At 69.0% G+C, this 57098-nt stretch carries 48 protein-coding genes (1 of these 48 running past the window's edge); 24 read left to right on the forward strand and 24 right to left on the reverse strand.

Annotated features, from left to right (window positions below):
• Positions 1 to 422: 422 nt before the first annotated feature.
• From DAT35_RS53900 to DAT35_RS53910, 3 genes are all read left to right on the forward strand, one after another.
• Positions 423 to 1118 carry a pirin family protein gene (locus tag DAT35_RS53900; protein ID WP_108077298.1) on the forward strand — a complete coding sequence of 232 codons (696 nt, stop codon included), beginning with the start codon at positions 423 to 425 and terminating at the stop codon, positions 1116 to 1118.
• 156 nt (positions 1119 to 1274) lie between these two features.
• Complete coding sequence (locus DAT35_RS53905) at positions 1275 to 1823, forward strand: M17 family peptidase N-terminal domain-containing protein (protein WP_233262248.1); 549 nt, start codon at positions 1275 to 1277, stop codon at positions 1821 to 1823.
• A 160-nt stretch (positions 1824 to 1983) separates the two neighbouring features.
• Entirely contained in the window at positions 1984 to 3375 is a 1392-nt protein-coding gene (locus DAT35_RS53910) for an alginate export family protein (protein ID WP_158502311.1), read from the forward strand.
• Between the two features lie 7 nt (positions 3376 to 3382).
• Here the strand turns inward: DAT35_RS53910 and DAT35_RS53915 are convergent, their stop codons facing one another.
• Positions 3383 to 3676, reverse strand: a complete 294-nt coding sequence (locus DAT35_RS53915) for a hypothetical protein (protein ID WP_199243286.1) — start codon at positions 3674 to 3676, stop codon at positions 3383 to 3385.
• A 521-nt stretch (positions 3677 to 4197) separates the two neighbouring features.
• On the opposite strand from DAT35_RS53915, the gene DAT35_RS58590 reads away from it, so the two are divergent.
• Positions 4198 to 4380: a hypothetical protein gene (locus tag DAT35_RS58590; protein ID WP_146210259.1), complete on the forward strand. Its 183-nt coding sequence runs from the start codon at positions 4198 to 4200 to the stop codon at positions 4378 to 4380.
• A gap of 62 nt (positions 4381 to 4442) precedes the next feature.
• On the opposite strand, the gene DAT35_RS53925 is transcribed toward DAT35_RS58590, so the two are convergent.
• On the reverse strand, positions 4443 to 5597 hold the full coding sequence (locus DAT35_RS53925) for a GON domain-containing protein (protein ID WP_108077301.1): 1155 nt from the start codon (positions 5595 to 5597) through the stop codon (positions 4443 to 4445).
• 270 nt (positions 5598 to 5867) lie between these two features.
• Between DAT35_RS53925 and DAT35_RS53930 the strand changes: the two genes are divergently transcribed.
• Positions 5868 to 7448 (forward strand): sigma 54-interacting transcriptional regulator, encoded by a 1581-nt coding sequence (locus DAT35_RS53930; protein WP_108077367.1) that lies wholly within the window; start codon positions 5868 to 5870, stop codon positions 7446 to 7448.
• Between the two features lie 106 nt (positions 7449 to 7554).
• On the forward strand, positions 7555 to 8100 hold the full coding sequence (locus DAT35_RS53935) for a hypothetical protein (RefSeq protein WP_108077302.1): 546 nt from the start codon (positions 7555 to 7557) through the stop codon (positions 8098 to 8100).
• 8 nt (positions 8101 to 8108) lie between these two features.
• Here the strand turns inward: DAT35_RS53935 and DAT35_RS53940 are convergent, their stop codons facing one another.
• From DAT35_RS53940 to DAT35_RS60345, 3 genes are all read right to left on the reverse strand, one after another.
• Positions 8109 to 11507, reverse strand: a complete 3399-nt coding sequence (locus DAT35_RS53940; RefSeq protein WP_108077303.1) for a serine/threonine-protein kinase — start codon at positions 11505 to 11507, stop codon at positions 8109 to 8111.
• A 189-nt stretch (positions 11508 to 11696) separates the two neighbouring features.
• Complete coding sequence (locus DAT35_RS53950; protein ID WP_108077305.1) at positions 11697 to 12404, reverse strand: hypothetical protein; 708 nt, start codon at positions 12402 to 12404, stop codon at positions 11697 to 11699.
• A gap of 181 nt (positions 12405 to 12585) precedes the next feature.
• Positions 12586 to 12771: a hypothetical protein gene (locus DAT35_RS60345; RefSeq protein ID WP_199243287.1), complete on the reverse strand. Its 186-nt coding sequence runs from the start codon at positions 12769 to 12771 to the stop codon at positions 12586 to 12588.
• Between the two features lie 34 nt (positions 12772 to 12805).
• On the opposite strand from DAT35_RS60345, the gene DAT35_RS62020 reads away from it, so the two are divergent.
• Positions 12806 to 12937 carry a hypothetical protein gene (locus tag DAT35_RS62020; RefSeq protein ID WP_255415262.1) on the forward strand — a complete coding sequence of 44 codons (132 nt, stop codon included), beginning with the start codon at positions 12806 to 12808 and terminating at the stop codon, positions 12935 to 12937.
• Between the two features lie 21 nt (positions 12938 to 12958).
• Here the strand turns inward: DAT35_RS62020 and DAT35_RS53960 are convergent, their stop codons facing one another.
• The gene (locus DAT35_RS53960) at positions 12959 to 13414 is read right to left on the reverse strand and encodes a histidine phosphatase family protein (protein WP_146210260.1); all 456 of its coding nucleotides are present in this window, start codon (positions 13412 to 13414) and stop codon (positions 12959 to 12961) included.
• 303 nt (positions 13415 to 13717) lie between these two features.
• On the opposite strand from DAT35_RS53960, the gene DAT35_RS53965 reads away from it, so the two are divergent.
• The 6 genes from DAT35_RS53965 (at position 13718) to DAT35_RS53990 (ending at position 18410) form a co-directional block, all read left to right on the forward strand.
• Positions 13718 to 14236: a hypothetical protein gene (locus DAT35_RS53965; RefSeq protein ID WP_108077307.1), complete on the forward strand. Its 519-nt coding sequence runs from the start codon at positions 13718 to 13720 to the stop codon at positions 14234 to 14236.
• A gap of 537 nt (positions 14237 to 14773) precedes the next feature.
• Positions 14774 to 14947 (forward strand): hypothetical protein, encoded by a 174-nt coding sequence (locus DAT35_RS59610; protein ID WP_158502313.1) that lies wholly within the window; start codon positions 14774 to 14776, stop codon positions 14945 to 14947.
• Positions 14948 to 15031: 84 nt separating this feature from the next.
• Positions 15032 to 15586 (forward strand): MauE/DoxX family redox-associated membrane protein, encoded by a 555-nt coding sequence (locus DAT35_RS53975; protein WP_233262260.1) that lies wholly within the window; start codon positions 15032 to 15034, stop codon positions 15584 to 15586.
• 3 nt (positions 15587 to 15589) lie between these two features.
• A complete protein-coding gene (locus DAT35_RS53980; protein ID WP_108077308.1) occupies positions 15590 to 16108 on the forward strand; it encodes a thioredoxin family protein in 519 nt (172 codons plus the stop codon).
• An 11-nt stretch (positions 16109 to 16119) separates the two neighbouring features.
• Entirely contained in the window at positions 16120 to 17970 is a 1851-nt protein-coding gene (locus DAT35_RS53985; protein WP_233262249.1) for an ABC transporter ATP-binding protein, read from the forward strand.
• Entirely contained in the window at positions 17967 to 18410 is a 444-nt protein-coding gene (locus tag DAT35_RS53990) for a S26 family signal peptidase (RefSeq protein ID WP_108077310.1), read from the forward strand. Before DAT35_RS53985 ends, DAT35_RS53990 begins: the two co-directional genes overlap by 4 nt.
• Here the strand turns inward: DAT35_RS53990 and DAT35_RS61625 are convergent.
• Positions 18388 to 18711 carry a DUF5953 family protein gene (locus DAT35_RS61625; protein WP_369946602.1) on the reverse strand — a complete coding sequence of 108 codons (324 nt, stop codon included), beginning with the start codon at positions 18709 to 18711 and terminating at the stop codon, positions 18388 to 18390. The two genes, DAT35_RS53990 and DAT35_RS61625, sit on opposite strands and share 23 nt — an antisense overlap.
• Before the next feature lie 59 nt (positions 18712 to 18770).
• Between DAT35_RS61625 and DAT35_RS62025 the strand changes: the two genes are divergently transcribed.
• The 5 genes from DAT35_RS62025 to DAT35_RS54015 all read left to right on the forward strand — a co-directional run bounded on the left by DAT35_RS62025 (position 18771) and on the right by DAT35_RS54015 (position 21848).
• Positions 18771 to 18893 carry a hypothetical protein gene (locus DAT35_RS62025; protein WP_255415263.1) on the forward strand — a complete coding sequence of 41 codons (123 nt, stop codon included), beginning with the start codon at positions 18771 to 18773 and terminating at the stop codon, positions 18891 to 18893.
• A gap of 86 nt (positions 18894 to 18979) precedes the next feature.
• Positions 18980 to 19921: an MBL fold metallo-hydrolase gene (locus DAT35_RS53995; RefSeq protein WP_158502315.1), complete on the forward strand. Its 942-nt coding sequence runs from the start codon at positions 18980 to 18982 to the stop codon at positions 19919 to 19921.
• Positions 19922 to 19963: 42 nt separating this feature from the next.
• Entirely contained in the window at positions 19964 to 20527 is a 564-nt protein-coding gene (locus DAT35_RS54000; RefSeq protein ID WP_233262250.1) for an imm11 family protein, read from the forward strand.
• A gap of 225 nt (positions 20528 to 20752) precedes the next feature.
• On the forward strand, positions 20753 to 21367 hold the full coding sequence (gene clpP / locus DAT35_RS54010) for an ATP-dependent Clp endopeptidase proteolytic subunit ClpP (RefSeq protein ID WP_108077312.1): 615 nt from the start codon (positions 20753 to 20755) through the stop codon (positions 21365 to 21367).
• 121 nt (positions 21368 to 21488) lie between these two features.
• Positions 21489 to 21848: a hypothetical protein gene (locus tag DAT35_RS54015; protein ID WP_108077313.1), complete on the forward strand. Its 360-nt coding sequence runs from the start codon at positions 21489 to 21491 to the stop codon at positions 21846 to 21848.
• A 10-nt stretch (positions 21849 to 21858) separates the two neighbouring features.
• On the opposite strand, the gene DAT35_RS54020 is transcribed toward DAT35_RS54015, so the two are convergent.
• Positions 21859 to 22833 carry an alpha/beta fold hydrolase gene (locus DAT35_RS54020; protein ID WP_108077314.1) on the reverse strand — a complete coding sequence of 325 codons (975 nt, stop codon included), beginning with the start codon at positions 22831 to 22833 and terminating at the stop codon, positions 21859 to 21861.
• A gap of 89 nt (positions 22834 to 22922) precedes the next feature.
• On the reverse strand, positions 22923 to 24638 hold the full coding sequence (locus DAT35_RS54025; protein ID WP_108077315.1) for a bifunctional UDP-sugar hydrolase/5'-nucleotidase: 1716 nt from the start codon (positions 24636 to 24638) through the stop codon (positions 22923 to 22925).
• An 86-nt stretch (positions 24639 to 24724) separates the two neighbouring features.
• On the opposite strand from DAT35_RS54025, the gene DAT35_RS54030 reads away from it, so the two are divergent.
• Complete coding sequence (locus DAT35_RS54030) at positions 24725 to 26536, forward strand: M48 family metallopeptidase (RefSeq protein ID WP_108077316.1); 1812 nt, start codon at positions 24725 to 24727, stop codon at positions 26534 to 26536.
• Positions 26537 to 26542: 6 nt separating this feature from the next.
• Here DAT35_RS54030 and DAT35_RS54035 read toward each other — a convergent pair whose 3' ends face one another.
• Positions 26543 to 27736 carry an SRPBCC family protein gene (locus DAT35_RS54035; protein WP_108077317.1) on the reverse strand — a complete coding sequence of 398 codons (1194 nt, stop codon included), beginning with the start codon at positions 27734 to 27736 and terminating at the stop codon, positions 26543 to 26545.
• A gap of 147 nt (positions 27737 to 27883) precedes the next feature.
• On the opposite strand from DAT35_RS54035, the gene DAT35_RS54040 reads away from it, so the two are divergent.
• The 3 genes from DAT35_RS54040 to DAT35_RS54050 all read left to right on the forward strand — a co-directional run bounded on the left by DAT35_RS54040 (position 27884) and on the right by DAT35_RS54050 (position 30283).
• Entirely contained in the window at positions 27884 to 28180 is a 297-nt protein-coding gene (locus DAT35_RS54040; RefSeq protein WP_108077318.1) for a hypothetical protein, read from the forward strand.
• A gap of 108 nt (positions 28181 to 28288) precedes the next feature.
• Entirely contained in the window at positions 28289 to 28858 is a 570-nt protein-coding gene (gene lepB / locus DAT35_RS54045; RefSeq protein WP_233262251.1) for a signal peptidase I, read from the forward strand.
• A 159-nt stretch (positions 28859 to 29017) separates the two neighbouring features.
• Complete coding sequence (locus DAT35_RS54050; protein ID WP_158502317.1) at positions 29018 to 30283, forward strand: sugar-binding protein; 1266 nt, start codon at positions 29018 to 29020, stop codon at positions 30281 to 30283.
• A gap of 143 nt (positions 30284 to 30426) precedes the next feature.
• Here DAT35_RS54050 and DAT35_RS54055 read toward each other — a convergent pair whose 3' ends face one another.
• Complete coding sequence (locus DAT35_RS54055) at positions 30427 to 31560, reverse strand: winged helix DNA-binding domain-containing protein (protein WP_233262252.1); 1134 nt, start codon at positions 31558 to 31560, stop codon at positions 30427 to 30429.
• 346 nt (positions 31561 to 31906) lie between these two features.
• Here DAT35_RS54055 and DAT35_RS54060 point away from each other — a divergent pair, with 346 nt between their 5' ends.
• Positions 31907 to 32434 (forward strand): GNAT family N-acetyltransferase, encoded by a 528-nt coding sequence (locus tag DAT35_RS54060; protein WP_108077322.1) that lies wholly within the window; start codon positions 31907 to 31909, stop codon positions 32432 to 32434.
• Positions 32435 to 32438: 4 nt separating this feature from the next.
• On the opposite strand, the gene DAT35_RS54065 is transcribed toward DAT35_RS54060, so the two are convergent.
• The 12 genes from DAT35_RS54065 to DAT35_RS54120 form a co-directional block, all read right to left on the reverse strand.
• Positions 32439 to 33839: a glycosyltransferase gene (locus DAT35_RS54065; RefSeq protein WP_158502319.1), complete on the reverse strand. Its 1401-nt coding sequence runs from the start codon at positions 33837 to 33839 to the stop codon at positions 32439 to 32441.
• 100 nt (positions 33840 to 33939) lie between these two features.
• A complete protein-coding gene (locus tag DAT35_RS54070; RefSeq protein WP_108077324.1) occupies positions 33940 to 34728 on the reverse strand; it encodes a hypothetical protein in 789 nt (262 codons plus the stop codon).
• 238 nt (positions 34729 to 34966) lie between these two features.
• Positions 34967 to 35500 (reverse strand): hypothetical protein, encoded by a 534-nt coding sequence (locus DAT35_RS54075; protein ID WP_146210262.1) that lies wholly within the window; start codon positions 35498 to 35500, stop codon positions 34967 to 34969.
• 195 nt (positions 35501 to 35695) lie between these two features.
• Positions 35696 to 44134, reverse strand: coding sequence for an RHS repeat-associated core domain-containing protein (locus DAT35_RS54080; protein ID WP_108077326.1), 8439 nt, complete (start codon positions 44132 to 44134; stop codon positions 35696 to 35698).
• Between the two features lie 112 nt (positions 44135 to 44246).
• On the reverse strand, positions 44247 to 45146 hold the full coding sequence (locus DAT35_RS54085; protein WP_108077327.1) for a hypothetical protein: 900 nt from the start codon (positions 45144 to 45146) through the stop codon (positions 44247 to 44249).
• A gap of 291 nt (positions 45147 to 45437) precedes the next feature.
• A complete protein-coding gene (locus tag DAT35_RS54090; protein ID WP_158502321.1) occupies positions 45438 to 47183 on the reverse strand; it encodes a kelch repeat-containing protein in 1746 nt (581 codons plus the stop codon).
• A 272-nt stretch (positions 47184 to 47455) separates the two neighbouring features.
• Entirely contained in the window at positions 47456 to 47647 is a 192-nt protein-coding gene (locus DAT35_RS62030) for a LuxR C-terminal-related transcriptional regulator (RefSeq protein WP_108077329.1), read from the reverse strand.
• Positions 47637 to 49064 (reverse strand): Ig-like domain-containing protein, encoded by a 1428-nt coding sequence (locus DAT35_RS54100; RefSeq protein WP_108077330.1) that lies wholly within the window; start codon positions 49062 to 49064, stop codon positions 47637 to 47639. The genes DAT35_RS62030 and DAT35_RS54100 overlap by 11 nt, the downstream gene beginning before the upstream one ends.
• A 215-nt stretch (positions 49065 to 49279) precedes the next feature.
• Positions 49280 to 49894: a response regulator transcription factor gene (locus DAT35_RS54105; RefSeq protein WP_108077331.1), complete on the reverse strand. Its 615-nt coding sequence runs from the start codon at positions 49892 to 49894 to the stop codon at positions 49280 to 49282.
• Entirely contained in the window at positions 49891 to 51801 is a 1911-nt protein-coding gene (locus DAT35_RS54110) for an ATP-binding protein (RefSeq protein WP_108077370.1), read from the reverse strand. The genes DAT35_RS54105 and DAT35_RS54110 overlap by 4 nt, the downstream gene beginning before the upstream one ends.
• Positions 51802 to 52192: 391 nt before the next feature.
• On the reverse strand, positions 52193 to 54184 hold the full coding sequence (locus DAT35_RS54115) for an ankyrin repeat domain-containing protein (RefSeq protein WP_233262253.1): 1992 nt from the start codon (positions 54182 to 54184) through the stop codon (positions 52193 to 52195).
• A gap of 165 nt (positions 54185 to 54349) precedes the next feature.
• Complete coding sequence (locus tag DAT35_RS54120) at positions 54350 to 54928, reverse strand: class I SAM-dependent methyltransferase (protein WP_108077332.1); 579 nt, start codon at positions 54926 to 54928, stop codon at positions 54350 to 54352.
• A 91-nt stretch (positions 54929 to 55019) separates the two neighbouring features.
• Here DAT35_RS54120 and DAT35_RS54125 point away from each other — a divergent pair, with 91 nt between their 5' ends.
• The gene (locus DAT35_RS54125; RefSeq protein ID WP_108077333.1) at positions 55020 to 55496 is read left to right on the forward strand and encodes a MarR family winged helix-turn-helix transcriptional regulator; all 477 of its coding nucleotides are present in this window, start codon (positions 55020 to 55022) and stop codon (positions 55494 to 55496) included.
• Between the two features lie 165 nt (positions 55497 to 55661).
• Here DAT35_RS54125 and DAT35_RS54130 read toward each other — a convergent pair whose 3' ends face one another.
• Positions 55662 to 57098 carry the 3' portion of an RICIN domain-containing protein gene (locus DAT35_RS54130; RefSeq protein ID WP_108077334.1) on the reverse strand. Its footprint extends 435 nt past the window's final position, so the window shows 1437 of its 1872 coding nt (coding positions 436-1872); its start codon lies beyond the right edge, outside the window; it ends in the stop codon at positions 55662 to 55664.

The following is a 57098-nucleotide window of genomic DNA, read 5'->3' on the forward strand; positions in this document are numbered from 1 at the left end:
GTGAGGGTGGTGCCCAACCATGTCTGTGTCTCGGTGAACCTGCAGGACGAGCTGTGGGCCGTGCGCGGCGAGCAGATCGTGGGCCACTGGGACGTGACGGGGCGGGGCCGGGGGCCGGCGTAGCGTGAGTCCCGCCCAGTCGAGCCTCGGTGCGCGCCGGTGCCTGCTGCACGTGCCTACCCCCGCTGCCGCTGCCGCAGGTGCCTCCTCCCCGCTCGGCCTCGCCGCTGCAGGTGGGATCGCTGGCCGGCCACCCCCGCCGGAGCCGAGCACTCTCCCGTTCGCAGAGGAAGCGGACCGGCACATCGGGGTGACGGCGCCTTTGTCCCATGGATGGAACGGTCCTTCCAGGATTCACGTCTGGCGGAGCACCAATCTCACGGTCATCTTGGAGGGGTCCAAATCGAGAAAAGGAGCACCCCATGATGATCGTTCGACCCTCTGAAGCACGCGGACATGCGAACCACGGCTGGCTGGACTCCCACCATACGTTCTCGTTCGCGAGCTACTACGACCCGGAGTTCATGGGCTTCCGCGCCCTGCGCGTCATCAACGAGGACCGCGTCACGGCGGGCGAGGGCTTCGACACGCACCCGCACCGGGACATGGAGATCATCACCTACCCGCTCAGCGGCGCCATCGCGCACCGGGACAGCACCGGCGGAGAGGGACTGCTGCGCGCCGGCGAGGTGCAGCGCATGACGGCGGGAACCGGTGTCCTGCACAGCGAGATGAATGGCGCCAACGAGGAGCTGCACTTCCTGCAGATCTGGCTCCTCCCCAACCAGCGCGCACTGAAGCCCGGCTATGAGCAGAAGGCCTTCCCCGAATCCGAGCGCAAGGGCCACTGGCGCGTCATCGTGAGCCCGGACGCCCGCGACGGCAGCCTCACCGTGCACCAGGACGTGGTGCTGCACAGCACGCTGCTGGGCAAGGGCGAGCAGGCCGAGTACACGCTGGCTCCGGATCGCCACGCCTGGGTTCAGCTGGCACGGGGCATGGGCACGCTCAACGGCGTGGAGCTGAAGGCCGGAGACGGCGTGGCCGTGTCCCGGGAGTCGCGGCTGGTGCTCACGGCCTCCGAGCCGGTCGAGGCGCTGCTCTTCGACCTCGCCTGACCGGCGAGTGGAGCGTCCACGCGAGGTTTCATCCCTGACATGGGTGATGGGTCTCATCCCTGACATGGGTGATGACAGTGCCGCCTTTCTCCAACATTTTGAGTGGGAATTCAGCGGGGAGCCACATCGCGACCCGCCGACCTTCAGGAGAAAGACATGCGCCTCACACTGAAGCACGAGCTGCTCGCCCTGGGTCTTGTCTTCACACTCGGCGCGTCATGGCCAGCACTCGCCGAGAACGCGAAGCCGCCGCCCGAGAAGAAATTCGAGACACCGGTGGGGCTTGCGTTGAGCGTCAAGCAGAGCGGCCCGGTCACCCAGACCACCGACCTGCAGATCCTCTGTGTGTTGAAGCACGAGCCCGCGGGGGACCAGTACATCGAGGCGATGCAAGACTTCAATGAGAAGCAGGGGGGACTGCTCTCGGCGCTGCGCGAGCGGGGCGAGTTCGTGGGCGAGCTGGGGGAGACGCTGCTCTACACGCCGCCGCCGCGCTCCATCACGCCGAAGCGGGTGCTGCTGATTAGTATTGGGGATGCCAGGGAGCTGTCACTGGACAGGCTGCGGTTGGCGGGACGGAGCGCGGTGCGCGAGGCCGTGCGCCTGGGAGTGAAGCACGCGTCGTTCGCGCCTACGCTGCGCGATCAGGGAAGCTCGGTCATCGATGTGGGCGAGGGAGACGCGGCCCCGGCCCCCGCGAAGTAGCCACCTGATTGGGAGGACCTCGAGTCGCTCGAGTCCGTCCCCCGCCCACTCCCATGGAGCCCGCCTGTTCGCCCGTGGCCAGGGACGAGGGCTCATCATCGAGGTGATTATGCGAACCCGGCAACGTCGAATGTGTCGCCTGCCCCATCGCGGATGGACCGTGCTCTCGCTGCTCGTTGTGGGGCTGCTCGTTGGCGGGCGCGCCCGGGCACAGGCTCCGCAGAAGCCGTTCTCGCCACCCCCCTTCGAGGTGCTACGCGCGGAGGAGGACTACCGCTACCTCCGCGACCCGGACGCGCCTCGCGCGCCCCTCGACGGAATGAAGTACCTCCCGCTCGACGAGAACGGCTCTGTGTTCCTCTCGCTGGGGGGCGATCTGCGCCAGCGGATGGAGTATTACCGCCACCCCGACTGGGCCGAGGCACCCGCTGCGGACGGCGCCTGGCTGCAGCGCTACATGCTGCACGGGGATGTGTGGCTGTGGAATCTGGCCCGGGCCTTCTTCCAGCTCAAGAGCGGGTGGACACACGGACGCGAGGGAGGCCCCGGCCCCACGGACGAGGACCGGCTGGATGTACACCAGGCCTTCGTGGAGGCGCGCCCATGGGAGCGCGCGGACGAGGGACTCCAGGTGCGGCTGGGACGCCAGGAATTGCAATTCGGCTCGGCCCGCCTCGTCTCGGTGCGCGAGGGCCCCAACGTGCGCCGGGCCTTCGATGGGGCACGCACGCGGCTTCGGCTCCACCAATGGGACCTCTCCGCCTTCGCCGTGAGGCCTGTCACCACGGAGCCCGGCGCCTTCGATAACGGCCCGGTGCGCACCCAGAGCTTCTGGGGCCTGTACGCGGAGCACCCCCTGCCCGTACTCCCGGGAGGGAACGTGGACCTCTACTACCTCGGCTTCTCCAACAGTCAGGCCCGCTACGCACAGGGCGAGGGCCGCGAACAGCGCCACTCCTTCGGTACCCGGTGGTGGGGGACATCCGGGCGGTGGGATTACAACCTCGAAGCCGTGCTGCAGGTGGGACGCTTCTCGGGCGCGCCCCTCCTCGCTTGGACGGTGGCGAGCGACACCGGCTTCACTCTCGAGCGCCTGCCGCTGTCCCCGAGGCTGGGGGTGATGGCGGATATCGCCTCCGGGGACCCGGACGCGGAGGGCCCGTCGCTGGGGACCTTCAATCCGCTCTTCCCGCGCGGCAGCTACTTCGGGGAGATCGCCCTGCTGGGACCCTACAACTTCATCGACCTTCATCCCGTGCTGCGCCTGCACCCCAGCCGCTCACTCGTGCTGTCGGCCGAGTGGACCGGCTTCTGGCGGCAGAGTGTGGAGGATGGCATCTATGGTCCGAGCGGTGCGCTGGTGAGACCGCCCGGCGGGAGCAGCAGCCGCTGGGTGGGGCATCAAGTGAACTTCACGGCCAACTGGCAACTCGGCCGGTACACGCACGTGTACGCCACCGCGTCACGCTTCTTCGCCGGCACCTTCCTCCAGCAGACGGGCTCCTCCCGCGACGTCATCTTCCTCCAGGCCGAGGTGTCGCTGCGCTTCTGAGGCCGGGCTACGCCACGGGCTTCCTTCTGAGACGCGACAGGTGCTCCTCGCCGCTCTCCACGAAGCGCCGCGCCAGCTCGACCTGGCCCTCCGCGCCATGCTCCAGCAGGTACGCCAGCTCCGAGGGCAGCAGCGCCTTGACGGTGACGAGCTTCACCTCCCCATACGGTGTGGAGAAGTGTCTCGGCAGCGTGCGCGACTCCTTGCGGTGGAGGTAGAGCGGGAAATGGAAGCCGGCCACCCGCAGCGGCATGTTCAATACCAGGGTGGTGAGGGCTTCGTTGAGCTCGAAGTCGCTCACCTGCACGGCCCCGAATCGGGTGGGCAGGGAGAGGCGAACCAGCTCGTCCGCGGCCTCGCCCTCCTCCGCCTCCTCGGCCTGTGCTTCATGAGGGGACTGGCCCCAGGCGCATAGGAGGAACAGGGGAGCTGTTGCGACGTGAGGGGCGAGTGGGCATGGGGAGCTGAGGGGCAGGAGGGTCCTCTATGGCTGTGCTCCCCGTGCCGCACTGCCCCGCTGAACTGGTGGCCGGACGCACCACCCCCGTGCGCGCCACCAGGGCGCAGGGGCTCGCGACAGGAAGGGGGGATTACGGGTGCTGGCGCAGTGGAGCGGCTACCCCCAGAGAGCCTGCTGCGGTGGCCAGCGCGCAGGTGCGAGCGGAGCAGGAGTATCTGCCCGATTCAGGTGCTGGAGGATGGGGCGGAAGGCCGCTGCATGCGTCAAGTACGCCAGCACCCGCCGCCTGCCCCCGCCTCTGGCGCATGAGAAGACGTCCAGCTTGAAAACGCGGCGCAGCAGTCCCGCCCAGTGGAGCCTTGGTGCGCGCTGGTACCTGCTGCACGTGCCCACCCCCGCTGCGGCTGCCGCAGGTTCCTCCTCCCCGCTCGGCCTCGCCGCTGCAGGGAGCGAGCGCGGCCACGGCGCTCACCCTCTCGCCCGAGGGCGTCACCCCCCGCGTTCCGTCGGTGCTCGCGCCCGGCAGCTACGACGTGAAGCAGTGAGGGGGTGACTCGACGCTGCGTGCCGCTCGATGGCGTCGTGGATGAGCGGCTTCTCGACCCGGCTACTGCAAGGTGAGTTGCAGGCGGTAGTCGGGGTCGAAGTTGGCGCCGCAGTATCCACCTCCCGTGAGGTTGACGATCTGGCTGCCGCTGTAGGTGGTCGAGCCCGCCGGCACCCACCCATCGACCACGAACTGGCCGGGCACGATGTCGAAGGGCGTGCCCGTCAGGTCTATGTTGCTCCGGCCTGTCTGGGAATAGGCGGTCACGCAGTCGCCCGCGCTTCCCAGCGGGCTGGTGTAGAGGAAGGTGCTTCCGAAGTTCATCCAACCCTGGCTCGTGGAGAAGGTGGTGTCGTCGAGCACGAGCGTGAGCGCCGCGGGGTCGAGGCGCACCTTGCTGTACCACGTCGTCTGCCCGCCGGCGGACGTGTTCGGCCCCTGGCCGTAGTAGGAGTAGTTGGTGGTGCTCCCCGTCTTCACGGTGAGGTACTCACGGGGCGTGCCGGCCATGTCGTGGCAGTACACGTCCACCTGCTTGCCACCGAGCGTGAGTGGGTAGGTGCCATCCGTGGCCGCGGGGTTCTGCGCGCGAACCTCGGCGCAGTTGTGCACCTCGTTGGGGGTTACGTAGGTCCGGAAGTACAGATCATACGCGGGGTGGGAGTTGTACCCGACCTGGAACAGCAGCCCGCCAGGATAGGAGTCGACGGAGGAGTTGGCCTCGTACTTCCAGTCATAACCCCCCGAGACATTCGGTTGGGCGTTCTGGATCACGATGGCGTACTGCTCGCCCGGAAGGACGCTGATCGGCTGCGAGAATCCGGCGTCGATCCAGTTGTAGCTGCCGGTGGGAATCGAGGCCTGGCTCACCGTGCTGCTGGCGAGCACCTGGCCCGAGGTCGAGCGGAGCTGCACCAGCATGTCCGGGCAGCCCGGCAGGCACTGCTTCTGCACATACACCGAGACCTGCGAGAGCTTCCCGGCCTTGCCCACCGTGAAGGTCTGTCCGCCGGGCACCGCTCCCGTGTAGAGCTGGACGGAGTAGAGCGAATAGGGCTCGTTCGCTTGATCCAATACGGGCGACGCGGCGTGGCTGGCCGTCGTGGTCATCAAAGCCGTCAGCATCCCCAGCTTGGAGAGGGGAGACAGCCAGCGGCGGAATGCAATCGCGAAGGATGGGTTCATGTCCGTGGGGTTGAGGCGGTTGGAGTTCATGTCGAGACCGCTCGAAGGTCTCGGGTCCCGGGCCTCAGCAAGCGACGTACCAGCGCACCGGATCACGCGGCTTCAGAGAGGGAGGTCGTCCACCACGGCTCGTTCTCGAGAGGCAACGGCGGCGTGGTGGGCCGTTTCCACGCGTGGAACCCGGGGCTCGACGCGTGGAAGTGCCACCGGAAGTCTGCTTTGCTCCGGGACGTGACCTCAGGGCCCCGTCCTCCGGCGCGCAATCCACGAGAAGTCAGGTCCAGGCAGGAGGCCGCGGATATCTCCACGGCCGACGCCTCGAGAGGCCATCGCACTCCGCCGGGCTCCCGCCTTGTCCCCGCGCTGACCATTGCTTCGCACCCCCAGGCGCATCGCGTCGGGGAGCGGCTGCTGCTGGAGGCGCTGGCCGAGGGCCGCCAGGTGCTCCTGTCCCGCAATGAGCCGGACTTCACACGGCCTGGGGGCGCACTGGGCATGCACCTGGCGGACCCCTTCCTGAGCCGCAAGCCGCTCGTCTTCGCACCGGGCGTGGAGGGGCGCATCCGGCTGGAGCCGGGCGAGGGGAGTCGGGTGGCCGTCGGAGGAGAAGTGCTGCGCGAGCCGTGGGAGTTCTCGGCCGAGGAGGTGGCCGCGGGCGTGCCGCTGGAGCTGGCCGGACGCGTGCTGCTGTTGTTGCACCTGGCGGACGCCTCGGCCAGGGATGCCGTGGATGCACTGGGCATGGTGGGCACCAGCGTGGGGCTCCAGCGCGTGCGCCAACACATCACGCAGGTGGCGGATCTGGACGTGCCGGTGCTCATTCGCGGGGAGACGGGCTCGGGCAAGGAGCTGATCGCTCATGCCATCCATCGGGACAGCACGCGCAGGGACAAGCCGTTCGTCAGCGTGAACCTGGGCGCCATTCCCCGGGAGCTGGCGGCCACGGAGCTGTTCGGTGCGCGCAAGGGGGCCTTCACCGGCGCGGTGAGGGATCAGCCGGGCTTCTTCCAGGCCGCCCATGGGGGGACGCTGTTCCTGGATGAGGTGGGTGAGGCACCGCCCGAGGTGCAGGTGATGCTGTTGCGGGTGCTGGAGGCAGGGCAGCTCTACCCCGTGGGCGAGCGCTCGCCCGTCGCCGTCGATGTGCGGCTCGTCGCCGCGACGGACGCGCACCTGGAGCAGCAGATCCAGGAGGGGCGCTTCAAGGCACCGCTGATGCATCGGCTGGCCGGCTACACCATCCGTGTGCCGCCACTGAGGGAGCGGCGAGAGGACATCGGGCTGCTGTTCCACCACTTCGCCCGCGGGGAGCTGGCGGCGCTGGGGGAGGCCTGGCGCCTGAGGCCCGAGGATCCTTTCGCCGAGCCCTGGCTCCCGCCAGCGCTGGCCGCGCGCCTGGTGGGCCACCGGTGGCCAGGGAACATCCGCGAGTTGCGCAACGTAGTGCGGCAGCTCGTCATCGGCAGTCGAAGCCAGCCGCACCTGCGGCTCGATGCCCAGCTCGAGCAGGAGCTGGCCCTGGGGAAGGGGGCTCCCTCGGGGCGGCCCGCCACCGCGCAGCCCACGGCCGAGGCCAAGGCCCCCTCCCGCCGCAAGCCCTCCGAGATCACCGAGCCGGAGCTGCTGGCCGCCCTTCGGGAGAACGACTGGGACTTCCAGGCCGCCGCCGACCAGCTCCGCATCCACCGGTCCTCCATCTACGATCTGATCGACAAGAGCCCGAACCTGCGGACCGCCGGGGACCTGAGCGCCGAGGAGATCACCCGCTGCCATCACGAGTGCCAGGGGGACCTGGATGCGATGACCCGGCGCCTCCAGGTGTCGAAGCGGGCGCTGGGACGTCGCGTCAAGGAGCTCGGCCTCGGCCCGGGGGCCACCTGAGGCACGGGGCTGCTCGCGCGAACGCGGAGTGCCGGACTCCTGGCATATCCGTTGCTTTGTCACCGATGACGATGTGGGGTCCAACGCGATGAAAAGGAGGAATGTGATGCGGAGTCGTTTGTCTGAAGTGTCGCAGCGCCGTGTGAGACAGCCCCTGGTCCGTCTCCTGTTGCCGGGACTATTGCTGGGGCTGCCGTTCTCCGGACTCGTCTCCTGCAAGACGGGTGAGGGCGCGAAGACGCCAGTGCTGGATGTCACGGCGCCCCGTGAGTGCAAGATTTATCACAAAGCGTTGGATGCCGACGTCACCTTGCTAGGGATTGCCTTCAGGCCTCCCAAGGTGGATGCCGACGCCACCTCGCAAGAGATTGTCTCCGGGCATCCGCTGGGTTGTCTCGAGAAGGGTGGCAAGGTCAGGTTCATCAACCATTGCTCGAGTGCGAACGCCCTCCTCGCCGTCGATATCAAAGGGCCCGAAGCGAAAGCCATTCAGCCGCTGCCTCGTGGCAATGGGATCGACCATGCCTTCTCGACGGAGGGCACCTACACGATTACCGCCGAGGGTTGCCCCGATATCAGCCAGGATGCCAAGACCGGGACGCTGGAGGTAGGCACGGGTCCTGGGGAAGACGTCCCGCCCGGTAAGGGCTGAGTCGAGCGCTACGGAGAGGCCGTCGCGCGGCCAGGAAACCGCCGCTTCCACCAGCCGGTGAGGTGGGGGTTCAGCGTGAGGGCCCGCTCGAGGTCTTCGCGGAAACCTGTCTCCCCAGCCTCTTCACGCAGGCTCGCGCGCAGCAGCAGCGCGTCCGCCCAGAGGGGGCGCGCGGCCAGCACCTCGTCCGCCAGGGCGAGGCCACGCTTCAGGGCGGAGTGCGGCTCGAGCCCCGTCTCCCGCCGCCACGCGGCCCACTCGCGGCAGAAGTGGCCGAAGGCGATGCGGTAGTCCAGGCGCCGGGGCTCCAGCTCGAGCGTCTTCTCGAAGGCGCGGGCGGCCTCCTCGAAGTCCTCGGCGCGCGCCTGCCGCTGGCGAGCCAGCCAGCGGGCCCGCAGTCCACGCACCTCGCCCTGGACGAGCCAGGCCAGGGGCTCCTGGGGGCCGCGCTCGAAGGCCTGGCGCAGGGCCGCCTCGGCCTGCTCCAGGCTCCGCTGTGGAGTCCACCCGTGCTCCAACTCGAAGGCCGCCCGGCGGGCATGGACCCGGGCCAGGCTGGCCGGGTAGTACGCGCCGCCCGGGAGCAGCTCGATGGCTTTCAGGTAGGCCGCTTCGGCTGCCTGGAGCTCGGGGCGCGGATCCTCCCCGGAGAGCGCGCGGTAGGTGGCGCGCTCGGCCTGGGCCTCGCCAACGTTGTGGTGGCCAAAGCCCTGCTGGGGGGCGACCTCGATGGCTTGACGCGCGGCCTGCCCGGCCTGCTCGAGCCAGGGGAGGGGATCGCCACCGTGATCCCAGGCCTCCCGCGCCTGCTCGATGAGGACCGCGCTCCTGCCGTTGTGGAGCTGTGCGATCCGGGCGTTGATGCGGATGCCGCCCTCGAAGAACTCCAGGGCGGTGGCCAGGTCGGGCCGGGCGTCCTCTCCCTGGCTCCTGCGCCGCTGGGCGAGCTCCAGGTGCAGCGTTCCCCCCAGGAAGTAGGGCACATAGTTCCCCGGGTTGAGCTTCCGGGAGGTGTCGAGCGCGGCCTGGGCCTGCTTCAGGTCCTCCAGGGGAGCCGCGGCGCGCGGGTGGGTGGCCCGGGCGAGGTAGGCGATGCCCAGGTTGATCCATGCGTCCGGCAGGCGCTCGTCGAGGCGGATGGCCTCGCGGTAGGAGGCGATGGCCTCACCGCGGTGGGGCAGGGAGTCCACCCCCTTCTCGTCCTCGTAGTCCGCCCAGATCTTGAAGACGAGTCCCCGGGTGGTGTGGAACTCGTAGTCCTGCTCCTTCGGGGAGATGGTTCCCAGCAGCTCCACGGCCTGGCGGAGCGGCTCGTTGGGGTCCAGGCCTCGGGCCTGGAGGGAGCGAGCCCGGCGCCAGAGGCTCTGGACCTGCTCCATCCGGGCCCTGGGCGGCTCGGGCACCTGGTGCATGGCGGTGCGCGCGGAGGAGAGGGCCTTCTCGAGGGGCTCCTCCACGTTACCTCCCCGGCTCATGCGGTACTCCGCCAGCCGGTTGTAGAAGCGCGCCTCGAGGACCCGGGCCAGCCCGTAGTCGGGGTCCGCCTGGAGCGCGCGGGCGACCGCCTCCAGCCCGCGGGTGAAGGGAGGCATGACGTCTCCCTGGCTGTAGAGCTCCATCACCATCACGGTGTACTCGAGCCTCGCCAGGGCTCTGTGGACCTCCGGTACGCTCTCGCCCGTGGCGGCGGCGGCGGTGTAGGCGCGGCGGCCGGCCTCGAAGTCGGCCAGCGCTCCCTCGCGATCGCCCTGGTTCCAGCGGCGGGTGGCCCGGGCCTGGAGGATGTCGCCCCGGAGCAGGGGGGCCTCGTGGAACCAGGGGAGGCGGTCCTTCATCGCCTCGAGCTGGGCGAGGGCTTCGTCCAGCCGATCCTCGTAGAAGGCCAGGAGCGCCGCCACGTACTCGGCAGAGGGCACGTCGGCGCCCTGGCTCTGGCGCAACCAGTCCAGGGCGGGGGCGCGGTACTGGCGCTGGATGTCCTGCTTGCGGGACTCGCGTTGCTCCGGGTTGCGCAGGCGCTCGGCTTCCAGGAGCTGCTCCTGGTACAGGTGCCCCATCACGAGGGCCAGTGACCAGGCGACGCGGGGCTCACGGAAGCCGTGGCTCCACGCGGCCTCCAGGTGCTCGCGGGCCAGGGCCACGTCGCCGAGCGCCAGGGCGCCACGTCCCAGCGCGTAATGGCCGGAGCCCACGGCCAGCGTGCCGGCCTCGTGGATCTCGGCCTCCAGCTCGCGCATGCGGCCGCGGAGGGCCTCGCGGTCGGCACGGGTGTCGTGTAGCTGGGAGAGGCCGGAGTAGCGGGCCAGGGCCTCGATGCGCTCGACGCGCTCGGTGAACTGGAGCGAGAGGCGCTCGCGCCGGGTGGCCTCCTGCCGGGTGAGCGAGACCTGGACGACGGCGAGTGCCACGGCCAGCAGGGCCGCGGTGGCCACGCCCACCACGATGCGGTGCTTGCGGAGCCACTTGCGCAGCCGGTATCCCAGGCCGGTGGGGCGCGCCCGCACGGGCTCGCCACCGAGGAAGCGGTCCAGATCCTCGGCCAGGGCGCGCGCCGAGTCGTAGCGGGCCGAGCGCTCCTTCTCCAGACACTTGAGGACGATGGCTTCCAGGTCCACCGGCAGGTCCGGGTTGAGCGCGCGCGGCGGGCGGGGCTCGAGGGTGGCGATGTTGCTGAGCACCTCCAGTCCGTTGCCGCCGGGGATGGGGGGCTGGCCCGTGAGCAGGGTGTAGAGCGTAGCGCCCAGGCTGTAGACGTCGGCGCGCCGGTCCAGCCGGGACACCTCGCCGCGGGCCTGCTCGGGGGCCATGTAGTGCGGGGTGCCGAGCACGGCGCCCGTGGCGGTGCTGCCCTGCTCCCTCCAGTCGCGCGCCAGTCCGAAGTCCATGACGTAGGGCTTGAGGCGGCCATCCCCGGTGCGCTCGACGAGGATGTTGCCGGGCTTGAGGTCGCGGTGGATGAGGCCGGCCCGGTGGGCGGCGTGGACGCCCTCGGCGACGTCTCGCAGCAGCAGCGCCGCCTGCTCCACGGTGAGCTGGCTGGCGAGCTGGTTCAGCGGGTGGCCGTCCACGTACTGCATGGCGATGAAGGCGCGCCCCTGGACTTCCCCCACCTCGTACACTTGGCAGACGCGCTCGTGCTCGACACGGGCCTGGGCCCGGGCCTCGGAGAGGAGACGCTGGGTGAGCCCGGTGTCGCCGCTCCGGACGAACTTGAGGGCGGCATGGCGGCGCAGCCGTGGATCATAGGCGAGGAAGACCTGGCCCATGCCGCCCTGGCCGAGGAAGCGCACGCCCTGGTAGCGCTCCCAGCCGGGCAAGGGGAAGACGGGAGTCTCCGGAGGAGGAGCCCCAGGTGTGGGCGGGCCCTCCAGGGTGGATGCGCCCGCTACTCCATCCGGCACGGTCATGTCTGTGAGCCTGCCCCGGTTTTGTGGCTCTCCCGCACTTCATATCGAACTGGCCGCGAGCACTACCGCAGCTCCACCTCGACCCCCCCGCCTCGCAGCGCCACCGCGAGCACGCGGCCGTCGCTCGTGCGGAACACCGCCCCGGCCGACGTCTCGCTCGGTTCGAACTCTCCGAGCTCGAAGAAGCGCTCACGCCGCGCCCCGGTCGGCCGGACGATCCCGCGCTCGGCCGCGACTGCGGCGATCTCCGGCACGATCAGAGCGCGCCCCTCGTCGTCGCTCGACGGCATGAGCAGGTCGACGCGCAGCACATTGGCGATCCCGCTCGGGAGCAGCGCGCGCGGGCCCGACGCGCAGGCAGCGCGGCCCATCCTCGAATGCGTCGCGCACGCGCTCGCGGTCGCGCGGTAGCCGCCGCAGCCCCTTCCGGCCGAGCGCGGTCACTGTGAAGGCCGCTGCCCGCGCCAGATCGGTCTCGCCCGGCGCGAGGACGAAGTCGGCGATCGTCGTGCGCTGGGACGTGCCGTCGCCGAAGCGATCCCAGCTTTCCTCGATACGCGCGAGCTGGCAGTCCGGATGCGCCGCCGCTGTGAACGCCTCAAGCGCGGGCACGTGATGCAGGATCGCGTGGAGCGTCTCACTGTTCATGGTGACCAGGCGCGGTGGTGGCCCGGCGGGCGCGGGCGGCAGCACACCGCGGCTCGCCTCGGCCACGAGCTCTTCGGCGATCGCTGCGTTCCGATCACGCACGAGCTGCTCGGGTGTCATGAGCGCGCGCACGGCGGTCTCGACGTTGCCGGCAGCAGCGGTCAGCGCGGCCCTCGCGTCGACCATGCTGACCTCAACCCGGGCACGCACCTTCTTGAGCTTGTCGAGTGTGACGGTCTCGTCGGCCATCGCCTCACTCTACACGCGCACGACTTCCCGGAGAACCGGGTGCGCATGCGCTCCCCGGCAAGGGGAGCGCGCGGTGATGCGTCCAGGCCCGCGCGATGACATCTTCCACGCACGCCGATTGTCAAATTGGCGGTGACGACCCACCTGGTTGTCGCCAGGCGGCAGAAGTAGTTGTCGCTGATCAGGCGAGCCTCGGGATGGCCTGGCGCAGCAGGGCAAGGTTCATGTCGGGCTCGCGCATGTCGGAATGGAGGCCTTGTTGCTGGGGTGGGCCTCGTGCCGGGGCCAGCTTCGGAGCCTGCGCGGGCAGTCCCAAGTGCTCCAATATCGCGCCAACCCCAGCGGGGGCCGACAAGAAGGCCAGCACTTTTCGCCTGCCTCCACACCGGGCGCTCACCCCCGTGCCCTCGTGGGCCTGGGCCGCGCTCTGGTCGTTCGTCTCGCTCGCGCTGCTCGGCCTCTTCACCCGCTGGTTCTTGAGCGCCGCGCGCCCCGAGGGCCTGGGCTACTCGCTGACCTCCGGCCGCCGCTAGCCCACCCGCCCGGGGAACTCCTCAGCGCAGGTGGGCCGTGCCATTCAGCTCGAGCACGCGCCCACATCCCTTCCAGTGAAGCAGCCGGTGGACGCCCCCGTTGTCGGTGTCGAAGGTGCAGCGGGGCGCCGTCTCCTCCATCCCCAACAGGAGACGGAGGAGGTGATCCAACAGCATGCGATGGGACACCAGGACGATGCGCTCGCCCGCGTGCCGGGCCAGCACCTCCGCCAGGAAGGGGCGCAGGCGCTGGGAGCAGTCCCGCAGCGTGACCGTCCGTTCCGCGTCCTCCAGCAGCATGTCCCATGCTTCTCGGGCCCGGCGGGGGAAGAGGTGGAGAGATTGCACGTAGAGGCAGGCGATGTGGACGCGCAGCGCGAGGTTGGAGAAGCCGAGCCGCTGGACACGTCGAAGCCACTGGCCGAACTCCTCCCACGGCATGTCGAACGAGTACGCGGCCGAAGGCCATGAAGGCATCGTGGAGCTCCTTGCGAATCCGCTGCTAGAACAACGTAAGACCTCGCCGCGCCCCGTGGAGGCGGAGGTTGACGCCAAGCTTGAGGCGTGAAGGGGCGAGCACCGCGACGATGCAGGCAGTCGCGGCGTCCAGATGAAATCGGAAGTGGAGAGCACCGCGACGACTCAGCCTGCCGCGGGGAAGGTGTCAGAGGACTCGTACAGAGAACTCGTACATCTCGTCCCCTACGAGTCGTCTGACACCCTCCTGGCGCGATCTCGGTACCTGCGCCCTGCCGCAGGCGTGATGGGAGGTGGGTTTTCATGGCTGGCTTCCTGAATCGCCGGACCCTCTTTGGCACCCTGATCGCCGCCGCGGTCGCGCTGGTGCTCCTGGATCGATTCAGCCAGCTCAACCTCAACGTCTTCGCGGGATTCTGGTCCGAGCTGTTCTGGCTGATCATCGGCATCGTGGTGATCAGCTTCGTGCTCGAAACCCTCCTCGCTCACGATCTGGAGCGGCAACGCCGCGAGGACGTGGAGTTCGCCTTTCGCACTTTTACCGGCGCGGTTCTGGATGATCTCCTCGAGATGGTCCGAACCCGCAACCCGCGTCCACCTTCGCCGATGGCCGCGGCGCTGCAAGACCTCACCCGATTCGCTATCAGCGCGAAGGAGGTAGCGGCCCACGTCGGGACCGCCGAAGGGCTCAACCTCGACTCGTACCTTCAGCGTTCCCAGAACGTGGGCAGCGGGCTGAGGGAGCTCGCCGTTGGCTATGTCCGGATCTTCTCCTCGACAGAGGCGAATCAGAGCGCGCCACGCAAGGAGGGCTGCCACTAACCCCCTGAGCTCGGCGCATAAGAGAAATGGGGGCACTGTTGAGGGCAGGGGGCTTGGGTCTGTTGGCAGTGGCGGCTCGGGCCTCAACACCACGCGGCCTTATGTGGACCTCGCGCCGGGGCCAGGCTCGTTGGCGCTGCGGGAGCTCTCGAGCCGCACCTTCGGCATCTTGATGAGCCTGGAGCCCGCGGTCGCCGCCCTCGCGGGTCTGGTGTTCCTGCGGGAGAGGCTCGCCGCGACCCAGTGGCTCGCGCTGGCCTTCGGTGGAGATGCGGCTGGAGGACGTTCCGCCCGTGCTGCTGCTCGAGGGCACCTTCCGCAAGGGGATGGTGGAACTGCAACACGTCGGCCCGCGCGCCACCCGCTTCGTGTACGACGTCTCCTGGGAGAAAATCCTTTGCGACACCAACCATGACGGCGGCCGCACGCTGATGGGCGCTTTCACACACCAAGCAATCATTGACGGTGCGGAAAGCGCCTGTGACTCTTCGTGCGCGCGAATGACCGGAATTCTCCGGAACGCGCGAGGAGAGTCACATGAAGCTCTTCCAGGCTATCAGCGAGCGTATCTTGAAGCTGTTCCTGTCCGACGTCACCGCCGGTGCGTGCACTGCCGAATATGGCTGCTGCTGCGGCACGCTTTCCAACCCGATGGTCGTGACCTGCAACGGCAGCTGCCGCTACGGCGGCTGCACCGACTGTTCCATCTGATGAGTCATCGCTGATGGCCATGGCTGGGCACGCTGCTCCAGTGTCCGGCCGTGGTTTGCTCATGAGGAGGCTCCATTGAACGCCGTGGACATCGGGTGCCGGTGGTGGGTGGTGGTGGTGCTCGCGCTCGCCGCGCTGAGCAAGGCGTGGGGCCGCCGCCCTTTCGAGGACTTCATCCAGACGCTCGGGCTCTTCGGGTTTCCGCGCTCCTGGGTGGGCGCCCCGCTCGCGGCCGGGGTGATTGCCGCGGAGGCGCTGTCCGCGCTCCTGCTGCTGGTGGCTCCGCGGGAGGGGACTGTCGCGGCGCTGGTGCTGCTGAGCGGTTTCACCGTGGGCCTCGCGCGGGTGTGGCGCCGGGGAGACGTGGTGCGCTGCCGCTGCTTCGGCGCGAGCAACACCCCGGTGGGCGCGGCGCACCTGGTGCGCAACGGCCTGCTGCTCACGGTCCTCGTCACGGGGGGCCTCGCACGCCAGGCCGGCGCGACGCTCCCCGCGCCCGAGGGGATGACGGTGGTGGCGGGCGTGCTCGGTGCGCTGGCCGGGATTCTCGTCACCCGTTGGGATGACCTCCTGTTTCTGCTGGGAACTCCACCCCCGGCCGCCAGCGCTCCGGCGGCCCTGAAGAAGTCGAGGCACTAGACAATGACGCAGCTTCTCGTCGTGGTGGTGGGCGCCGTCGGGGCCCTGACCGTTGTGAACTTCCTGCTCTCGATGGCGCTCATCCGGCGCGTCCGGGTACTCCAGGAAATGGTGGCGCAGAATCCCCAGCGCGACCCGTCCCTTCCCAAAACGGGAGAGGCCATCGGCTCCTTCCATGCGACCACGCTGGAGGGGGAGCCCCTGTCGGACGAGACCCTGAAGCCGGGGGTGTCGCTGGTGGGCTTCTTCACCGCCCACTGCAAGCCGTGCGGGGTGCTGCGCGCGCAGCTGCTCGAGTCGCCGCCGGCACTCCCCTTCGTGGCCTTCGTCGAGGGCCGCGCGAACGACCCCGAGGTGGGCGAGATGGCGGAGGCGCTCAAGCGCATCGCCCGGGTGGTGTACACCGAGCACAACGACGCGCTCCACCAGGCCTTCAAGCCAGCCAGCTATCCCACGCTCATCCGCGTGGAGAACGGCGTCGTCGCCGCCTCCGGCCACGCACTGGCCGACGTGCTTCCATGACCGGGGAGGGCATGCGCCGGGGCCTGTTCCGGGAAGCCCTGCGCACCGTCCGCGCGGCCGTGGCGCTCCAGTGGCGCGCGGCGCCGGTGCGCTCGGCCTTCGTGCTCGTGCTCACCCTGGGCACCGGCTCGGTGGCCGCGCTCGGAGGCTGGCTGACCAAGCTCCTGTTGGACGAGCTGGCCCGGGGCCCCCAGGCCGACTCAGAGCGCGCCCTGGCCCTGGGCCTGGGGGTGGCCGCCGTCGCGGGGGGCTCCATGGCGGTGAGCAACATCACCGAATACCTCCAGCGCACCGTCCAGTGGCGCGTTGCCCTCGCCGTCGAGCGCTCCCTCTTCACGAAGGTCATCGGGTTGGAGGGGCTGCGGTCCTTCGAGGACCCGGCGTTCCACGGCCGGCTCCGGCTGGCGGAGCAGAGCGCCCAGGATGCGCCGCACCGGCTCTCGGAGTTGGTGCTGTCCATCCTCCGGGCGGCGGTCTCCGTCACCACGCTGAGCGCGGTGGTGCTCACGGTGTCGCCGCTGATGGCGCTGCTGCTGCTGCTCGTCGGGGGCGTGGGGCTCGTGGCCCAGGTCGTCCGCAGCCGGTGGTCGGCGGAGCTGAGGGAGGCGCTCGTCCAGACGTACCGCTGGCGCGACTTCTACCACGCGCTGCTGGTGGACGTCCGGGCGGCGAAGGAGATCCGCCTGTTCGGCCTGGGCGAGCTGCTGCTGGACCGCATGGTGGCGGCACTGGAGAGGGCCTCGGTCCGCGAGCTGGCGGTGGCCCGCAAGGGCGCCGGCCTGCAGCTGTCGCTGTCGCTGCTGACGGCCGGGGCGACCATGGCCGGCGCGGCCGTCATCGTCCGGGGCGCGGTGGCCGGCCGGCTCGCCGTTGGCGACGTGTCGCTCTTCTTGGCAGCCGTCGCGGGAATCCAGTCGGCTTTCAACGGACTCATCTGGCAGCTCGCGGGGGCCGCGCAGGGCGGGCTGGCCTTCAAACACTACCTCGAGTTGCTGGAGCTGCCGGGCTCCGAGGCGGCGCCCGGGCGCGAGGTGGCGCCGCTGCGGCGGGGCGTGGAGCTGCGCGACGCGTGGTTCCGGTATGACGCCAATGGCCCCTGGGTCCTGCGGGGGGTGAACCTGTTCATCCCCGCGGGCGGCTCGGTGGGCCTCGTCGGTGTCAACGGGGCGGGGAAGAGCACCCTGGTGAAGCTGCTGTGCCGCCTGCATGACCTGGAGCGGGGGCAGCTGCTCTGGGACGGCGTGGACGTGCGCGAGCTGGACCCGCGCGCGCTGCGGCTGCGCATGGCGGCGACGTTCCAGGACTTCATGACGTACGACTTCAGCGCGGCGGAGAACATCGGCCTCGGGGACGCCGCCCACCTCCAGGACGAGGAGCGCATCCGCGCCGCCGCGGCGCTGGCGGAAATCGACGGCACGCTCGAGGCGCTGCCCTCCGGCTACCAGACGCTGCTGAGCCGGGTCCTCACGGACGAGGGCGCGGGCAACGCGGCGGGCGTGTCGCTCTCCGGAGGCCAGTGGCAGCGGTTGGCCCTGGCTCGCTCGCTGATGCGCCAGGATGTGGACCTGCTGGTGCTGGACGAGCCCAGCTCCGGGCTGGACGCGGGCGCCGAGTATCGCATCCACCAGACGCTGCAACGCCACGGTGCCGGCCGCGCGCGCCTGCTGATCTCCCACCGGCTGAGCGCCCTGCGAAGCGCGGACACCATCGCCGTGCTCTCCGAGGGGCGCATCACCGAGCAGGGCACCCATGACGAGCTGATGGCCGCCAGGGGCGAGTACGCGCGCCTGTTCACCCTGCAGGCCAGCGGTTACCAGGACTCGCGCGTCGCCGCCTCGCGGGCCACGGAGGAAGCGGCATGAGTTGGGTTCTCGGGCTGGCGGTGGTTCTCCTCGCGGCGGGGTTCGCGTTCGCGCTCCACGCGCGGCGCCGGTGGATGGTCGTGACGGTGGAGGGCAACAGCATGTCGCCCACGCTCCACCACGGGCAGCGGCTCCTCGCCCGGCGGGTGCGCCGAGGCAGCGAGGGTGACGCCGGTTTCTCGCGCTCGGACATCGTCGTCTTCGTCCTGCCACCCGAGAAGGTGCTGGCGGAGGACAAGCTCGTTCACCGCGTCAAGCGGGTCGCCGCCGTCGCCGGGGACGCGGTGCCCGAGTGGGCACGCCCGGCACTCGCCGCGGACGAGCACTCCCGGGTGCCCCCCGGAAAGGTCGTGGTGTCTGGCGACAATGCCCGGAGCCAGGACTCCCGGCAGCTCGGCTACATCGACGCGGGCACCATCATCGCCGTCGTGCGCGGGTGACCGTCGGCCTGCATTTTCGCGCTCCATCAATGTCACATGGAGTGGGCGAGCATGCGACTCGGACGTCGTTATCGGTGCTGCGCAGCGGCGGCATTTCCCCGCGACTGCTCTCTCGGGCGACGAATGCGTCGCGATCCGGCAACGGGATAAGTTGACCTTCGTCAGAAATCATCAACCCGATGATCAAGCCGGGTCGTGCGCGCTCCATCCCACGAACAACAGCCAAAGGGCGGCCATCATCCCCCGCGAGCGCAGGCGCGTAGACGATCATGCCGATTTGATTTTTCTGCGTGGCAGGCATTTCAGCATCAATCCATGAGGACGATAACGCCCTTGAGTCGCGGTTCGATGGTTTCCAGCATGGCCTTACGGGCGACGACGAGGAAGAACACCACCCAGGTGGCCAGCAATGAGACGCGGCCCACGCGGACGCCCGCTCGGAAGAAGCCGCAGGCGCGCAAGCGGACCGTGAAGAAGACGTAGCGCCTCGGAGGGCCGTGGCGGATTGGAACAAAAAGTCGTCCGACCCACGAAAGACTCCACGGCCTGGCTGGCGCACGATGCCAGCCATGAAACACATCACGCTGATTGCGAGCCTGTGGCTGGGAGTCATGACCGGCTGTGCCACCTCCCATCCCGCGGCGTCCGAGCGCCGCGCCGAGAGCACCGCGCACCGGTTGAAGGAAGACACGCGGGTGGGGGTGTACACCTCGAAGCCCTGGGGTTTCTCCACCAACTCGTATTGGATTGAAGGCCCGGAGGGGCTGGTGGTCATCGACACCCAGTTCCTGCCTTCGGCGGCCCGCGAACTCATCGAACTGGCCGAGCGGGAGACGGGGAAGAAGGTGGTGCTGGCGGTGGTGCTGCACCCCAACCCGGACAAGTTCAACGGGACGAAGGTGTTCCAGGAGCGGGGCATCCGGGTGGTGACGGCCCGGCAGGTGCTCGAGCGGATTCCGGCGGTCTTCGAGCTGCGCACGCGCTGGTTCAAGGACCGGTACGCGCCGGACTGGCCGGAGGCGGAGCCTCGGCCGGAGGAGTTTGGCGCGGAGACGACGGTGCTGGAGGCGGCGGGGCTGAAGCTGAAGGCTCACGTGCTGGGGCCGGGGTGCAGTGACGCGCAGGTGGTGGTGGAGTGGGAGGGGCACCTGTTCACGGGAGACCTTGTGGCCAATGGCACCCACGCGTGGCTGGAGCTGGGACACCAGCACGAGTGGCTTCAGCGGCTGGACGAGCTGGAGCGGATGAATCCCCGCCAGGTGCACCCGGGGCGTGGGGGGTCCGCGGGTCCGGAGTTGCTGGCGCGGCAGCGCGCCTACCTCGAGAAGGTGATTGAGCTGGTGCGAGCCAGCGAGCCCACCCTGCCGGTGCGGGACGAGGCGGTGGCCGAGGCCGTGAAGCGGGTGAAGGCGGCCTACCCGGACCTGGGCTACGCGGTGTTCCTCCAGGTGGGAATGCCCGAGGTGTACCGCCGCGAGGCGGAGCTGCGCGCGAACGCGGCCGGTCACTGAGGCGGCGGACGCGCTATTCCGAGGACTGAGATGGGCGAACCCATGCGATACCATGAGCTGTTCTTCGACTCACGCATCCGGGAGCAGTGGGTTCTGGCGGATCCCATCGACGAGCGAGGGGAGGAACTCGACCCCTGGCAGTTCTTCAGCGGACACCCCATCGACCTGGTGGGGACGCCTCGAATCTCTCTGGCTGCTCCCGGACGCGCCCTCGACTTCAGCTTCACGACGCTCAGCATCCCGCTCGTTCACGGCCGGATTGTCCCCATCTTCGAGAGCCTCGGTCTCCAGCAACAAGTGCAGCTCATTCCGAGTGAGGTCGTGGGCCTGACGGAGCCCTACTTCATCGTCAATGTCCTCCGTGTCATTCCCTGCATCGACGATGCCCGGTGCGAGAGGGTGGAGTATTGGAGGCCCGAGGATGGTGCACCGGACAGGGTGGGGGACTACCGCCTGGTCAGGGGCCTGCGCATCGATCCGTACCAGGTCGGTGATGCGGACATCTTCCGTCCCAGGGGGTGGAGCTCTGTTCTCCTCGTTTCCGACAGGCTCAAACAGGCACTGGAAGACCATCAGGTGGGCGGGATTCGTTTCACCGAGGTGTGAGCTCCACCGCCCTCGAACCGGAACAGGGCCAGCACCGCCTCGCTGGCCTTGCGGTCATCCAGGACGGCCTGGAGTCCGGTCCTCCAGGGTGGCGGCGAGGAGGGCGTCGATGCCGGAGGCGTTCCTGGCGGGGCACCGGGGGAGAGGCCCCGAGCGTAGCCTGGAGCACGGTCCTGCAAGAACGGACGGGCGCCCGGCGGCAAGGCGCATTAGTGTTGGAGGGCTATGAACATCCCCTTCGTCATCGAGACCACCCACCGGGGCGAGCGCGCATACGACCTCTACAGCCGGCTCCTCAAGGACCGGATCGTCATGCTGGGCACGCCGGTGACCGATGAAGTGGCGAACGTCATCGTCGCCCAGCTGCTCTTCCTCGAGTCCGAGGACCCCGACAAGGGCATCAACCTCTACATCAACTCGCCCGGCGGCTCGGTGACCGCGGGGCTGGCCATCTATGACACGATGCAGTACGTCAAGTGCCCCGTGTCCACCATCTGCGTGGGCCAGGCGGCCTCGATGGGAGCGCTGCTCCTGCTCGCCGGGGCGTCGGGCAAGCGGTACGCCCTGCCCAACGCGCGCATCATGATCCACCAGCCGCTCGGCGGGGCGCAGGGTCAGGCGTCGGACATCGACATCCAGGCGAAGGAGATCCTCCGTTTGCGCTCGTACATCAACGGCCTCATCGTGAAGCACACGGGCCACGGCATCGAGCGCATCGAGAGGGACACCGAGCGCGACTACTTCATGAGCGCCGAGGAGGCCCGGCAGTACGGCATCATCGATGAGGTGGTGGCCAAGCAGTTGCTGGTGCCGACGCCCTCCGCGCCCACCAAGGGCTAGCGCGCAACCACTGCGGCCCGGGATTCCCTCGGGTGCAACGCTTGCGTGCCGGGCAATGGGGCTCTCGTCGCATCGCGAGGGAGCCCCCCTTGGCACGGACCATGCTCACTTTTGAGCTGTCATGGTCCCTCTCCGCTCCGCCATCGCCTTCGTCTTCTCCGCGGCCCTCTTCGGCGCCGGGTGTGCCACCGAAACGCCCGAGCGCCGCATGGTTCCCGAGCCCGCCTACGACGTCCAGAATGAGCTGGGCTACAACGACGTCGTCCGGCTCAGCCAGGACTACGCCACCGCGCACGGTTACGAGGTGACCGAGGTCGCCGAGGCCGTACAGGTGCGCCCCAACTACTGGCGGGTGCGTTTTGGTCTGGCGCCCCGGGGCTCGGGGAAGCTGCTCGACCTCGAGTTCGACCAGGCGCAGCGCCGCGTCGTGGGCACCACCGAGGTGGGTAGCTCGGCGGGCCGGGGGACACCGGCTCCGTGAGCGGACCCTCTCAGGGCAGGGACGACAGGAACTGCGTCACGTCCCGCGCGAAGCGATCCGCCTCCTCCAGGTACGGGAAGTGCCCGCTCTGCTCGTACTCGAGGAAGGTGGCGTGGGGCAGCGTCTTCGCCAGCGCCTGAATGCTCTCCAGGCCGATGGAGTTGTCGTACCGGCCGCCGACGACGAGCACCGGCGCGGTGACGTGCGCGGAGGCGGAGAAGCGGTAGCGCGGCAGCTCGGTGGAGAAGAGGGCCCGTGACATCTCTCCCGTGTTGCTCAGGCCGCTCTCCGCGTCCACCGCGTCCTGCATCTGGAGATAGGTGGCGTTGTGGAACTGCAGCTGGTTGAAGAAGGCCTGTGCGTCCACACCCCGCAGGGCCCGCATCACCTGCCCGTAGTCCGATGGGTCCTCGGGAGAGGCCGCCGCGGCCAGCCGTCCGGGGTACAGGCGCTCGAGCTCGCGCTTCCAGGTGGCGAAGGAGCTCGCCGCGTCCGAGAAGCCACTCACGTACACCATGCCCGCCACGTGCTCGGGGTGACGCGCCGCGTACTCCAGCGCGAGCGTCCCGCCGAAGGAGTGGCCCATCAACACCCAGCGCTCCACGCCCAGCTCCTGGCGCAGCGCCTCCAGGTCCGCCACCAGCACCTCCAGCGAGTAGCGTCCATCCCAGGGGCGCTCGGAGCGGCCACAGCCCCGCTGGTCCAGGTACACCATGCGCCGGCTCTTCTCGAGGCGCGTGCCCATGAGCCGGGCGAAGCTGTAGCTGTTGTAGCCGGGGCCGCCATGGAGGAAGAGCACCGGGGCGCGCTCCGCCGGAGCCTCACCAGCGATGCGGTAGTACAGCCTCACCCCGTTGAGGACGCGCTGGTGCTCGCCCGAGGCCAGCGGTGACTCGGTGTGGGAGAGGGGCGCGTGGTGGGTACAGGCGGCCACCAGCGCGCACAGAACGACACAACCCAGGAGTCCAGGACGCGAGGAACGCATGGCCGTATGTGTGGCACTTCCGGCCCCGGGTTGCTCGTGTCTCCGGCGGAAAATGTCACCGGCAGTCCGGCGCGAGTGTCGGCTGGCGGCTATTCCACCCGGGTGATGCGGTTCGTCTCGGGCGGGGCGATCGGCGAGTGTGTCTTCATCCACGCTTCCAGTGCGTCCAGGTCCACCGGGCCGCCGCGCCGCTCGGTGCCCTCGGTGAGCACGCGGAACCCGTCCCCTCCGCCCGCCAGGAAGCTGTTCACCGTCACGCGGTAGCGCCCCGCCGGGTCCACGGGCGCGCCTTGGAGCCGGAGGCTGCGTGGGTCCACCTTCTGGCCCACGGGCGCCGAGGCCTTCCACGTATAGGAGAAGCCCCTCGAGGGCTGGAGGATGCGCACGAGCTTTCCCTCCCACTGTTGCTCCAGCAGGGTGTGCAGCTGCGCGCCGGTGAGCGTCATCGTCACGAGGGAGTTGCCGAAGGGCTGGAGGGTGAAGACCTCGCCATAGGTGACGTCGCCGGCGTCGAGGTCCCCGCGGATGCCGCCCGGGTTCAAGAAGGCCACCTGGGCTCCCGCGTCCTTCGTCGCCTCGAGCTGCGCATCGGAGACGGTGTTGCCGAGGGGGGACTCGCCGGAGGGCCAGCGCTTGTTGTCCGGCTGCTGGAGCAGCGCCGTCGTCTGGCCGAGGACGCGGTCGCGCAGGGGCGCGGCCAGCCCGTCGTAGCGGTCGATGAGCGCCTGCACGTCGGGGACGCCCTCCACGTCCCGGGTGACGAGGATGTTGTGGGCCGAGCTCCCCACCACGTCGCCCGTGGCCGTGTCCAGCACGAGCTCGAGGTCCGTGATGAGTCGCCCGTAGGAGGCGGCGCTGGTGACGCGCTTGCCGTCGATGACGCAGTTGTAGGCTTGGTGGGTGTGGGCGCTGAGGATGGCATCCACCTCCGGATCCAGGCGGTGGACGATGTCCACGATGGCACCGGAGAAGCCCTCGCATCCGTCATACGGGCCCGGCGAGGGGTTCTGGTTGCCGCCCTCGTGCACCAGGATGATGATGGCCCGCACCCCCTGCTTCTTCAGCTCGGGCACCAGGGCGTTGACCGTCTCGGCCTCGTCCCGGAACTGGAGCCCCTGGATGCCAGCGGCGGCGACGATCTCCGGGGTGCCCTTGAGCGTCATGCCGATGAAGGCCACCTTCACGCCCTCGAACTCGCGCACGGCGTAGGCGGGGAAGAGCGTCTTCCCCTGGCCGTCGACGATGTTGGCGGCGAGGAACTGGAACCTCGCGCCCTCGAAGGGGGTGCCGTCCTGGCAGCCATCCACGGGGTGGCAGCCTCCGTTCTGCATCCGCAGGAGCTCGGTGGCGCCCTCGTCGAGCTCGTGGTTGCCCACGGCGTTGAGCTGCAGTCCCGCGAGGTTCATCGCCTCGATGGTGGGCTCGTCGTGGAAGAGGGCGGAGATGACCGGGCTGGCGCCGATGAGGTCTCCCGAGGACACCACGAGGGTGTTCTTTGGATCTTTCGCACGCAGCTCGGCCAGGTGGCGGGCGAGGAAGCTCATCCCGCCCGTCTTCTCCTTGAGGGCGCTGCCATCGGGCTGGGTGCCCGTGCGGATCTCCCCGGACGAGCCCGCGGGCGGTGCGAGGTTTCCATGGAAGTCATTGATGCCGAGCACCCGCACGTGGACCTGGCGGGGGTGGGCGGCCCGGTCCGCGGCGGCGCCGGGTGCCTGTCCGCCTCCATGGGCACAGGAGACCAGGAGCACGGCGGCGAGCAGGAGGGCGTGGCGGGGGGGGAGGAAGGAAGGAGAGGGGGGGCTCATGGGGTTGCCCCTATCTCTCATATTGCGTGAGTTGCCGCATGGGTTCGTGTTCGCTCTAGACTCGCCCGCAACGGAAGGGGAACGTCATGTGGGCCCGCTCGTACACAGTCCGCGCGATGTTCGCCGTGGGGTTCCTGCTCCTGTTCTACACGGTGACCCTGGGCGTGGCGCTCGGGCTGGTGGTGCTGCCCTTCCACCTGCTCACGACGCACCGTTTCCACGCGCTGTTCACCGCGCTGTGCCTGGCAGGGGCGGGCGCCCTCCTCTGGAGCCTGCTGCCCCAGCGCGAGCGCTTCGTGCCGCCCGGGCCCCGGCTCACCGAGGCCGAGCACCCGCGACTGTTCGCCGCCCTCCGGGATGTGGCGCGGCGCATGGACGTGGAGCTGCCCTCGGAGGTGTACCTCATCGAGGACGTCAACGCGTACGTGTCGCAGGTGGGCGGCTTCCTCGGCTTCGGAGGCCGGCGCGTGCTGAGCATCGGCCTGGGGCTGTTGGCGGTGGACACCCTCTCCGAGTTCCGTGCCGCCGTGGCCCACGAGCTCGGCCACTTCAAGGGAGGGGAGACGAAGCTGGCGGGCCTCATCTACTCCACGCGTGCGGCGATGGGCCGCGCCCTGGCATTGCTGGGGCAGGACGGCCAGGTGCCGCTGCGCAGGCCCTTCACCTGGGTGCCGATGCTGTTCCTGCGCATCACCCAGTCCATCAGCCGGCAACAGGAGTTGGTGGCGGACGAGTGGAGCATGCGCGTCGTCGGCAAGCGGGCACATGTCTCCGGGCTGCGTCGCGAGGCGCTGCACGCGATGGGCTACCGCCTCTTCCTGGAGCACGAGGTGTACCCGCTGGCGCACGGGGACGTGGTGCCGGACAACCTCTTCGAGGGCTACCGCCGCTACCTGACGAGCTCCGCCTGGGCGGACGAGCAGCGGGAGCTGGCGGGTGCCGCGCCCGAGCGGGAGTCGGGCCCCTACGACTCGCACCCGCGCCTGGAGGAGCGGATCGCCTTCGCGGAGCGGATGGACGTGCCGGAGCAACCGCTGGACGAGACGCCCGCGTACACACTGTTGTCGGACGCGGAGGCGCTGGAGCGGCGCTTCACGGCGGAGCTGTGGCCGAACGCGGTGGAGCTCATTCCCTGGTCCGAGGCCGGAGCGCGCTGGAGCGTGCTGTGGAACGAGACGGCCAGCCGGGTGCAGGCGCGGGTGCCGGACTTCTCGCTGGCGCGGGTGCCGGCGCTGCTGAAGGACGCCGCGGCGCGGGAGGCCTTCGCCGAGGCGATTGATCCACGGCTGGTGGGCTACCGGGTGCCGGACCGCGCCGAGCGGGTGCACGAGGTGGTGCGCCACGCGGTGAGCGCATACCTGGCGAGCATCCTGGCCCGGCACGGCCTGGCGTGGACGACAGCCCCTGGCGAGCCGTTGAAGCTGGAGCGGGAAGGGGAGCGGGTGGACCCCACGGCCCTGGTGGAGGGGCTGCTGGCGGGGACGCTGGGGCCGGAGGAACTGGAGCGCCTGCGGGAGCGCCTGGGCGTGGCGGAGGATGCCACCTGGGACGTGCGGGAGGAGGAGCGCGTGAAGGCACTCGCGCCCCTGGCGCCGGTGACGGTGCGGCGGGTGGGGGACGCGGTGACGGTGCGTGCGTCCTTCTCTCGGATGGGGCTGCCCCACTGCTGCGCGCTGTGCGGAGGGGAGCTCGCCCGCCACGTGGAGACGCGCTTCCACGTGGGCGGCATGATGCGGGACGACGGCGATGTCACCATCCAGGTGCCCACCTGCGAGGCCCATGCGCACCAGGCGCACAAGGCCTTCAAGGTGCGCGCCTACGACGAGGAGTCAGGCCTCATCACGCTCGAGGTGGTGGGCCCCGGGTACGCGGAGCTCATCCAGCGCAGCAACGCGTGAGCGCGGTCAGTGCACCGGACGGTTCCCGGGCCGGACCGGTGCCTTGGGCGAGAGCTGCTCGCGCGACACGGTCTCGTGTCCCGTGGCCTTGCCCGTCTCGATGAGCGACTTGAAGCGCAGCAGGTCGTCATCCATCTGCTTCTTGGGGGAGGCGCCCAGCAGCCGGGCGAAGGCGTGGCCCAGCGCGCCCGCGGGAGGGTTGTAGGACATGCGGATGTCCAGCCGCGTGGAGCGTCCGTTGTTGAATGGCTCGAAGTGGATGATGCCGGCGTTCTCCACCGTGGAGCCCTCCACGCTCTTCCAGGCGAGCACCTGGTTGGGGATGAGCCGGGTGATGATGGCATCCCACTCGAAGACGGTGCCGGCGGGGCCGCGCACCCGCCAGTGTGAGCGGTCCTCGCCGCTGGTGCGCACGGTCTCCACGTGGGTCATGAAGCGGGAGAAGTTCTCCATGGCCCGCCAGAAGGCGAACACCTCCCGCACCGGCGCGTGGACGGTGATGTCCTTGTGAATCTCGATGGCCAGGCGTCCGCCGCCCAGACCCGTGAGGCGCTTGAGCTCGATATTGGTGATGCTGCGCAGGGTGAGCAGGGAGCCGAGGAGGGTGGAGACCACTCCCCGCACGCCTCCGTGCGAGAGTCCCCACACCATCAGGCCCGAGCCCCCGAGGCCGGCCACGAAGCGCGCGGCGGGCGACCAGTTGTGCTGGAGGAACTCGGGCCGGTCTCCCAAGCGCACCGTGCCGCCCTGTAGCTCCGGGTGACTGCCGGGTTGCTTGAACACCTGTAGGTTGTCCGCCACGTCGAGCACGCCTCGCACGCGCCTGATGCGGGAGAGCATCTTCGGATGCTCGGCCTTGAGGGCGACGCCGTCGAGCCGCACCTGGCCCTGCGCGACGTTCACCTGGATGGCATGGGGGTGTGAGCACACGCGGCCGAGCGCCGAGCGGATGCGGGCCTCGATGGTCCTGTCGTCGACCTCTTCACGGCGCACCCGGCTCATGGAGTTGAAGAAGAAGCCCCGCGTCCGGTGGATGACATCGCGCGTCACCACGCCCGCCGCGTTCTCGGCCTCGAATATGACGTGACGGGCCTTGTCCTGCGCGAGGGCTCGCCGGCGCCGGCCACTGCGTGGATCCGCCAGGTACATCAGGCCCGCGCCCAACCCGATTCCCCCCACCACCCACCCCATAGCTCTCATTTCCCTGCCCTCCGTGGAACTCCCGAGGACCCAAGCTGGGAGTGCGCGGGCGGTTCGACAGCAGCCGGGCGAGGGCCTCTCCCCTTGGCTGTCTCGTACCTGAACCCACCTGGATGCACAGGTTGGAGAGACCCAGGAGGGGAGAGCATGCCCGAACAACCGCCGAAGACCCCCGGAGCACCAGTGAAGGAGCCGGAGCCCCAGAAGACGCCGCACCGGGAACCGGAGCCCGAGCGTCCGCCGGAGATAGAACCGCCCACGCGGCGGCATGCGCCGGAGATCGAACCCCCGACGCGCCAGCCGCCGGAGATAGAGCCACCCCGGCACGAGCCACCGGAGCGTGAGCCGGGCCGTCACTCGGTGCCGGAGATCCAACCACCGGGTATCCACGAGCCGCCCGACCCCGACCAGCAGCCGCCGGGAGTGCCGGGCATCATCGCGTGAGGAAGGGCTCGCCACGGCGCGCGGGACACGCGGGAGTGTTTGATATGGCTTTGGATGGGGGCCGCGACTCCTGGGGGTTCCGCGCCGGGGGGCGGTAGACTCCGGGGGGTGGAAGAGGCCGCGGCGAAGAACGAAGGGACGAGTCGGACTGGCACCGGGTGGCGGCGGGGAACGTGGCTCTTCCTGCCGGGCCTGACCCTGCTGTTGGCGTTGGGTGTGCGAGGCCTCGTGGTGGAGCCCCGGCTGATCATCTCGGACTCGATGCGGCCGACCCTGGTATCGGGAGACCGGCTGCTGATGGAGAAGGTGTCCTACCGGTTCCATGCTCCGAGCACCGGGGACATCGTCGTCTTCGAGCCGCTTCCCGAGGCCGACCGCCGGGGGACGCTGCACCTGGAGGCCCACATCAAGCGGGTCATCGGGCTGCCGGGCCAGGAGGTGCGGGTGCACGAGGGCCGGGTGCTCGTCGACGGGCAGCCTCTGGTGGAGCCCTACATGGCCGAGGCGCCCGGCTACGAGTGGGGACCGGCGCGAGTGCCCGAGGACATGCTCTTCGTGATGGGTGACAACCGGAACGAGAGTAGCGACTCGCATGTCTGGGGATTCCTGCCGCGGCGCAACGTGCTGGGCCGGGCCTGTCTGCGATTCTGGCCGCTCGGGCGCGCGGGCGGCCTCTGACATGTGTTCCAATACGCTGACTTGCGTCACAAGGGTGACCCACGTGCTCAATGGCAGCGAGAGCGGTCTGAGCGAGCGGAAGGAACTGTTCTACAACGCCAAGCGTGTCCTGATCGATTGGAGCTGACCATGCGAGGCGTTCTCCGACACTTGCTACCGGTGTTCCTGGTCGGCTGGTCATCCGCCGCAGCGCCAGACGATGATGTATCGACGTCCACGCTCAAGGATGAGATTGTTGATTGCGTGGAGACGGGAGGGCGTGATCTCGACGGCGACGGGAAACAGGATCTTGCCTGCGTCACGCGCCGGGGTGACGAGGATCCGCAGCGCGCCGTCGTGGTGCTCAGCAGCGCTCCGGCTGGCACACCTCCCGCTCTTGATGTCCCCATCCTCCATTGCCCGAACTGCGGTGAGGCGCAGCCCATCCAACTCGAGATGATGGTGGACGAAAATCCTCCGCAAGCCTTCGAAGTCAGCGAGAGTGCCGGCAGCAGTTCGATCTGGACCTACGAGTACCGCTTCGAACGGGCAGGGTCACGTTTCCGGCTGGGGAGTGAGAGCAAGAGCGTCCTTGACCGCGTCAACGGCATGATAGGAAAGGTTCGTACGCACTACAGCGACAGCGTCGGCAGCTCGGTGCGAACGGTCTCTCGTGCCGATGAGTCAGAGCCACGCTCGGTCGAGTTCCTCAATGTCTACGCGATGCCCCGAAAGGGCTCGATCAAGCTCGATGGGGATGGTCGAGATGCGGCCTGGCAGCAAGCGACGCGGCTCCCCGTGGGAAGAGCGGACTACATCGTCCTCGAGAGAAGCATTCTCGAGACGAACGAGGATCTCTCCTACTCCTTGCGTGCGCTGTGGGACGACGGCTTCCTGTACCTCTTGATCGAGGTCACCGACGACGTCGTCGTGCTCGCGCCTCCGGGGAAGAACGGAGTGCGTTACGACCATGTGGAGCTCTGGCTCGACCGCGCGGGCCAACCGTGGGACGCAGAGCTCACGCCGCGGATGCAACCCGATCTGGCCAAGACCATTCAGCTGGGCCTGGTTCCAATCCGGGGCACCAACAAGGTGCGGGTGCTGCGCTGGTTTCCCGATGAGACGAACCTGCCGAAAGTGACGGCCGCCTGGCGCAAGACCGCGACTGGATACACGATCGAAGCCAGTTTTCCGCTCGAGCTCATCGGCGCTTCGGACAGCTACGCGGACGAGTTCTATGTGCGCGAGCTACGCAAGGGGCTCGTCAACCTGACGGTCGTCGCCTCGGATGCGGATGACCCGGCGGCACCCCGGCAGGAGTCGATGATCGCCACGTCGCGCCTCGAGCACCGAGGAGCCCCCTATGAGATGGGGCTCCTCCATCTGATGAAGTCCACGACTCCAGACAAGGTGGACGGCGGAGGTGGAAACAGCGCCTCACCTTGAGATGGCCACCACACGGGCCCGCCGGTGGGCGGGCCGAAGAAGGTGTCCCGAAGAAGGTGTCGAAGGATTCGTTCAGACGCCTTGCCCCATACGAATCATCTGACCACCCTGTTGGCAGGACCCTCCCCACGCGCTCGCGTCGCTCACTTCGACCGGACGAACTGGATGTCGCGCGTCTTCGCATCGGCGGCGGCGAAGTCGAGGAGCCGCTCTCCCTCCTCCTCGACGGCGGTGCGTTCCTGCGCGGACAGTCGCTTGTACGGCTCGATGAGCAGCGTGGTGGTGCCCCGGCTCTGGCGGAACTTCCAGGCGCCTCGGAAGAAGCCATCCACGAGCAGGCCTCCGGGCACCATGCCGTTCCGGGTGGCGACGCGCTTGCGGTCCTCGTCGGAGATGACGCGGCCGCGGTCGTCATGGGAGACGAGCACGTTGTCGAACTCGGGGAGGAAGCGCACCGGGGCCGGCGTGTCCGGGTCGGGCCGCGGAGCATCGGGCAGGTCGAACAGCTCGCGGCCCTGCTCGTTGCGGAAGGTGCGCAGGCGGGGCCGGAGCCCCTCGAGGACGTCGCTCAGCCGGGTGAGGCCGGACCAGGTCTGCACGTCCAGCACCGTGGCCGGACCGAACGCGGCGAGGTAGCGCAGCACCAGCTCCTCCATCGACAGACTGGCGTCGAGTGGCTGGCCCAGCCACGACTCGAGCGTGGTGCAGCGGGTCTGTCCGCCGACACCCCAGATGCCACGAGGCGGCACCTGGACCAGGGGGGCAAAGGCGCGGATGGCCTGGGCGAGGGAGTTCGGGTCGCGGTCGGGCCAGCGCTCGGCGAGCAGTGCCCCGAGCTCCGTCAGGGTGCGCGGCTCCTCCTCCACGAGCGCCCGGCCCGCTGCCACGAGCGCATCCAGGTCCATGCCCGCGATGTTCCGGCCATAGGTCCTGTGGGCGAGCAGGGTGCGCTCCATCATGGGCTGCACCAGGGGACGCAACCTCCGCGCGTCGCGAGCGGTGACCAGGTGGATGGTTCCTCGCATCAGCACGATGCGCACCACCTGCCGGTCGAGGAGCAGCGTGGCCAGGTCCTCCTGCCGGAATCCCTCCAGCCGCGTCCACAGGCCGTAATAGGGCGGGTTTGGTGCCTGGGCCTGCAAACCCACCAGGTGCTCGATGGCCTGCGGCGCGGAGCGCTTCGCGCGCCGGAGGAGCCACTGCCGCTCGAGCAGGGCCCGGTTGAGGGCGCGCTGGCTGAGCACCTGGGCCGGACGGCTCCGGGTTCGCGGCGTCACGACGGTCGTTGATTTCCGGCCAGGCATCATCCTCCTCGCGCGTCCGGGCCGCACCGGGCGCGGTGCCGCCTCTCCCAACGAGACTGGGGCAGGCACCGCGCGGAGTCCAGAGGGAGCGCGGCCAGCGGGCAGGGAAAAGGGCGGCAGGAGCGGAAACAAGAAGAAGGAGAGCATGGCGGCCTGTCTCTGGGCTTGGGGGTGCGCACCCGTGAGAGGTGCGCGTGGGGGCCAGAGGCTTCGATGGCGCTACCTTGGAGCTCGGAGATGACAGCCTTCTGTCAGGTATGTGTGGCTGCTGCTCGGTCGGGGTATACATCACGAAGCTCCACTGGAATGGTGCTGGCCCATGACGCAGCCGCTCCGAATCGAGTGTGGCCCCTGTGCCCTGCGTGCCTTCCAGCGCGGTGACGAAGCCTCCCTGGTGAGACATGCCAACAACCGCGCGGTGTGGTTGAACCTCCGGGACCGCTTTCCCCACCCCTACACCCTCGCCGACGCGGAGGGCTGGGTGCGGTACGCCTCCGGAGCGCACCCGCTGACGGACCTGGCCATTGAAGTCTCGGGCGAGGCGGTGGGTGGCATCGGCATGATTCCGGGCTCGGACATCGAGCGGTGCTCGGCGGAGGTCGGCTACTGGCTCGGTGAGTCGCACTGGGGCCGAGGCATCACCAGCGCCGCGCTCGCTGGCTTCGTATCCTGGGCCTTCGAGGACACCTCACTGCTGCGCCTGTTCGCGTTGCCCTTCGTGGACAACGTGGGCTCGCGCCGCGTCCTGGAGAAGACGGGGTTCGTCCTCGAAGGAATCCTGCGCCACAGCGCCGTGAAGGATGGACAGGTGCGCGATCAGGCCATGTATGCGCGGCTACGGCCCTGAGTGCTCACGCCACTGACAGGGCAGTGCCCTCCAGCGAAGCGAGCAGTGACGCCAGCGCCTCGCGCGTGATGGTGCGGGGCGCTCCGTCGGGCAGGCGCAACGGCTCGCGGCGGCGGGCCAGCAGGGAAATGAGGGCCGAGGCCGTGCTCGTGCCCTCGGTGAGCTCCAGTTGCTGGCGCAGGGCCTCGGCCTTCGCGCGAAAGCCCGGCTCCTCGCGCAGCCGCGCCACTGCCCGGCGGATGCTGTCCTCAGTCATCCCCTGAATGGACTGGAAGAGCCCGGCGCCGAGGTACTCCACGCGCCGCGCGTTGTCGTGCTGCTCGCCGCCCACGGGCACCACCAGCAGGGGCTTGCCTGCGGCCAGCGTCTCGTTGGTGCTGTTGTTGCCGCCGTGGCTGATGACCAGGTCCATCCTCGGCAGCAGGTCCACCTGGGGGACGCGGCGGAAGAGGAGCACGTGGGAGGGGAGGGGCTTGGAGGCGAGCGCCGGGTACGCCGCGCCAGCGCTCACGACGACCTGGAGGCCCGGGGCGTCGAGCCCCCGGAGCAGGGTGCGGAACACCTCGGGCTTGTCGTTGAAGACGGTGCCGAGTGACACGTAGACCTTGAAGGCCTCCGCGCGCAGCTTGTCGAAGGGGAAGCCCTCGGTGTCGGTGCCGCGCCGGGTGGAGAAGCAGGGGCCGACGTAGAAGGTGCCTGACCCCAAGCCCGTGCGAGGGGCTTCGATGGCTTCGTGGCTCATCACCAGGTTGAGCCAGGGCGAGGCGGGCGTGCGCAGGACGTCGGGCAGGCCGCGGACCAGCCCGAGCGCGCGCCGGGGCTGATCCATCCGCCGGGCCAGTTGCACGAGGAGCTCCGCCTCGGCCACCTCGGCGCGATGAAGTTCGGGACCGTCCGGGGTGCCGATGGGCAGGCCGCTGCCCCAGGGAGGGATGCCGGGGCCGCGGAAGGGGAGCCCGCTGTGGTAGACGGCCACCCAGGGCAGCCCGAGCTTCTCGGCGGCGAGGTGGGCCGGGAAGAAGGCGAAGTCGGCCACGAGCACGTCGGCGGGTTGCCGCTCGAGCCGGCGGAGGATGTCGCGGGCGGTCGCCTCCGCTCCGGCGGTGAACAGGTTGAGGGCGATCCGCGATTCCGCGTAGCCGCTGCTTCGGGCCAGGCGGATGGCGTGGAAGATGACGCCGAGCGCGGGGCGGAGCCGCTCCAGGGGCAGGCCCGCGCGCTCGACCATGGCCGGCACGTCCGTCACATTGTTGAGGATGTCTGGCTTCAACCGGAAGCCGAGCGACGGGGCTCCCGGGATGAAGAAGCGGGTGCGGTGGCCCTCGGCCCTCATCCGCAGCGCCGTGGCCAGCAGCGTGTTGAGGTGGCCCACCGTGGGGTGGCACAGGAAGGCGATGTCGCTCATGAGCCCGGCATCATAATGATTTGCGCTTCTGGCCGCTCGGGCGGGCGGGTTGCCTCTGACGGGTGTTTCACTTATCACTCTTGTGCCAACAGTGAGCCACTCACTGCTCGAGCGATCGGGGCTCCGGCGGGGGGAGCATGGCGGTCGTGTAGCACTCCCCCTGGTGCTCGTAGAGTTCCTCCGGGCACGGTGCCTTGAGTTTGTGCGGCACCCAGCAGCCGCCATTGATTTCCACCTCGATACGGGGCGTGCAGGGAGGGCGCTTCTGCCCTTTGTAGGGCTTGCGTGGAAAGGGGTGGGCAAGGGCGGGTACTCCCCCGTCCGCGATGCCCCTGAGTGAATTGCCCGTGAGGGGGATCGCCGTGTCCGTCGGCACTTCGGCGCTCATGGGTGCTGGCTCGGCTCTCGTCACGGGGGGCGGGCCGCCTGAGGGTTGGGATTCGGGGGACAGGAGGACCAGGGCGAACAGCAGGGTGCACACCGCGGCGGCTCCAGCCAGTGCCAGCCCGAGGTGTCTTCGGGGGCGAGGGTCGTGGGTGGTGGGAACGTGTTGGGCCATGCGCCTCACGCCCTTGTGCAGGTCCTCGAACGCGAACACCAGCTCCTCCGCGGAGCGTTTGTTGGGGGCAAAGGTCCAGGGGGAGCGCTTCACCTCCACGGCGAAATAGTTGGGATCGCCCGAGGAGATGCAGCGCATCTCCCAGTCGGTCTTCGGCGCCGAGTCGTCCCTGGCGGCGGGTTTGAGCACCAGGGCCGCCGCGCCGCTCGTCTCGTGCGTGGCCCGGTAGAGTTCCCCCTGCGGGGATTGCTGAACCTGCTCGTGGAGCTGGTACGGCCCCAACTGCTCCGACTCCTCCCAGCCCGACTCGGACTTCTTCTCCGTCGTCACGTGTGCTCCTCGCTCGCCTCCCCGTCTGCTCGGGGGCCGGGGTCTTTGTTTGCACCGGGCCGAGCCCTCGCTCCAGGAGTTGCATGGTGGCGCGGGGGGGTCCTACTACCCAGGTGACACCCGCGCGCCCGGGCGTGATGGCCCCTCCCGTGTGCGCCCTTCTTTCAAGTCCCTCGGCCTCTCTCCCGAATTGCTCGGTGCGGTGCGGCACGAGACACGGGGCGCCGCGGGGAGGGGCTCAGGAGATCCAGGTGCTCTCGGCGGTGACCACCTTCCACTGGCCATCCTGACGCTCGAGCGTGAGGGTGAGCCCGTTGGCGCCGAGGTTGCCGTAGACGATGGAGGTGTCCGCCTGGGCGCGGCCGGGCGAGGTCGACCGCACCTCGTCGACGTGGAGGAATATGGCGCGGGTGGGCGTCACGCGGGCGCCGGTGGGCTTTCCGTTGAACACCACCTCGACCGAGCTGCTCGCGGGCACCACGGCGCCGTCGTCCCACTTGCAGGAGTCCGGACCCGCGACCAGGAACGGGTCGTTGGTGAAGCGAGCCAGGAACTGGGGGCTGGTGCCACCGGGAAGGGTCACGCAGTAGAGCGTCGGTTCTCGGTCATCCCGTCCGAAGTGCTGGAGGGTCCCGCGGACGGCGGCGGCGTAGAGCTCTTCATCGAACGCCGTCGGCTCCATTGTCTCGGTGCGGGTGCGAGCGCCATGCGCACAGGCAGAGACGAGAAACGAGGCCACGATTCCACACCACGCCTGGCGGATTGCTCTCATGCACATCCTCTCGGGAGAGGGTTCCCCCGGGCGAGGAGGAACCTGAGAGGCCCACTGTAACGCGTCCGATCGGGGCCCCTACGAATTGTCTGACACCCTGGAGGGGTGTGGCAGGGGAGTAGCGAGGCGACCTCGCTACCCCCTATGCCGATTCTCCTGAAGCCGCCAGCGGCAGACGGGCGAGCTGGCCGCGCGTCAGTCGTGCCGCCCCCAGCTGTCGGCCGCGCCCCACACGACGTACCCGGGCATCGCGAAGAACGCGGCCATGCCGTAGATCTTGTACGCGCCGTTGGAGGCTGCGGTCGACTTGACCTTGTCGACGATGGTGCTCACGCGTGTCGTCGCCTGGTCGGACACGCCCCCGGCCTTGGGGGTGTTCACGTACTCGCTCCAGACGCCGTCGCGCGCGCCAGTGCGAGCGCCCGAGGCGAAGCCGGTGATCGTGCTCTTGGCAATCCCCTGGTACCAGGGCTGGTGCTGCTGGACATTGGTGAGGATCGTCGTCACGTCGTTCGACACCGCGCTCGACACTCCGCCCACGGTGGCCTCGGCGCCGATGCGCGCGGCGATGCCGGCACGCCCCTTCTTGCTGGAGAGCCCGCCCGTCGCGTGCCCCCCGATGCCGCTCACGACCCCGCTCGCGAAGCCCGCGGCGGCGCCGATCCCCATGGCCTCGAAGAAGCCCTTGGCCGTGAAGTCGCGGCCGTGCTGCACGTCGTATTGCAGTCCGGATATCCCGGCGCTCGTGAGCGTGTTCCCCGCGACATTGAGACCGAACTTGGTGAGTCTCGTGGAGATGGACGCGGTCGATTTCGCCGCGCCCTCGGCCACCGAGGCCCCTGCGGCCACCTCGGCCGCGCCCTTCGCCGCGCCCTCCGCCGCGCCCTTTGCCGCGCCCTTCACCGCGCCCTTCGCCGCGCCCTTCGCTGCGCCCTCCGCCGCGCCCGTTGCCGCGCCCTTCACTGCGCCCTTCGCCACGCCCTTCGCCACGCTCACCGCCGCGCCCGATGCGCCGCCGGTGAAGACCGAGAGCCCGAAGCCAATGACCGTGATCGCCGCCATGGCCAAACCGATGCCGATCCGCTCCCAGACCGAGAGCTCACCGGTGGGGTCGGTGATGCCGAGCGGATTGTTCGCGGCGAAGATGTAGGGGCTCGCGAACTGCCGTTGCGGATCCGGCGTCACGAAGCGGCGCAGGACCGGGTCGTACATGCGGGCGCGGAAGTTGTAGAGCCCGACCTCGGCGTCCCACTCCTGCCCCTGGAAGAGGTAGGGAGTGGCCGCCAGGTCCCCCTCGGCGAGCGTGAGGCCGCCGAACGGGGCGTACGCGTAGCGGGCCACGAGCGTGGCGCCCTCCACGACCGCCCACACGGACTGGTCCGGATCCGGGAGCACGAAGCGCGTGGCCGTGCCCACCAGGGCGAGGAGCCCCGACGGCCCCTGTACGAGCACCGTCCAGGACTCACCATCCCGCCGAGCCACGGGGACCAGACCCGCGCCGAAGAAGTAGACGCTGTCAGCGCCGTCGCGGCGGCGCTTGAGCACGCGCTGCTGGCTCCCGCCGTAGGCGAGCCGGAGCGCGCCGCCGGCCTCGATGCGCGTCGTCATGCTGGTGGCACGGTCGTACCCGAACGTGCGGCCGGCGCCCGTCAGGAGCTGGCCGCGCGCGCTCCAGGTGAGCGGCTGGGCCGGCCCCGACCCGACGGTGAGCGACGCGACACGGTCCGAGCCGTCGACGCACGGGGTGGCCACCACGGTGCCGCTCTCCTCGGCCTCCCAGATGTTGCCGCTGGGATCGTAGGAGCGGATGGTCATCGTCGTGGCGCCGGCCGCGGTGAGGAGCCGCCGCTGACCGTCGTAGCCGAAGACCTCCTCCTGGCTGGTGTCCTTGCCGGCGAAGCGCCACCGCACGCCGCGGGTGCGCACGACGCCATCCGCGTCATAGGCGTAGGCGAGCGCGAAGGACTGGTCGCCGGCCGCCGACGTGGTCGTCATCGCGGCCACCTGGCCGGGAGAGGTGTAGTCGACGAGCCGGGTCCACGTGCCCTGCCCGAGCACCTCCCGCTGCACCGCGCCGTCCGCGCTCCAGCCGTAGGCCGCGAGGTCGGCGAGGCCGGCGGCGGTGCCGACGGACACGAGGTGCCCGAGGTCATCATGGGCGTAGTGGACCGCCGCGAGCGAGGCTCCCGCGGGGAGATCGACGCGGACCACCTCCGAGAGGTTGTCGTACGTGTAGGTGACCGTACCGTCGGCGACCGTGGGCCCGTCGAGTGTCATGCGCATCGAGGAGAGGTGCCCGTCGTCGTCGTAGCCGAGCTCCTCGGTGACCGTGACGTCACCGTCCTCCCCGGGATTGTTCGCCACCGAGATCCATTTCCTGCCGATGAGGGTGGGCTCGTCCCCGTCGCCGTCGTAGCGCATCGTGACCGCGACCGTGGACCCCTCGGTCGGCCAGTCGGGCTGGTTCGCGAGCAGGCGCAGCGCCGCGGGGTCCCACGCCGCCGAGACGGTGCCCTCCTCCACCATGCGCCCGAGCGCGTCGTACTTGTAGTAGACGAACCACTGCTCGCCCGCATCCATCGCGGGCTGCACGAAGCGCAGCCGCCCGGCCACGTCTGACACGAACCGCGTCTCCCCCGCGTCGGGATCGGCAAGGGACTCGGTGCGCTGGAGGGCGTCCGTGGTCGTCCGCTGTGCGTAGGCGCTCGGGTCCTGCTGAGGCCCGCTCACCAGCGCGTTGGGGAGCGCGGTCTGGAGCGTGGCCGCGGGCCCCAACGCGCCCGCCGTGTAGGTCCGGTTGCCCGAGGTGCGCGAGACCTCCTCCCCCGCGCTCGGCACGTAGGTGCTCGTCACGGTCTGACTGATCTGGTCGGTCAGGCGCACGGACCGCGTCTGGACCGGGCTCGTGAGCGTGTCCTGGAAGTACTGGCCGGCCGGGAGGCTCCCCGCGGCGTTCGCGCCGAAACGGAGCCGCGTGGTCTGGCGCTGCTCCTCGGGCACCGAGAGGTCGATCGCATAGGGCTTGCCAGGGCTGCCCTGCTCGATCGACTGCTGCCGGGGCGAGGCCTCGTAGCGCGTGCCCTGGTAGGGGTAGCCCTTGTCGTCCGAGCGCATGATGCCGTCCTCGGTCTGCCCCCGGTAGTAGTCGGTGACGTCGCCCTTCAGCTCCCAGGTGGTGGAGAGATTCGCGAGGAAGTCCTCCACGTCCACGAAGCCGGGCCGGTATTGGAGGACGGGCTGGTGCTGGCCGGAGCCGAACGAGCCGGGGGCGCCCTTCGTCGTCACGAGCTGGCGGTCGAGCGCGTCGTAGACGAGGCCGACCACGATGCTGTCGGCGCCATGGAGCTGCTGCACCTGACGCTGTCGGCCGGCGGCGTCGTTGTAGGACACGCCGACGCGGACGCCCTCGACGACGGAGAGGTTGCGGATGGCGCCCTCCCCGGCGAGCGTGATGGACACGGTGTCCCCGACAGGGCGGACCGCCTGACTGTAGAGGAGCTGGCCTCCGGCGAAGAAGAGCACGACGCCATCGCCGACGACGAGGAGCCAGTGCTGCTCGAGGGGAGGCGTGGCCAACGCGGTCCAGGCCACGCCCGCCTGGGACGCGGTCCAGCCGCCATCCCAGCGAACCGTCACGTTGCCCACGGACACGGATGCGACCACGTCGCGCGCCTGGAGCTCGAAGTAGACCGCGCGGGTCCCCACCGCGGTGCCGCGCCAGGTGACCGGCCCCGCGGTGGCTCCCGTGTGCACGAGGGCTCCGTCCGCGGCCGCCCACCCGGCGGACGCGCTCCAGCGCTCGCGCCAACGGTCGCCGTCACGGAAGGTCTCGAGCACGCCGCCGGTGGCGGGGTGCAGGGTGACCTCGGCGTTGGGGCTCATGGGCGAGAAGACGCCGTCGTTGCCCCGGCGCGAGAGGAAGCGCTGGGCGAGCTCCTTGATCTGCCCGGAGGCACCCACCGAGACGGTCGGCTGGAAGACGCGGTCATAGTACGTGCGCGTGGTGCGGCCGCTCGCGTCCTGGGTGGACGTGACCTGCTGACTCGGCTCGTCGAAGGTGCGGGCCGCGAGGCTGTTGGCCAGGGGGGCCACCAGCACGCTGTCGAGGGTCACCGGGCTGGCGGTGGTGTTCGTGATCGACAAGGCGAGCGCCACCGACGCCTCCGTGGCGGCGGAGCGGGGCGCGAGTGGGGCACTGCCGGTCACGTGGGTCCTCGGCCGGCGAGGACGGGCGGCGAGGCGGGCGCGGCGGGCCGCGGAGCGCCGATCGGGCGCGGGAACGGCGCCCCCGAGCACCTGGGGGCCGCCGAGCGGGACGGGCACGGTGACGTAGCGCCACGCGCCGTCCGTGGCGGGCAGCGGCACGAAGACCGGCGTGGCGGCCACGCCGTCGACGGTGACGGTCGCGGAGATGCCGGTGGTGGCGTCGGCGGCGAAGCCGGCCGGTGTCCGCACCCACACCCCGACGAGGTACGTGCCCTCGGGCGCCTCGGGCGTCACCGTCACGGCGAGGGAGGCGTTGGCGCCGCCGGGCAACCGGGCCGCGCGGATGCCCGTGCGCGCGTCGTCCGCCTCATACTCCACGCCGGAGAGCGTCCAGCGGGAGGTGTCCTCGTAGGGCTGGAAGCCGAGGAAGGCGAGCCCGCCGAACGGCACGTTGGACGAGCATGCGACGGCGAACTCGCAGTTGGCGCTGTAGATCGTGGCGGTCGGCACGCCAAGGCCGTCCACGCTCTCCTGCTCCTGGCCATAGGCCGTGCGCTCCGTGGTGCGCGCCGCGAGGGCCCAGCCGGCCGGGTTGTCCCCCGGTGCGTAGGCGGCGAACGGGAACGCCACGTCCGCCGCGTCGAGGAGGCCGAAGCTCGCCTCGGCCGCTGCGATGAGCACGCCCTCGGCGCTCGGCCAGCCGGCGTAGGTCGTCGCCATGACCTGCACGGGGACCGTGCCCGTGTCGGTCGTGACCGTGTTGCTCACCTGCGCGGGGTCGGTGAGCGCGTGGATCGCGGCCAGACCGGCATCAACCGCGACGCCCTGGACCGTGGTTTGCACGAACGTCTGCGCCTGGCCCTCGCCCCCGTACTGCCGGAGCGAGAGGGTCACCGGCTGGCCGGTCGCGGAGCCGGGCGCGCCGACCGGTACGTACACGGTGGTCTTCGTGTTGGTGACACCGTTGATGACCTGCGTGTCCACCGTCTGCACCACCCAACCGCCGCGGAGCACGATGGTCTCGGGCTCGAGGACGTCGGAGGCGACCTGTTGGTAGACGACCCAGGTGGCCTCGGTGCTCTCGAGCAGCACGCCGTCGCGGTCGCGCGTCTCCGTGCGCAGCAGGAGGCCGTCGAGCATGTCGTAATAGTTGGCGCCGGTCTGATCCGCCATGCCGTTGAGGTAGGTGCTGTCCACCCACCCGTTCACGGGGTTCGCCGCATCCGATGTTCCCGAGCAGGTGCGGGCGGAGAAGTACTTCACGATATTGCCCAAGGGATCACAGCCCGCGGTGCCCGTGTCGAAGACGTAGCGCGTCGGGATCTCGTCCTGATAGCCGTCGGTCACGTCGAGGCCGGTGACCGCGTAGTGCGCGATGGGACCGGCGAAGGCGTCCCCGGCGTACTGGTGGAGGTACACCGTCGTCGCCGCGTTGAAGTCGACGGCGTTGTCGAGGTAGGTGGCGAAAAGCTGTGGCCCCTTGGGCGAGGTGCCCGGGCCATCCCCGCGGACCATCTTCTCCTTGAGGAACGGCTCGGGCTTGCCCACCTGCCCGTTTCGCAGCACGACAGCCTCGACCCGCTGCGACGAGCTCCCCTTCTCGGCGGTGAACGCCAGGAAGGTCGGCCCCTCGTCCACGAGCGACTCGGAGTCGAAGTCGTAGCCCTCCGCGCTCACGAGGGCAGCCAGGTTGGCTGACGCCGGTGAGGTCACGACGGCACCCCAGTCCGACGCGGTGCCACGGAAGTACACGTACGGGCCGACGACCGCCCAGTCGGCACCTCCGCTTGTGGGCCAGTTGTCCGCCTGATCATCCTGGAACGGCAGCGATTGGCCCAACGCGGCCGGGGCCGGCCTCCAACCCATCGTCGGGTCGTAGGCCATCACCTTCCCGACGGCCTCGCCGACGCCGTCGGTGGGAACGATGACCTGGATGGCGTAGTCGGGCCCGAACGCGTAGCGCTGGTCGCGATACGCGTAGGGCATGCCCGGGTTGAGCGCCGTGCTCACCGCCCACGCCGCGCCATCGAAGCGCGCGAGGTTGCCGTTGATGGCGACGAGCGTGTCGTCGATCACCTCCGGAATCCACGTGGTGGGCGGGTTGCCCTGCCCGAAGGTGTCGGTGAACTCGCCGAGCTCGTGGACCTCGAGCGCGTAGGCCGCCGTCCACTGCGCCACCCAGACGCGGTAGGCGTTCCACTGGTCGTTGTTCGCGGTCAGGTTGGACACCGCCACGAGCGATGCGCCCGGCACGAGGGCGATACTGTTCAGGTCCATCGTCGAAAACTTGGGGAGCGTGGTCGCGGTCCCCGACTGCCACACGAGCAGACTGTCCAGCCAGCGGAGCGCCAGCTTGCCGTCGAGATCCAACGTGGCGAGGTACTCTCCCCCGCCTGCGATCCATGTGTAGCGGGGGGTCGTGATCGTCTCGCGCGTCCACGCCCGCGTGGTCCATCGCCAGGTGAGCAGATCGTAGCTGCCGGACAGGGTCCTGCTGCTCATCTGCGCCACGGCGAGCCAGGTGGTGCCGCCCACGAAGGTCGTGGCGGCGCCGGTCGTCGGCCACGTGAGGGTGGGGACGTTCTTCGCGGTGGTGACCCCGTCGATGGTGGCGCTGCGCCACTGGCCGGGCCGCGCCACGTCACGGTCGAAGACGTAGACGGCGCGCTCCGACGGGGTGGTGCGCGTGAAGGTGAGCGCGAAGAAGTCCTGGTTGGTGACGGCCTGGAGGCTGTCGAGATCGAGGCCGCGCGTGTCGAGGAGGGCGTCGTCCGGGTCGAGCTGCCATGTGAGCCACGACCCCCCCCAGGTCCAGACCTGGAGTGAGAGCCGGCCGTTCGCCTGGTTGTAGTACGTGACGACCGCGTAGTCCGGGCCATAGTAGACGCGTGGCGAGCCGCTGCCGACGGCGTCCGGCCGCTTCACCTCCGCGCGCCGTTCGCACAGCGTGAGATCCTGGCGGGTATAGGTATAGGTGGCGTTGCCGCCCTCCGGATAGGTGAGGGTCGCGAGGGCCCCGGGCTGGCCGCCTTCCGCCGCGGCGTCGAGGTAGTAGCCGAGCACGAGGCCGGGGCTCGCCACGCCATCCTGGTCGAACTGGGTGATGCCGGTGAGGAAGCGCTTGAACGTGTCTCCCCGGAGGGGGCCCGTGGCACCGGTGACGTTGGCCACCTCGCGCTCCCGGCCGGACGCGTCCGGCCGCGGCTCGTAGGTGAAGCGGAAGGTGAAGAGGGTGGAGCCGTCGGCCGCCTGGATGGTGAGCTTGTCGAGGAAGCGCGTCTCGTAGCGGTCCTGCCATGCACCGGGGGCGTCGCTGGGGACGGCGCGGTGCGGGTCCGCGTACTCGCGAGGGGCCGTCTCCCCGGCGCTCCACAGCTTGTCGCCGTAGTCGAGCGTGACGGTGCGGCCGAACACGTCGGTGACGCGGGTCAGATACACGGCCTTGGTGTACGGCAGCCCGCCGGCACCCACACGTTGCTCACAGCCGCGGATCAGGCCGTCGCCGGTCCGCTCGAAGCCGTTGTAGGCATAGGTGACGGAGCTCCCGAATCGGTCCGTGACGCGGCCGAGGTACCAGGCGCGCGCCACCTGGACCTGCCCCTCGGTCCGCATCGAGGCGCCGCTCCAGAGCGGCTCACCGTTGCGTCCCTTCCACCACACCGACCACGCCACCGTCTCGTTCACGCTGCGCGCGCCGGCCGCGTTCCGCGTGACACCGCCTCCGAACGACCGCCGCACCGCCGAGTCGCTCGTGACCACCCAACGCTCGTAGCGGGGGTAGTACTGGACCTTCCAGAACTGGTAGTTCTGGAGCTGGTACGCCTCGCCGCCGTCCTTCGCCAGCAGCCGCTCTCCCACCTCGAGCGTGTAGAGCAGCTCGTGGGTGTCGTCGACGAGCTCCCAGGTGCCATGGCCGCCCCGCGCGATGGCGTCCGCCGACAGGAGGAGCCCGTGCGCGTGGAACTCCTCGACGAGCGCGGCGGGGACGGGCTTCCCGTCGGCTAGGCTGCCGGCGAGGGCCGCGTCAGCGGAGAAGAGGCGGGGGGCCCACGGCTGGCGAACCAGCGTGTTGGGCACCCCGTTGTCGTAGAGCGCGTACTGCCGCGTGCCCGTCACCGGCGAGCCCGAGGACACCGCCTCGATCCACGAGAGGGGAAGGCTCCAGCCGAGGCCGACCACCCCCGTCGGCGCCTCGCGGTTCCACGTCGTCGCCTCGCGGACCACGTTGGATTGGTACTGGAGTGACAACGTCACGTCGAGGCCGTTGTCCTGGGAGCGCCCCGGGAGGGTGAACAGGCTCTGGGTGAGGTTCACGTCCCCGCGGAACAGGTTGACGGAGCTCGACAGGTTTCCGACGGAGCTGCCGTCCATCTGGAACGTGCGGATGGCGGGGGGCTGGCTTTGCGACGGGGGGTTGGACGACGACATGATAGGCCTCGAGCGCGCGCGCGAATGGGTTGGGGCCCGCGCGGATGGCACGGGACGGGAAGAGGGTGCCCCGCGGCGTAGCGGGGCACCGGCCGGGTCCAGCCAGCAGGAACTAGGAGGCCGCCACGGGCTTCGGGACGCCGACGACCAGGAGCGTCACGCCGGAGCCGTTGGAGATGCCGTCCGTCTCCTGGTTCCCGACGTCATCGTTTATGAAGGCCCGCGGCGAGGTCAGCCGGACGGTAGACCCCTCGACTGTCCACATTTTGCAGCCGCCACCAACCGTCTTGACGTTATTGTCCTGGTTCTTCCAGAAGGTCACCTGGTAGTTTTGGAGGAGCACCACCGCATCGGAGAGCGGCACCTTGAGATCCACGCTGAGGGTGTCGGTCGTCTGCTGCTCGCGCAGGTAGGCCGTGTACACCCCGTCATCGGAGTAAGTGGCGGCGAGGAGGCCGGCGTCGATCCGCGCCGTCGTGGCAACGTTGTTCGAACGGTCGTTCATCGACGCGGTGGCCTTGATGTAGGCCGTGTTGCCGTTCTCGTACGCGCCCGTCCCAAGCTGGATCGAGCTCACCTGGTGATCGTTGTTGAAGGTGAGCTCCCACCCGGAGAGGAAGGCGGCGTCGATCTTGATCGACCCAGACGGGATCGTGATGCCGTTGCTCTGCTCGCCGTTGTTGATGCCTTCCGCGGAGGCGAGCGTGACCTGGTTGTTCGCGTAGTCGACGACCGCGATGCAGCAGACCACCACCAAGCTTTTGGTCGTGTCGAGGGTGTGATTGCTGTCGTCCTTGAAGGTCCCGTTGACCTTGACGGCGATGGTCTCTTCGCTCACCTTGTTGGGGACGAGGTCGAGCTCGATGGTGCGGACGAAGTGGTCCTGGCCATCGGTGAATTTGAACTCCCAGTACGCGATGCCGACCGTGTAGTTGAGCACTTTGTGCCCGCTGAAAGTGAACTCCGCGGTCCGACCGGGGTTGGTGGTGACGTAGCGAACGGCGATGGGCATGGCTTGGCTCCAGGCCGCCGAGGCGGCGTGTGACGGGTGAGTGACGACGGAATTCGTCCGTGCCCTCCGACGCTGCAGGGCAAACAGCGCGCGCAGGAAGACTCGAACGTCAGACTTTGGCTCGGCCCCAGATTGATGGCGCCAGGGTCCGATGCATTCTTCAGCCGGATCTCTTCACTGGGATGATAAGGAATTGATCATTGTCGGGTTGAAGGGCTGGCTGCTCACTGAAGGGCAGGCGATAAATCACTCGCCTGCGGGTTCGATGCAACCTTCAGAGAGGCTTTGCGCTCAGGGCACGTACACTTCCGCCGTGGCAAGTGGGCGGGTGCCATCTTCGCCACCCACGACGAGAACCCTGCCTGAGGTCAGCAGCGTCGCGGTGTGAGCTCCGCGGGACGCGGCCATGGAGGCGGTTGCGGACCAGGAAGAGGTGGCTGGGTTGTACAACTCCGCGGTGTTGTAATAGCTGCTGCCGTCGCCCCCCGCGACGAGCACCTGGCCCGAAGCGAGCAGCGTGGCGGTGTGGCGGGAGCGGCCTTCGGCCATGGAGCCAGCCGCGGACCAGTTGTTGGTGTCTGGATCGTACAGCTCAGAGGAAGAGGGCCCGGTGAGCGATTGCCCCCCTGAGATGAGCACCTTGCCAGAAGAGAGCAGCGTGGCCGCGTGAAGGCTATGGCTCGTCACCATGGTGGCAGCTGGAGCCCACGAATCGGTGGCCGGGTCGTACACCTCGGCGCTGCTCAAGCTCCCGGAGGCATTGGTCCCTCCCGAGACGAGGACCTTGCCCGAGGGGAGCAATGTGGCGGTGTGGTGGAAGCGGGCGGTGCTCATGGGGCTGGCCGGAAACCAGATGCTGGTGAGCGGGTCGAACACCTCCACAGTGGCTAAAGCGTTGTTGCCATCGGTGCCGCCGATGACGAGCACATTACCCGAGGGGAGCCGCGTGATGGTGTGATGGTAGCGGCCCATGGCCATGTCACCGGCGTAATACCAGGCGTCGGAAGCTGGATCGTACACCTCCGCCCTGCGCAGGGGGGTCGTCCCATTGTACCCCCCAGTGACGAGCACGGAACCATGCTCGGGGATAAATAGTGCGGCGTGAGCGAAGCGGCCATTGGACATGGCACCGACTGGAGACCAGGAGTTGGTTGCTGGATCGTACAACTCCACACTGCGCAGGGTGGTTGTCCCATTGCGCCCCCCAGCGATGAGCACCCGGCCCGAGTCGAGCCGCGTGGCGGTGTGGCTGTCGCGGCTCGTGGACATGGACCCTGCGGACGTCCACCCAGTGACGCTGAGTTGAGCCGTGCCGCTCACGTCACCCAGGGTGGCGGTGATGGTGACGGGCCCACCCGCGGCCACGCCGGTGCCCAGGCCCGTGCTGCTCACGGTGGCAATGGCGGTGTTGCTCGTCGTCCACGTCGCGCTGTTCGTCACATCGACCGTGGTGCCGTCGCTGTAGCTGCCTTGAGCGGTGAACTGCTGTGTCGAGCCCGAGAGCACCGAAGCCGTCGCGGGGGTGAGCTTGATGGAGGTGAGCACGGGCGGCGGAGGGGTGATGGTGAATTGAGCCGTGCCGCTCACGCCACCCAGGGTGGCGGTGATGGTGACGGGCCCACCCGCGGCCACGCCGGTGCCCAGGCCCGAGTTGCTCACAGTGGCAATGGTGGTGTTGCTCGAGGTCCACGTCACGCTGCTCGTCACGTCGCGCGTGGTGCCGTCGCCGTAGCTGCCCTGGGCGGTGAACTGCTGCGTGCTGCCTACGGGCACAGAGGCACTGGTGGGTGACACCTGCAGCGAGAGGAGGCGAGCGTCGGTGACCTCGAGAGTTGCCTCGCCCGAGGCTTCGTCCGCGTTGACTGTGATGATGGCGCTACCGGGCTGGAGAGCCGTCACGTTGACGGTGCCGTCCGGTTGCGGTTCGACGGAGGCCACTTGAGGAGCGGACGATGTCCATTGCTGTGAAGTGGAGGCGTCGAGGTCGACGACGCGGCCATCGTCATAGACCCGCTGGGCCTTCGCGGTGGTCTTCATCCCCGCGGAGACGCTGGTCTCCGCGAGGACGACACGGAGCGAGAAATCTTCTGATGGAGATGAGGAGCAGTGGCAGCCAGTGACTGCCAGCGTCAAGCAAAAGGCGAGAAGGGAGAGCGGTAGGTTTTTCATGCGAAGTGGCCCTGGGTTCATGGTGGGGAAAGGCCCAGACGGCCAGCGGCCAGAGGAGGCGCCGGGTCATGTCGGCGCGGCTACCTCTACTCAGAGTTTCAGGTCATGGATATTGGACCTTGTGCCTACACAGCGCGGGCTCAGCCCCGGCCCAGCCGGTCCACCAGCCGCACCAACTCGGCGACCGAGTTGACTCCCAGTGTCTGGATGACACGGCCGCGATGCACCTTGAGGGTCTTCTCAGTGGTGCCGAGCTGATGTACGATTTGCTTGTTGGGCAGGTGCGAGGCTGGCCTCGGCGCGCCAGCCCCCGCTTCCTGGCTACGGCGCAGGCATCCAGGCCAGAGCCAAGTTCCTGCCGCTGCCCGCGCTCACGTCCTGGATATCGCTGCCGTCGGCCAGATTGGCGCTCCGGATCATTCCAGCCAGCCAATCCGCCCAATACAGCCGCCCGGCCGTGACATCGATGGCAATCCCGTGCACTGTGGTCTGGCCGGTCACCAGGGTGGTGGCGTTGGAGCCGTCCAGGTTGGCGACATAGATACTGTTGCCGCGGGTCGAGTAGTACACCTTCCCGCCGCTCGAGTCGACCGCCAGGCCCACGCCCTGGCCGCCCAGGTTTGAAGCGAGGGTCTCCAGGTTGGTACCATCGAAATTGAATCGTACGAGCCTGGTGTTGTTGTAGGTAATGACATACACCTTGCCGCTCGGGACATCGAACGCGATGGCGGACGGGCTATCGATGCCGCCGACGACCTGCGTTGGATTGCTGCCGTCCAGCTCGGCGCGCATGACCCGGCTCCCGTTGAAATCGGACCAGTACAGCTTGCGGTTCGTCGAATCGACTGCCAGCCCGGAGGGGTTGCCTCCGTTCGGCACGATATCGACCGGGTTCGCTCCATCACTGTCCGCTCGAACGATTGCGTTGCCGCGTTTGTAGAAGATGGTACGGGTTTCCGGGTCGGTGGCGACGAGAGCTGCCCCGCTGATGCCGGTCTGGAGCTCAATGGCATTCGTGCCGTTCACGTGAACCCTCCACAGCGAGCCGGCGGCAGTCACCCAGTAGAGGCTCGCAAGACTGGTGACGTCGACCACGAAGGTGGTGGAGGTGGTGGCGGAGCCGTCACTCACCGAGAGGGTGATGGTGGTGGAGCCGCTGGCGCTGGCGGGGACGACGTTGAGGGTGCGGCTGGAGCCGGAGCCGCCGAGGACGAGATGGCTGGGGTCGTTGGGCACCAGGTCGGTATTGGAGGAAGTGGCGGTGACCGTGAGGCTGTCGGCGGCGGTCTCCACGTCGCCCACGGTGAAGGCCAGGTCGCCGGTCGAGCTGCCAGCAGTGATGCTCTGGTTGGCCACTGGGGAAATGGTAGGGACGTCGTTCACTGGCGTGATGGTGATGGTCACCGTGGCCTGGGCGCTCTGGCCCTTGCTGTTGGTGGCGCGGAAGGTGAGGGCATCTTCGCCATTGTAGTTGGCGCCGGGGGTGTAGGTGACGAAGCCATCGGCGCTGATCTCACTCAGCGTGCCGTGGTCCGGCGCGTCGACGATACTGAAAGTGAGTGCCCCGTTGCCGCTGGCCGGCAGGTGCACCTCGAGGGGTGTGTCTTCCGCCGTCTCGAGGGTGTCGTCTTGGGCCACCGGTGCGCTGTCGTGACAAGCGGCGAGGGTGCTGACAGCCAGTGCAAGCACCAGTCCGGCGCGCAATGCGGTGGCTGGCGCTGCGAGCCACCTCGAAAGCAAATAGGACATGAACCCTCCTCGAGGTACGCCCGACATGGGCGATGGAAACGCGGAACGGGTGGGCGAAGTCGTGCCCGAAGATGGCGGCGTCGCCCGGGTTCGAGCGGTCGCCAGGCACCCCGTCACGCACACCGGGCTCCGCTGGAGATAGCGAGCGTGCGCCCCGCTCTCTACTTGGAATGTCGGGAAGTGGATATTGGACCTAGTGCTTACACAGCGCGGGCTCAGCCCTGGCCCAGCCGGTCCACGAACCGCACCAGCTCCGCCACCGAGTCCACGCCCAGCTTCTGGATGACGCGGGCGCGGTGCACCTTGATGGTCTTCTCAGTGGTGCCCAGCCGCTGGGCGACCTGCTTGTTGGTCATCCCCTGGGCCACCAGCGCGCATACCTCGCGCTCGCGGGGAGTGAGGACGGCATGACGGGCATGCAGCGCGGCTGTCTCGGCGCGGCCAGCGCGGGCCGCCGCGTCCTTGAGCAAGGCCTCGGAGATGGCTCGCAGCAGTTGTTGCTCATCATAGGGCTTCAGGAGGAAGTCCACGGCGCCGGCCTTCATGGCCCTGACGCTGGCTGGCACATCCCCGTGGCCGGAGATGAAGATGACAGGCAGGTGGCAGTCCTTGGACTCCATGGCCTGCTGCAGCTCCAGCCCGTTCAGCCCCGGCATCCGCAGGTCCAGCACGGCGCAGCCCGGCGTGTCCCCGGACAGCTGCGCGAGGAACTTGGAGGGCGAGGCGAAGGACTTCGTGGCATAGCCGGCGGCCCGCAGCAGCCGCCCCAGCCCCCGCAACACGGACTCATCGTCGTCCACGAGGAAGATGGTGGCGGGGGCTTGTGTCATGGCGAGGACTCCATGTGCGCCGCGGGAAGCACGCACCGTAACAAAGCCCCCTGCCCCGGAGGGCTCTCGGCTTGCAAGCGGCCGCCGTGCGCCTCGACGATGGAGCGGCTGATGGACAGCCCCATGCCCAGCCCGTGCTCCTTGGTGGAGTAGAAGGGCTCGAAGATGAGGACCAGCCGCGACGGCTCGATCCCTCCTCCCGAGTCTTGCACGCTCAGCTCCACCTGCCCCGGGCCTGGCGAGGCGGTGCGGACCTGCAGCTGGCGCTGGCCCGCGGGGACATCGGCCATGGCCTCCATTGCGTTGATGAGCAGGTTGAGCATCACCTGTTGGAGCTGGATTCCGTCCCCCTGGACGGCGGGCAGCGACGGGGCCAGCGCCAGCTGCAGGGTCGCGCCGCGCAGGTGCATGTCGTTGGCCAGCAGGCGCGCCACCTCGCGCACCAGGTCATTGAGCGAGTGGAGCTCCTGCCGGGGCTCCCCCCGCTTGAGCAGCGCGCGCATGCGGTGAATGACTTCGCCCGCGCGCTTGTCGTCGGAGATGATGTCCTCGAGGGCCTCGCGCACCTCGTCCAGCTCCGCGGGGGTGGCGTTCAGCAGGCGGCGTGCGGCCTGGGCGTTGCTGAGGATGGCGGCCAGGGGCTGGTTGAGCTCATGAGCCAGGGAGGTGGCCAGCTCGCCCAGGGCGGCCACCCGGCTCACGTGGGCCAGCTGATCCAGGGTTCGACGCGCCTCCATCTCCGCGAGCTTCTCCCGGCGTTGGCGCTCGAGGAGCTCGGCCTGGGCACGCATGCGGCGGCGGCGCTCCACCACGAGCCCCCCGGCCACCAGCGCCTGCAGGCCGCTGATCGTCAGGGCCCCCAGGACCCACCAGCGGTAGCGCTCCCAGAGCGTGGGCTCGTCGAAGGCGAGCCGCACCCCGGGAGGCACCTGCTCGCGGGGGATGCCCCAGCGCCGCAGCGCGCGGGCATCGACCGTCAGCGTGTCCACGGGTGCCGGCTTCAGGGGCGCGAGGAATTCCTCCTGCTCTCCGCGTAACACGCGGGAGGTGAGCATGCCCAGCTGTTGGCCCACGGCCTCGTAGCTGACGAGCGCTCCGCCGACGAACCCCAGACCCAGGACGGTGTCGTGGAGGGCGAAGCAGGGCCGGTTGCTTGCGGAGAGCAACATGCGTGCGAGCTCGCGCCCCACGAAGGGTCTCCCGCTGGGATCGGTCATGAAGGTGAAGGTGAGGACAGTGGTGTCGTCCGGCAGGGTCCTCGCGCGCTCGAGCATCTCGGCCAGTGGCAGGTTGCTCAGGTCGATGAACTCCAGCCCCCGCTGCGCCAGCAGCGGTTGCAGCTCTCGCACCAGCTGCTCCTGCCGAGCGCGCTCCCAGGGACTGGAGCCGTTGACGAGCGCCAGCCTCCGTGTGCTGGGCAGCAGCTGCAGGGCCAGCTCCGCGGTGGCCCGCATGTCATAATGCAGCCAGAGGCCCGCCACCCGCTCCGGGCGAGGCTGCTGCTCCCAGAGCCGCTCGTCCTCGGAGAGGACGATCATCGGGATATCCGGCCACAGCTCCCGGCGCAGCTGCAGGGCCAACTGGATGGCGTCGGAGCGGAAGGCGATGAGGGCATCCGGCCGACGCTCCCGGTACTTGGCCAGATACCAGGTGTACAGGGCGTGTGTGTAGGAAGGCCCGCGGGCCCAACCTAGATCCAGGCTCTCGACATCCAGAGTGATCGGGCCGTCCTGGGCCCCCCACAAGGAGGAGCGGAGACTGGCGACGAGCGTCGCCATGGCGGGCAGCGCCGTATCCTCGGGAATGAGCAGGAGCACGGACTTTCCAGCCGGACGCGCCTCCTGGGCCACCGCCTGGGGGGGCAGCAGCGATAGGAGGCAGAAGACAAAGACCATGCGCCAGGACATGGCGGACACTGTGAACCGCATGAGGGGTATCAGGAGACTCCAACGCTGGACGGCGAGGAACAGTTCCTCGTGTGGGCACGTTGGAGGGTGTTGAGAAGAGGTAAGCAGGCCCAAGATATCGTGGTCCCCTGCAATCGACCCAGCACAAGGCAGATGCACCCAGGCAGCCGTGCGAGCTGGCCGCGCTCGTGGCGCTGCACCTTGAGCTTCGCCACCTCGGCGCGGAGGGCCTCCCACGGGAACGGGGTGTAGAGGTCGATGGTGTTGCCGCTCTTGCGCGGGGTGTGCGTGCAGAGCTCGAGAAGCACGCCAAGGTGCGCGATCAGGTCATGTACGCGCGGCTGCGGTCCTGAGCTCTCATCCCACTGACAGGGAAGTGCCGGAGTCCCACTCAGATCAGCGCGGGCTTTCCCTTGCGGAGCAGATTGAAGAGCTTGTCCCGCTCCAACACCTGGGAAGCGAAGGCACCCCGGACGAAGATTTCCTTGAGGGCCGCGGCCTCGGCGTCGAACTGGCCATTCTTGAAAGGGTGCCGTGCCTCCACCTTGCCCTGGACATCCTGCTCGTCCTCGATGAGCACGTTCGCCTTCACGACACCGCCCACCCGGAGCGAGGGGTCGTTGTGGTGACACCAGACGACCTGGGCCTCCAGGTCTCCGCCGACCACCATCTCCGCGTCCGTGTCCACTCCGGCGGCGCGCAGCGAGCCCCCCACCACGAGCAGCCCTTCCGGGCCCACATTGCGCAGCACGCCCTCCACCGAGAGATTCCCCGTCACGAGCAGGGGTCCGGTCAATTGCACGCTCCCCTCGAGCGTGAGGTCCCCTCGCACGAAGCGAGGCGCCTTGGAGAAGGCCGTCGCCGGCTCCTCTGGGGGAAGGACGTCACGGACGAGCTCCACCACCGCCATCGCGGTCCAGGGCCGCTCCTTCTGGAGCGCTGCCGCGGCCTCGTCCCAGGACGCCGCTCCCTTCAACACCAGCCCCTTCAGCACCCGCTCCACCTCGGCCACGTCCTTGTCCTCGAAGTACCAGGATTTGAGGATGGACTTCTTCTTCTGGCCCAGGGCATCCAGGAGGGGTTGGACGTCCAGCCTGCGGGCCTCACCGGAGGGAGGCTTCGCTCCCAGGAGCTCGGCGAGGTGGGGGTTCTCGTGGTCCAGGGCCCCTTCGGCGGGAGTATGTCCCTCCGAGTCCTTCCGGGTGGGGTCCGCCCCCGCCTTGAGCAGGACCTCGATGACTGGCCCTCGGTCCTTGAAGCGCACCTGCTGGTGCAACGGCGTCCAACCCTTGCCGGCATGGGGGTTGGCACCGGCGTCGATGAGCGCCTGGGCCACGTCGGGCCGCTGCGCATTGAAGAGTGCGGACCGGCCGGCCTTGTCGAGCGCGTCCACCGGCACCCCGCCCTTGACCAACAGGGGAATGCAGGCCTCGCCACCATGCTCGGCGGCGAGGTGCAGGGCCGTGGCCTTCTCGTCATCGACGGCCGACGCGGACAGGCCCAGGGCGAGCAGCTCCTTCACCAGCGCCGCGTCATCCACCATGGCCGCCAGGTGCAGCAGGCCACGCCTGTTCTCGTCCAAAGTCCCCAGATTCGCGCCCAGCGCGCGCAGGGCCAGCACGCGGCCGAGCCTGCCACTCACTCCAGCATCGGGACCGAAGAAGGGGGCGGTATCCATTCCCGCGGCGAGCAGGAGGCCCGCGTCCAGGGCCTTGGCCTGTTTGCCCTTGGGACGGCTGGCGGGTTTGCGCGCCCGCAGCCAGGTGATGAAGCCTTCATCGGAGAACGCGCCCTGCAGGCCGTTGAAACAGCTCGCATCATCGTCATCGACGTTGATGACCTGCAGCTCGGGTGTCTCCTCGACCTGGGCGAGCAGCGCCTCGTAACCCTCCTTCGGGTTGCGCTGGCGCAGGGCGCGCCATGCCTCGAGCCCCCGGCGTGCGCGCGCATGGTCCGGGAGGTCACGCAGTCCCTGTGCTTCCTCCAACGCGGCCTCCACCTCGTCGAGCTGCGCGTCGGTGGGCCGTCCGCGCACCACCTCTTCCGCCCATTGGCTCAGGGCCAGGGACCGCGCTCTCTGGGCGTCGCTCAGCTTTCCACCCGCGCGGGTGCCCCGGGTCAGAGCGAGGAGCCGGTCGCGAATCCGCCAGTGCTCCGCCTTGAGTTCCCGCGTCCAGCGGTCGGGCTCCACGCGTCTCAATGCGTCCATCGCCCAGTTGAGGGAGTGCAACGCCATCAGATGGTCCGGCTCGGCCTCCACCACCTGACGCAGGAGCGGAATGGCTTCGTGTACCTGGGGTGGCGTCTCGTCGAGAAGGCCGTCCACCTTCTTCATCAGCTTGGAGACATCCACTTTCTTCTTTGTATCGGAAGGCGGAGACATGGGGAGGCGGATACTGCCATGAAGCCGTCCCCCCGAAGCGGCGACAACAAAAGCCCGGGTGCGATTCCGAGAAGGTGAGCCTGCTCGAGCCCGGGTGTCAGAGGGGCAGCTGGCCGAGCGCTTGAGCGTCGAGACGAAGCTGGGGGCCTTCGTGGCGTACTGAGCTCACCCCCTGGAAGGCGAGCGGACCAGCCAGTACCAGTGAGAGCGGACCAGGCGGCGCCGGCTCTTCGTCGCATCCTGTAGCTCGAAGCCGGGGGCGAAGATCTCCTTCATGGACGCGGGCGAAAGCGTCATGTCGCTCGGAGTCCAGTCCAGCGCCCAGATCAGATGAATGCCCCCCGGCTTGAGGAGGCGGGACACTTCCGACACGTAGGCCCGCTGCCCCTGGGGGTCGAAGCAATGAAAGCAGCCGACGTCGAAGGAGACGTCGTAGGGGCCGCTGAGCGCATCCAGGTGCGTCACGTCACCCACGATGAACTCGGGCCGGACGTCGTCCTGGGCGACCCGGGCCCGTGCCTTGGCGATCGCGACGGGCGAGAAGTCCACGCCGGTCGCGCGCAACCCCTGCTGCGCCAGATAGCGCGTGAACCTGCCGACGCCACACCCCAGCTCCAGGGAGCTCCGGGGTGAACCCTGCCGGGCCAGTGCTTGAATCTCCTTCGGGATGCGGATGTCTCCCCAGAACGTGATGGGGGCGCGATAGGCGCGATCGAAATCAGCGCTCGTGATGGGTGCGCTCATGAATGCCTCCGTGTTTCCGATGCGTGGTGGCGAATCGGACAGGAGGCAATGTATATAGGGTGCTATGAAAGTCAAGACTGTATAGGATGCTATGAAATCCAAGGCTGATACTCACTGGGACCCGGAATCCACACCGACCTTCTGGATCAACCACGCGTCGCGGTTGCTGATGCGCCGGTTCGAGCAGCTTCTCCGTCCGCTCGACTTCGGGATGGCCTACCTTCCAGTTGTCATTGCGCTCGAGGAGCACGGGGCGCTCTTGCAGAAGCAGCTCGCCGAGTACGCCCGAGTCGAGCAACCCACGATGGCCGCGCTCCTCACACGGATGGAGCGCGACGGACTCATCGAGCGTGAGCCGCATCCGAGCGACAAGCGCGCGAGCCAGATTTCACTTTCGGCGAAGGCGAAGGCCCGCCTGCCCCTGGCGAAGAAGCAGCTCGGGGAGGTCGCTGAACAGGCGACCTCGGGCTTCAGCGAACGCGAGCGCGCGACGTTCCTGGCGCTCCTGCGCCGCGTGGTGGACAACCTCACCCCGGATGCAGAGGAGCGCGGTGGCGAGGGGCCGTGAGGCGCCACGGGCCGGCGGGTACGCCGCTCTCAGGACCGGAAGCCGGGCTGGATCAACGGACAGGTCCTGTGCGCCAACGGTGGAATCATCTGAGGCCCAGTGCAGCCGGGGAGCCGCGCCCTCTCGAGCGCGGCCCGCCCCCGTCGCCTACCTACGTCCGTGCACTCACCGGGGCTGGATCGCCCACTGCTGGTTCGCAACGGTGGTGCAGCTCCACTGTTGGACGTTCGCTCCATCGCCCGTGGAGGCATTCGCCACGTCGACACACTTGCCGCTATTGACGTTGACGAGGTTGTAGCTCCCATTGCTCAGAGGAGACAGGTGGAAGACCTGGGCGTTCGTCCCATTGCATTCCCAGAGCTGGACGTTGGCGCCGTCCGCGGTGCTGGAGCTGCTCACGTCGACACACTTGCCGCTGTTGACGTTGACGAGGGTGTAGTTGCCGCCACTCGCCGCCTCCAGACGGAAGGCCTGGGCGTTCGTCCCGTTGCAGCCCCACTGCTGGATGTTGGTTCCGTTCGCCGTACCGGAGCTGCTCACATCGAGGCACTTGCCGCTGTGTTGCGCGACGAACTGCACGATGGTTCCGGGCGGGGGGACCTGTCCGCCGCCGCCGGAGCCAGGGTCCGAACCATCGTTGCACGTGTTCGTACCCGAGCCACCGCCGGGGAACGTGACGCGAACGACGGCCTTCGCGCTGGTCTGCTCGAGTACGGAGATGCTGACACGGCCGTCGGGATCCTGGAAGGTGCGGCCCGCGGTGAGGCGGGGATCCCTGTGGTTGTTGGGGTAGCCCGACGCGAGATCCAGCAGGAGGGGGCGGGTGTCCCCGCTGGTCGTGCGGTAGTCCTGTGCGACGTCGATGTGCACGCCCGGGTTGACCTCCGGGGCCCCATCCGGGCCCGCGTTGAACGTGGCGAGCGCGGGGTTCCTGTACTCCACCCAGAAGGAGAGCGGTTTGCCTCCCACCGTGTCCCCGGTTGGAATCTGCAGGGATTGAATCCCATTGGACGCGGTCTGGATGGGGGTCAGCTCGAACACACCGTCGCGCGAGACCCGCACGTTGTTGCACTTGTCCAGCCACAGCATGGTGGACTTCTGGAACGCGTTCATGTGCCCCAGACCTCCGCCCATGGTGTTGAAACGATTGCCATACTCATCAGGGCTGCAGCTCGTGTACGGATCCCTCCGGTATGCGACGCCGCTGCCGCAGCGGGCCGTGGACGCGTGCCCCAGGCCAAAACCATGGCCCATCTCGTGCGCGAAGGCATTCGGATCCGTGCAGGTATACAAGCTGCCATCACCGAACACCGGGCCTCCCGCCGCCGGAGGTCGCCCCACCCATGCGAGGCCACAGGCACAATTGCTGAGCCCCGGGTTGTTCGGAATCACGAAGCCCACGTGGGAATAGACACCGAGGTTGATTCCCTGGCTCGCCGCTGCCGCGCGCGCCGCGTTGCTGATGGTGTCGAGATTGCAGTTCGCCGGCGTCGGAAGGCTGAGCGGCGCCAGGGCGTCCCCTTCGACGTTCCAGATGCCGTAGGAGATTTCCCGGTAGTAGGCGCGCACCGTGTCCAGACGCTGCCGGGCGGTGTTGACATC

The organism is Vitiosangium sp. GDMCC 1.1324 (assembly GCF_003044305.1).
Taxonomy (GTDB): domain Bacteria; phylum Myxococcota; class Myxococcia; order Myxococcales; family Myxococcaceae; genus Archangium.

What these genes read in the sequence shown, in the direction of transcription:
- DAT35_RS53900 (WP_108077298.1), top strand. Translation starts at nt 423, where the DNA reads ATGATGATCGTTCGACCCTCTGAAGCACGCGGACATGCGAACCACGGC.
- DAT35_RS53905 (WP_233262248.1), top strand. Translation starts at nt 1,275, where the DNA reads ATGCGCCTCACACTGAAGCACGAGCTGCTCGCCCTGGGTCTTGTCTTC.
- DAT35_RS53925 (WP_108077301.1), bottom strand. Translation starts at nt 5,597, where the DNA reads ATGAACTCCAACCGCCTCAACCCCACGGACATGAACCCATCCTTCGCG.
- DAT35_RS53935 (WP_108077302.1), top strand. Translation starts at nt 7,555, where the DNA reads ATGCGGAGTCGTTTGTCTGAAGTGTCGCAGCGCCGTGTGAGACAGCCC.
- DAT35_RS53940 (WP_108077303.1), bottom strand. Translation starts at nt 11,507, where the DNA reads ATGACCGTGCCGGATGGAGTAGCGGGCGCATCCACCCTGGAGGGCCCG.
- DAT35_RS53950 (WP_108077305.1), bottom strand. Translation starts at nt 12,404, where the DNA reads ATGGCCGACGAGACCGTCACACTCGACAAGCTCAAGAAGGTGCGTGCC.
- DAT35_RS53960 (WP_146210260.1), bottom strand. Translation starts at nt 13,414, where the DNA reads ATGCCTTCATGGCCTTCGGCCGCGTACTCGTTCGACATGCCGTGGGAG.
- DAT35_RS53965 (WP_108077307.1), top strand. Translation starts at nt 13,718, where the DNA reads ATGGCTGGCTTCCTGAATCGCCGGACCCTCTTTGGCACCCTGATCGCC.
- DAT35_RS59610 (WP_158502313.1), top strand. Translation starts at nt 14,774, where the DNA reads ATGAAGCTCTTCCAGGCTATCAGCGAGCGTATCTTGAAGCTGTTCCTG.
- DAT35_RS53980 (WP_108077308.1), top strand. Translation starts at nt 15,590, where the DNA reads ATGACGCAGCTTCTCGTCGTGGTGGTGGGCGCCGTCGGGGCCCTGACC.
- DAT35_RS53985 (WP_233262249.1), top strand. Translation starts at nt 16,120, where the DNA reads ATGCGCCGGGGCCTGTTCCGGGAAGCCCTGCGCACCGTCCGCGCGGCC.
- DAT35_RS53990 (WP_108077310.1), top strand. Translation starts at nt 17,967, where the DNA reads ATGAGTTGGGTTCTCGGGCTGGCGGTGGTTCTCCTCGCGGCGGGGTTC.
- DAT35_RS61625 (WP_369946602.1), bottom strand. Translation starts at nt 18,711, where the DNA reads ATGCCTGCCACGCAGAAAAATCAAATCGGCATGATCGTCTACGCGCCT.
- DAT35_RS62025 (WP_255415263.1), top strand. Translation starts at nt 18,771, where the DNA reads ATGGCCTTACGGGCGACGACGAGGAAGAACACCACCCAGGTGGCCAGC.
- DAT35_RS53995 (WP_158502315.1), top strand. Translation starts at nt 18,980, where the DNA reads ATGAAACACATCACGCTGATTGCGAGCCTGTGGCTGGGAGTCATGACC.
- DAT35_RS54000 (WP_233262250.1), top strand. Translation starts at nt 19,964, where the DNA reads ATGCGATACCATGAGCTGTTCTTCGACTCACGCATCCGGGAGCAGTGG.
- clpP (WP_108077312.1), top strand. Translation starts at nt 20,753, where the DNA reads ATGAACATCCCCTTCGTCATCGAGACCACCCACCGGGGCGAGCGCGCA.
- DAT35_RS54015 (WP_108077313.1), top strand. Translation starts at nt 21,489, where the DNA reads ATGGTCCCTCTCCGCTCCGCCATCGCCTTCGTCTTCTCCGCGGCCCTC.
- DAT35_RS54020 (WP_108077314.1), bottom strand. Translation starts at nt 22,833, where the DNA reads ATGCGTTCCTCGCGTCCTGGACTCCTGGGTTGTGTCGTTCTGTGCGCG.
- DAT35_RS54025 (WP_108077315.1), bottom strand. Translation starts at nt 24,638, where the DNA reads ATGAGCCCCCCCTCTCCTTCCTTCCTCCCCCCCCGCCACGCCCTCCTG.
- DAT35_RS54030 (WP_108077316.1), top strand. Translation starts at nt 24,725, where the DNA reads ATGTGGGCCCGCTCGTACACAGTCCGCGCGATGTTCGCCGTGGGGTTC.
- DAT35_RS54035 (WP_108077317.1), bottom strand. Translation starts at nt 27,736, where the DNA reads ATGAGAGCTATGGGGTGGGTGGTGGGGGGAATCGGGTTGGGCGCGGGC.
- DAT35_RS54040 (WP_108077318.1), top strand. Translation starts at nt 27,884, where the DNA reads ATGCCCGAACAACCGCCGAAGACCCCCGGAGCACCAGTGAAGGAGCCG.
- DAT35_RS54060 (WP_108077322.1), top strand. Translation starts at nt 31,907, where the DNA reads ATGACGCAGCCGCTCCGAATCGAGTGTGGCCCCTGTGCCCTGCGTGCC.
- DAT35_RS54065 (WP_158502319.1), bottom strand. Translation starts at nt 33,839, where the DNA reads ATGAGCGACATCGCCTTCCTGTGCCACCCCACGGTGGGCCACCTCAAC.
- DAT35_RS54075 (WP_146210262.1), bottom strand. Translation starts at nt 35,500, where the DNA reads ATGAGAGCAATCCGCCAGGCGTGGTGTGGAATCGTGGCCTCGTTTCTC.
- DAT35_RS54080 (WP_108077326.1), bottom strand. Translation starts at nt 44,134, where the DNA reads ATGTCGTCGTCCAACCCCCCGTCGCAAAGCCAGCCCCCCGCCATCCGC.
- DAT35_RS54085 (WP_108077327.1), bottom strand. Translation starts at nt 45,146, where the DNA reads ATGCCCATCGCCGTTCGCTACGTCACCACCAACCCCGGTCGGACCGCG.
- DAT35_RS54090 (WP_158502321.1), bottom strand. Translation starts at nt 47,183, where the DNA reads ATGAAGACCACCGCGAAGGCCCAGCGGGTCTATGACGATGGCCGCGTC.
- DAT35_RS54100 (WP_108077330.1), bottom strand. Translation starts at nt 49,064, where the DNA reads ATGTCCTATTTGCTTTCGAGGTGGCTCGCAGCGCCAGCCACCGCATTG.
- DAT35_RS54105 (WP_108077331.1), bottom strand. Translation starts at nt 49,894, where the DNA reads ATGACACAAGCCCCCGCCACCATCTTCCTCGTGGACGACGATGAGTCC.
- DAT35_RS54110 (WP_108077370.1), bottom strand. Translation starts at nt 51,801, where the DNA reads ATGTCCTGGCGCATGGTCTTTGTCTTCTGCCTCCTATCGCTGCTGCCC.
- DAT35_RS54115 (WP_233262253.1), bottom strand. Translation starts at nt 54,184, where the DNA reads ATGTCTCCGCCTTCCGATACAAAGAAGAAAGTGGATGTCTCCAAGCTG.
- DAT35_RS54120 (WP_108077332.1), bottom strand. Translation starts at nt 54,928, where the DNA reads ATGAGCGCACCCATCACGAGCGCTGATTTCGATCGCGCCTATCGCGCC.
- DAT35_RS54125 (WP_108077333.1), top strand. Translation starts at nt 55,020, where the DNA reads ATGAAATCCAAGGCTGATACTCACTGGGACCCGGAATCCACACCGACC.